Raw genomic sequence first — 57671 nt, 5'->3', positions numbered from 1 at the left:
CTGGGCTACTGCCGGAACCCCAAAGCCACGGAGCGCGCCTTTCAGGTTCTGCCCCAGGCGGGTGAGCGCGTGTACCGCACGGGCGATCTGGGCCGCTGGCGGGCCGACGGCCTGCTGGAGTTCGGCGGACGCCGCGACGGCCAGATCAAGCTGCGCGGTTTCCGCATTGAGCTGGAAGACATTGAAAACGCCTTCCTGCGGCTGACGGGCATCAAGGATGCCGCCGTCGCTGTGACGGGCGAGGGCGCGGACAAAATGCTGACGGCTTTCGTCACGGGCGCGGGCCTGATGCCCGAGCGGGAGATGCGCGCCGCGTTGCGCGCCGTCTTGCCCGAATATATGATTCCCGCGCATATTTTTCCTCAGTCGGATCTGCCGGTAAACAGCAACGGCAAGCGCGACAGGCGGGCTCTTGCCGCACTGGCGGAACAATTGCTGGCCGCCTGGAAGCGGACCGGGCGGACCGGGACGACGGACGCGCCTCTGAGCGGCGAGGGAACGGCGGCTGCGGCCGTATCGTCGCCCCGCGACCTGGAAGAGGGCGTTGCCGCCGTTTTCAGCGCGGTACTGGATGTCCCCGCGCAGGGCGCGGAAGCGGACTTTTTCCAACTCGGCGGCCAGTCTCTCAAGGCCATGCGCCTGCTGGCGCGCCTGAACGGCAGGTTCGGTGTTGCCCTGACCTTGAGCGAAATTTTGCGTCTGCGCACGGTGGGGGCACTGGCCGCGCGCATTCATTCTCTCCATGCCGGGGCCGGAAACCATCCCCTTGCCGGGGAGCGCGCCGTCGACGGGCCGGACGCCCTTCCGGCGAAAGACGTTGACTGGCCGCTTTCCCCGGCTCAGGAGCAGCTCTGGTTCCAGCAGAGGCTCTATCCCGACAGTCCCGTCTATTCCGTCATCAGCGTTTTCCGCCTCGCGGGCGTTCCGGACCCGGACGTCCTGCAACGTGCGCTCCTCTTGCTTGAGGAACGCCACGAAGCCCTGCGCCTGCGTCTGTCGGGCAAGGTGGATGCCCGAGGGCCGCGCCAGCGTCTGGCTCCGGCCGGGGGCCTGCGCCTGCGCGTGGAAGATTGCCGCACGGCCGCCGACCCCGGGGAGAGGGTGGCGCAACTGGTGGCCGAGGAACAGGATCGTCCCTTCCGTTTCGGCGACGATCAACCGTTGGCGCGCGCCTGTTGCTTTGTGGAATCGCCGGATTCCGCCGTGCTGATGCTGCTGGTGCATCACTGTGTGTGCGACGGCTGGTCCATGGAAGTGCTGCTGACCGACCTTGACCGGGCCTACGCCATGGCCCTGGAAGACCGTGGCCGGACATGGCCGGATGCGCCCGCCGGCTATTTGGCGCTGGTGCGGGAGCGCAACGAGCGTCTGGCGGCTTCCGCCGGGCGGGCGGCGCTGGACCGCTGGGTCCGGCGTCTGTCGCCGTTGCCGGAACCGCTTCAACTGCCCGCGGGCCGTCCGCGTCCGACGGTGCGGAATTTTGAGGGCGGCGCGCTGGTCCAACGCCTTCCGGCCCCCCTTACCACGGCCTTGCGCCGCCGCGCCAAAGAGAACGACGCCACCCTGTTCCCCGTCTTGCTGGCGCTGACGGAAGTTTTCTGCTTCCGGCATACCGGACAGCGGGACATGGTGCTGGGCGTGCCTGCCGCCTGCCGGGGGCGGGCGGAGGAGCAGGATGTCGTCGGCCTGCTCATGAATGTCCTGCCGCTGCGTCTGGACGTGAACGGGGAAGCGGCCTTCGACGCCTGCGTCCGGCGGTGCGCCGCCGTACTCGGCGAAGCGCTGGAAGACGCGGAATGCCCGGTGGAGCACATGCTGAGGGAACTTCCCGTGCGGCGTGACGCCGGGCGTAATCCTTTGTTTGATGTCCTCGTGGCCTTTGAGGAACAGACCTGGGCCGGGAAGCCCGCTGTGGGGCATTTCAGCCTGGAGCCGTATCCGATCACGGGACGGCAGAGTCGGTTGGATCTGAGCCTCTTTTTCCGTGACAGGGGAGACGAGCTGGAAATCCATTGGGAATACAGCGCCGCCCTGTTCAAGCGGGAGACGGTGGAGCGCATGGCGGCGCGTTTCGCGCTGCTGGCGGAAGCGGCCTGCGGCCCTGACGCGGCCTTGCCTGTGGCGCGCCTGCCTCTGCTGCCCCCGGAGGAAGCGCGGCTGCTTGAGCGCTTCAACGCCACCCGCGAGGACTGGGACTGTTCCGGCGGCATACATGCCTGTTTCATGGCCCAGGCTGCGCGCACGCCGCGGGCTCCGGCGCTGCGCGGCGCGGACGGCGCCACGCTGAGCTATGCGGAGTTCGCGCGCGGGACGGAGCGGCTTGCGGACTGGCTCACAGCGCAGGGCGTCCGGCCGGGAAGCGCCGTGGGGGTCTGCTTCCCGCGCGGGGTCGGCCTGTTGACCGCCATCTTCGCCGTCATCCGGGCCGGGGGTCTGTATGTGCCCATTGTGCCGGATCTTCCGGACGGACGCATTCGCGCCATGCTCGAAGACCTGCCTTCGGACACCTTGCTGCTGGCCGCGCCGGAACAGGCCGGACTGCTTGGCGCTCCGGCCGGAGCGTGCGGCAACCGGCTGCTGCTTGCCCCAAAGGAGCCGCTTGCGGCGAGGCCGCCATCCCTGCCTGCGCCGCCGCCCGATGCGCTGGCGTACATTCTGTTCACCTCCGGCTCCACCGGGCGGCCCAAGGGCGTCATGGTGGAACAACGTGGCGTGCTGAACAGGATTTTCTGGATGCAGTCGCGTTTCCCGCTGGGGCCGGATGACGTGATTCTGCACAAGACGCCGGTTTCCTTTGACGTGTCCGTCTGGGAGCTGTTCTGGTGGTCCTGGTACGGCGCGTCGCTGGCGCTGCTCGCGCCGGGGGATGAACGTGACCCGGCGGCCATCGTGGAGGCCGTGGAGCGCCACAAGGTCACGGTCATCCACTTTGTGCCGTCCATGCTGCGCGTTTTCCTTGAACACTGTTCGCGACGGTCCGGGGCGGTGGCGCAACTGGCTTCGCTGAAGCGGGTCTTCGCCAGCGGCGAAGCGTTGACGCCGGACTGCGTCCGCCTTTTCAACGAGCTGCTTTTCGAGTCCAACGGCACGGAACTGCACAATCTTTACGGCCCCACCGAGGCCACGGTGGACGTCACTTGGCAGCCTTGTTCGCCGTTCCCGGCGGATGCCGCGCGCGTGCCCATCGGCAGGCCGGTGAGCAATACCGTCATCAGCGTGCGGGACGACGCGGGGCAGACCGTGCCCCTGGGCGTCACGGGCGAACTGGTGATCAGCGGCGTTCAGGTGGCCCGGGGCTATGTCAAAAGGCCGGACCTGACGGCTAAAGCCTTCGATGCGGACCCCGCCGGCGGCGCGCGCCGCTACCGCACGGGCGACCTGGCCCGCTGGACGGCGGACGGCGTGCTGGAATATCTGGGACGCCGCGACGATCAGGTTAAAATCCGTGGCTTTCGCATTGAACTCGGCGAAGTGGAAGCCGCGCTGGAAGCCTGTCCCGGCGTGGCCCAGGCCGTGGCCCGCGTAGGCAGTGTGGGCGGCCTGCCCGCGCTGGAAGCCTACCTGCTGCCCGGGCGGGGCGGCGAGCTTTCTCTGTCCGCCATACGCGCGGCCTTGTCCCAGCGTCTGCCCGCGTACATGTGCCCGACGGCCTTCTACCGCGTGGAATCCATTCCGCTGGGCGGCAGCGGCAAGGCGGACAGGCAAGCCCTGCGCGGCCGACGTCTGGACGCGCAGGGAGCGGAGATGGGGAGCGGGTCCGCGCTTTCCGCCCCATCCGGCTCCGCGCTGGAAGAGGCCGTGCGGCTCTGCTGGCGCGCAGTGCTGCCGGAAGCCGGGGACCTGCCTGCGGACGTAAGCTTTTTCGACGCGGGTGGCAGTTCGTTGCTGCTGGTGCGCCTTCTTGACCGGCTTGAGGAACGCTGGCCGGGATGCTTTACCCTGCCGGAGTTGTTCGCCTCGCCCGACATCGGGGCGCAGGCGGAGAAGCTGCGCCTGTCCGGCCAGGAGGGCGGCGACGCGGCCCTTGGGAAATCTCCCTCGCCCGGCCCGGCCGGGCGACAGGGAAGCATCGCAATCATCGGCATGGCCCTGCGGCTGGCGGATTACGATGATGCGGGAGCCTTCTGGTCGGATCTGCTCAGCGGGGCCGATCGGGTCCGCGCCTTGCCGGAACAGCGTTGCCGTGAGCAGTCGTCCATGCTGGCGGCTGCGGGCATACCCCTGTCCGGGGCCGGTTTCAAACCCGCCGCCTACCTGGATGACATTTCCGGTTTCGACCCGGCCCGTTTAGGCATGGCCCCGGGCGACGCGCGCATCATTGATCCCGAGCAGCGGCTCTTTTTCAGCACGGCCCTGCGTGCCCTGGAAGACGCGGGCTACGGCGGCAACGCGCTGAACAACGCCGCCGTGGGCGTGTTTGTCGGGGCCGGCTCCGCCTCGCCCTTCCGCCAGGCTGTGGCGCTTTCCCTGCCGGAGCAGGCGGAACAGGCCTATATGCTCAATGTCCCTTCCGCCGCGGCGGCGCGCTTGAGTTATCTGCGCAACTGGTCCGGCCCCGCCGCCGTGGTGGATACGGCCTGTTCTTCAGTGCCGGCGGCCCTGCATCAGGCCTGCGCCGCCCTGCGGCGCGGCGAATGCTCGCTGGCCCTGACCGGCGGCGCGCGCGTGCAGTCCGTGCTGCTGCAAGGCACGTCGGCTTTCGCCATTGAAAGCGCGTCGGGCCGCACCCTGTCCTTTGACGCGGCCGCGGACGGAACCTGCGCCGGGGAAGGGGCGGCAGTCTTTCTGCTCAAGCCGCTGGAACAGGCCCTTGCGGACCGGGACGCCATCCATGCCGTCATTCTCGGCTCAGCCGTCAATCAGGACGGGCGCTCGGCGGGCATCGCCGCCCCCAATCCCGTTGCCCAGGCCGCCGTCATTCAGGCCGCCGCCACCGCGTCCGGCATCGTTCCCGGCGATTTGCACTTCATTGAAGCCCACGGCACGGGCACAGCGCTGGGCGACCCGGTGGAAATCGACGGCCTGCGCCGCGCCTTTGCCGGCAATCCGCCGCGCCGGTCCATGCCCATCGGTTCCGTCAAGGGGAATTTCGGGCATCTGGATGCCGCCGCCGGAGCCGTGGGACTGGCCAAAGCCATCCTGACGCTCAAGCACGGCCTTGTGCCGGGGCAGCCGCATTTCAGCCGGCCCAATCCGCGCATTGACTTCGCCGCCGCCTCGGTTCATGTGGTTGAGCGCCCGGAACCGCTGCCCGGCGACGGCCATCCTTGGCGGAGCGGAATCAGCTCTTTCGGTCTGAGCGGCATCAATGCCCATGTAATTGTACAGGAAGCGCCCCTGCGCGAGCCGGAAGCGGAACCGGAGGGCTGGTGCTGCGTGCCGCTTTCCGCCTCCAGCCCGGACGGGCTGCGCCGCTATGCGCGCGAACTGCTGGCGGCTCTGGAAGAGAGCCCCCGCGCGCTGCGGGACGTGGCGGGCACGCTGGCCTGCGGACGTGAGCATCTGTCCTTCCGCGTGGCCTGCGCCGCCCGCAACGCGCATCAGCTTTGCGAAGAACTCGTGCGCTGGCTGTGCGCCGGAGGGCAGAGCCATGCCGTTGTCCCCGGTGCAGAGCGCGCCGCCGTGTTCTGCGCCGGGGAAGCGGAAGCGCGGTCGGCGGTGACGGCCTTTTTGCGCGGCGCGGCGCCCGCCTGGGAGGCAGACCGTACGTTCACGCGTCTGCATCTGCCGCCGGTCCCACTGGAGCGGGTCGCCTGCTGGCCCGTGTTTCGGCCGCGTGCGGCGCATGATGCGCCCTGGCCCGGAGAAGCGGCGGCCACGCCGCAGGGCAGGCATTGCCCCGTGCCGCTCCACGACGCCGATTTCTGGCCTGTGGCGGAGCACATTGTCGCGGGTCGCTCCACCCTGATGGGCATGGCCTTCCCCGCGTTAACGGGCAATGCCGCAGCCAGATTGCGGCCCGCCACCGCGTTTGTGCTGGAAAACGTGCACTGGTCCCGTCCCTTGGCGTCGGACGCCTGCGCTGAAGCCACCCTGTCGCTGATCCCGCAGCAAGACGGCTTCGCGGTGGAACTGCGGGCCTCTTCTTCCCGGGCGACAGGGGGAGAGGCTTGGACGACATTCGTCTCGGCACGGCTTCGTTTCGCCGGGGCGGCCGAAAGCCCGGAACCGCTCTCTGCCGCCTCTCTGCGGGAAGGCATGGAGCCGCTGCCGCTTCCCTCCGCGCCGGTAAAAGAACTGGTGCGCGCCAGCGAACGCTGGCGTTGCCGCAAGGCCGTCTGGCGCACTGAGGACGGACGGGTCACGCTGGCCCGCCTGGCGCTGCCGCCGCGCTATGCCGGAGATTTCGCGCGTCTGCCGTGGCATCCGGCTCTGCTGGACGTGGCGGCGAGCCTTGCCCTGGACGACCGCCCCCTGCTGCCTGCCGCCTGCGCCGCCATTACGTTGCGCCGTCCCTTCCCGCAGGAGCTCTGGGCGCGTTGCGCCCTGCGCTCCTGCGGGAAGGACGCTTCCGCGCTGGTGGTGGACTGTCGTCTTTACGACGACGAAGGCAGGGAACTAGCGGCCCTGGATGGGCTGTCCTTCCTGCCCCTGCGTCCGCCCCAGGCTTGTCTGCATCGCCTGGAATGGACGCCTTTCAGCGTTCCGAAAGCATCCCCGACGCCGGATGGCCCCGTACTCTTGCTGGGCGAAGGGCCGTTGCGCGAAGATCTGGCCGCCGTCCTGCGCTCCCGGGGCATTGCGGTGGAGCCTCTGGCCTATCCTCGCGGCGAGGAGGCCTGCGCCGCGCTGGCCGAACGCCTGCGGACATCCGGCGTCCGGCATGTCCTTGTGGTCCTGCCCGAGGCGCTGACCGGCTGGGAAGCCGCCGCGCCCGTGCGGGCCATGCTGCGGATGCTGTCCGGCGGCGTTCCCGGTAAGGACCGTCGTTTGAGCTGGCTGTGCGTCGGGCGGGTCGGCGGCGGCCGCGCAGTGCCGGAACAGGCGCTGGCTCTGGGGGTTCTGTTGGCGGCACGGCGCGAGGAAGCCGGTTTCGCCGCCAATTTTGTGGACATCCCATGCGATGAGGAAGGGCATATCCCGGCCCCGGCCGCGTCAGCGCTGGCGGACTGTCTGTTCTATACGGCTCTGGCGTCCCCGAAGGACGCGGAGCGTGTGGCCTGGCTGCGCCTGGACGCGGCGGGCGGATTTTTCAGCCCCGGCCTTTCCTCTCCGCTGGAAGCGGATGTGGCGGCTTTGCCGCAGTCCGCGCCGGAAGAATGCGTGTTGATAACCGGAGGACTCGGCGCCATGGCGCTGACGTTGGCAAGACAGCTTGTCCCGCGCTTGGGCGGCAGGGCCGCCCTGCTGCACCGGGGGGCTTTCCCTGCCGAAGCCGACTGGGATGCTCCCGCAGACAACCGCACGGCGGAGCGCATTGAGGCTCTGCGCGAACTGCGGCGTCGCGGCGTGGACTTCCGCCTTTATGCGTGCGATGTCACGGACGAGCACAGCCTGTCCGGCGTTCTGGAGCGCGTGCGGCGGGAATGCGGCCCCATCGGCGCGGTGATCCATACGGCCGGGGTGGCGGGCGACGGTTTCCTGTTGCGCAAGGACGACGAGGCTTTCGAGGACGTGGTCGCCCCCAAGCTGGAGGGCGCGCGCTTGCTGCACCGGCTGACCCTCGGTGATCCTGTGCGCCATTTCGTGCTGGCATCGTCGCGCACGGCCCTGGCCGGAGCGGCGGGGCAGAGTGATTACACCGCCGCCAACGCCGCCCTGGACAGCTTTGCCCGCTGGCGCGCGGCACAGGGACTGCCCGCGCTCTCGCTGGCCTGGAACACCTGGGCGGAAACGGGCATGGCCGCGCGCGCCGGGATTTCCGCACCGTTCATGCTGTCCCCGGACCAGGCCGGAGACGCCCTGTTGCGCGCTCTGGCCAGCGGGGCGGAACATGTCATTCTGAGCATGCCGGGCGAACCTCTGTCCGCCGCGCCGGAGCCTTCCGCTTCCCGCACTTCCACGGCGGCCTTGCCGATGGCCGCCCGGGACATGGCCGGGCGCCCCGTGCCCGAGGTGGTGCGCGTGGTCATGGAACGGGTGCTCGGCTACGAAGACAGGCTCACGCCCGATGACGATTTTTACGCTCTGGGCGGGGATTCCCTTTCGGGCATGCGTATTGTGACGGCCATCAACGCGGCCCTGGGCGCGTCCGTCGGCCTGGCGGACCTGCTTTCGTGCAGCCGGATCGGCGCGTTCTGCGCGCGGGTGAGCGAACTATTGGAAAACGGCGCATCCGCCGCGCGTCCCGCGTCCGCGCCCGCCATGCCGGACTATCCCGTGAGCCGCGAACAACTGGCTGTCCTGCGGGCCGAAACCGTCTCCGGGCCGCACACAGGCTACAATCTGCCGCAATTCCTGCCCCTGCCGCCGGAATGCGGATTGGAAGCGCTGCGTGGGGCCTTGGAGGCCTTGACGGCCCGGCATGAAATTCTGCGCACATGCTTCGTGCGCCTGGAACAGCCGGAGCCGCGCATGCTCGTGCGGGCCGCCGTGGCCGTGGCGCTGCCGGAGCTCGATTTTTCCTGCCTGGAAGAAGCCGCCGCCGAACTGATCAGGCCCTTTGATCTGCGGGAAACCCCGTTGTTCCGGGCGGCCCTGCTGCGCATAGACAGGCTGCCGGAGGGGACTGCCGGAAGCAGCGGGAACAGCGGACACAAGGTGCTCTTCTTCGATATTCACCATTCGCTGGCGGACGCCAAGGGTGTGGGCATTCTGCTGCGTGACCTGCGCGACCTGCTCGCCGGTAAAACGCCGCCCCTGGTCAGCCTGCAACAGAAGGACGCGGCCTGGCGTCAGCACGAAGAGGGGCCGGAAGCGTTGCGGGCGGCGCGCGCGTATTGGCTGGATCTGTATGCCGACGGTCTGCCGCGCACGGAACTGGCGGCGGATTTTGCCCGCCCCGCCTGGCATACCAACAGGGGCGCGGTCTGCTCTTTCACCCTGCCGGAAGATCTGACGCGGGAGCTGAGGCGTCTGGCCGCCGCCTGCGACGCGACCCTGCATTCCCTGCTCTATGCCGCCTGGGCTCTTTTGCTCAGCGCCGACGCCGGCAGTGAGGATATGGTAATGGCCGTGGCGGCGGACAGCAGGGGCGTTGGTTTTGAGGAGACGGCGGGCATGTTCGCCTGCCTTCTGCCCGTGCGCCTGAGTGTGGCACGAGGACAAAGCGTCTCCACGTTGATCCGGGCCGCGCAGAGGGCGAACACCGAAGCCCTGCGGCACAAGGGCTTTCCGCTGGGGAGCCTGATGGCCGAACTGAAACCGGCCGTGGACCTTTCCCGCACCCTGCTTTCGGAAGTAACATTTTCCTATATGAACTACGGGGCGGAAACGGACGAAGACGCGCCGTACATCGTGGCCAACAGCGGCTGCAAGGCGGATCTGGCCATTTTCGTCAGCGACGTGGCGGGCGGTCTGCGCTTCGGGCTGGAGTACTACGCGGATCTTTTCGCCCCGGCCCGCATGGAAGCGCTGGGGCGGCGCTTCGCGGCCCTGGCGGCGTCGTTCGCGGCGAACGGGGTGCGGGGCACGCTGGCGGAACTCCTGTCCGCATCCGGGATTTTGGAGGCGCGGACGGTTTCTGCTGGAGCCGGGGCCGCCTTGTCGGCGGACGTCGCGCCCGCCTCCACGCCGGAAGGCGATGCCGCGCTGGAAGCCGTTGTGATTGAGGCCTTCCGGGAATACTTCGGCCTGCGAACCGTCGCCGCCGGGGATAATTTTTTTGAACTCGGCGGGCACAGCCTGCTGGCCATACAGATTGTCAATGCTCTGAACAAAAAGCTCGGAACCAACCTGACTGCGCGCGACCTGTTCACCAATCCGGAACCGCGCTCCCTTGCCGTCCGCCTTGCCCGGCGGGACGAAATCCCGGCGACATCCGTCGGCCATCCGGCAATGCCCGATATTCCTCCTGCCACTCCAAAGGAGGGGCTCTATCCGCTCAGCCATGCCCAGCAGCGCCTCTATGTCCTGCACCGGATGGAAAACGGCGGCACTTCCTACAACATGGCCTTCGTCTTCCTGTTGGAGCGGCCGCTGGACAGGGAACGTCTGGCAAAAGCGTTGCACGCGCTGGCCCGTCGCCAGGAGATGTTGCGCACTGTCATCATTGAGCGGGAGGGCGCATTGTGGCAGCGGGTTCGGGAGGACGTCCCGCCTCTCTGCCTGTTCCGCGATCCCGCGGTCCCGGAACAGGAAGCCTGCGCCGCCGCCGTGCGGGAGGCTCTCGCGCCCTTTGATCCGGCGGCCGGCATGCTTCGCCTCTGCGTCCATCCCACGGCGGAAGGCGGGCAATGCCTGGCGCTGGGCATGCACCATCTCATTGGGGACGGCTGGTCCATGCAGATCTTCTTTGGAGAGTTGATGGCCCTGTATGCCGATCCGCAGGCGGCGCTGCCGCCCCTGCCCATGCAATACCGCGACTACGCGCTTGCGCAGCGGGGCCGCGACTGGAGCGGGGCGGCGGCCTACTGGCGGGAATGCCTGCGGGATATGCCGGGCCATGTCGCGTTGCCCGCCGACGCTCCCGCCGGACAGTCCGGACAGCCGGGACAACGCGGCCCGGCGGGCGTGGCGACGCGCATGCTGGCTCGGGAGACGCTGGAAAAACTGCGGACCTTTGCCGCGAAACGGCGCATGACTCTGGCCTCTTGCCTGCTGGCCCTGTTCGCGGCGCTGCTGTTCCGCCTTTCCCGGCAGGACGATATCCTCATCGGCATGGGCGTCGCGGGGCGCGAACGGAAGGAATTGGAAGGTTTGGTGGGCTTTTTCGTGAACATTCTGCCCATCCGCGTGCGTATGCCCGCCGACGGCGGACTGGACGAACTGCTGGAAGCGGTCAACAACTCCTGCCGGGAAGCCCTGGCGCGGCAGGATTATCCCTTTGATCTGCTCGTGCGCCAATGCGCCCCCAAAACAGCGGCCCCGCGCGAAAACCAGATGCTCAACGTCATGTTCGAATACCAGCGTTACAGCGATCTGGCGGGAATCAACACCTTGGGCTCGGCGGCCCCGGCCGCCCGCATCGTGGACGAGGAAGAGTGGATGCCGCTGGCGGGCGGGGCAAGTCCGCCAGCCAGGTATGATCTCACCGTCTATGTGCAGGATGAGCCGCGTGGCTGCCGCCTGCGCGCCGAATATGACAGCGGCCGTTTCACGCGCGGGACCGTGGCGCAGTGGCTTGCGTTTTGGGAGCGGCTCATGGAGACATCAGTTGGCGCGGAGCAATAGTATACGGGGTGCGCAATGGCGGACAGCAATCCGTTACGATTCCGGAGAGGTTTGGAATGAAGCTTGACGACCTGTTCTCCTCCCTGTCGGCCGAAGCGGCCGCTGTGACGGAAAATGCCGATGCGGAAGACGCCGCGCCTTATCCCTTCCTGTCCATGTCCCGGCGTCTGGAGAACCTCGCCGCGGCGCATCCCGAGCGCCGGGCCGTTGTCGATGATGAGGGCTTTTTTACCTATGCGGAGCTGGAGCGGCGGTCTCGCGCCATTGCGGCGTTCATCCTGCGCCAGGCTTTTGCGCCGGAGACGCCCGTGGCCGTGCTGACCGGACGTAACCGCCGGCACTTGGCGGCCGCTCTGGGCGTCTGGCGCGCCGGAGCCGTGTACGTGCCGCTGGATCCGGCGCTGCCCGGTCCGCGCCTGCGCCGGATGCTGGATGACTGCGCGGCCCCGCTGCTGATCGCGGACGCCGTCCATGCCGGTCGGGCGGAACGGCTTTCTTTCGTCTGCCCCGGTCTGCGCCTGCTGCTCTGTCCCGATTTGCCCCGTTTTGAAGATGCCGTGGAGCGCGCCGGCGACCTCATGGCCCTGGAATTGTGGGAGCATGTGACGCGGAGCGCGCCGGACGGCAGTTGGAAAAGCTTTTTTACCGGACGGCCCATCGCCGGGGAAGCTCTGGCGGGCATGGCCCGCAACGTCCGCGCCAAGGCGGCCGAAGTCCTGACCCCCGGGGCTCGCGTGCTGGACGTGGGCGGCGGCTCGGGTGCGGTGGCCCGCGTCCTTTTGGAGAACTGCGCTGCCTACACGGCTGTGGAACTGTCGGACAACGAACTGGAACGGGTGCGCGTGCTGGGCGCGGAGCGCGGCGTCGCGGTCAGAACCCATTCCATGGAAGCGCTGGACATCGGCATTCTGGAGCCCGGTTTCGACCTGATCGTGCTGAACAGCGTGGTGGAAAATTTCCCCGGCTGCAACTATTTGCGGAGGGTGCTGGATAAGGCGGCCGGGCTGCTTCGCGAGGGTGGAATCCTGTTGGTCGGCATGGTCTGGGACAGCGGCCGCCGGGATGCCCTGGGCGAAGCCTTGCGCGCCCATGCCGTTGCCACGGGCGACAGCGCCGGGCTGACGCGTTTTGAAGAAGGGCGGGAACTCTTTGTGCCGCGCGGCGTTTTTGAGGCCTGGGCCGCCGGACGCGCGGACGTGTCGCTTTCCTTTTCCGCTCCGGCCTGCGGCCTGGCGGAACTGGACGCCTACCGCTATGACGTGGTGATCCGCAAGAGTCGGGGGCAGGCGCGCAAGACCGCTCCCAGGCGCCTTTTCGGCGCGGCGGACCTGACGACTGAGGAGGCCTGCGCGCTGCCGGACGTTACGCCGCGCACGGCGGCGTACATCATGTATACCAGTGGTTCCACGGGCAGGCCAAAAGGGGTGGTGGCGGAGCACGGCGGTCTGATGAACCTGATGGACAACCTGCTGGAGCGGGTCTACGCCCCTCTGCGGGACGACGGCCCGCAGGGCGCGGCGCAACTGGCGTCGTTTTCCTTTGACGCCTCGCTTCAGGGCTGGGCCGCGTTGTGCGCGGGGGGCACGCTTTTCCCCGTGGCCGACGAACTGCGGCGCGACCCGCGGGGCCTGCACAATTTTCTGCAACGCCGGGGCATCGCCCTCTGCGACGGCACACCGAGCCTGTTTGGTCTGCTGCTGGACCATTGGGAACGCCATGCCCGGCATCCCGGCGTGAAGGCCTGGCTTTTGGGCGGGGAAAGCCTGCGTCTCGACCATCTGTCCCGCCTGTATGGCCTGCCCGGGCAGGAGCGGACCCGCGTCCACAACGCGTACGGACCCACGGAGTGCTGCGTGGACGCCACGTTGCAGACCTTTACGTCCGCCTCCTGGCGGGAGCACGTTTCACCCCCCATCGGCGTGCCGCTGAAAGGCGTGAAAGCCGGCATCCGCGACGGCGCGGGACGGCCGGTGCCGGACGGCATCCCCGGTGAACTGTGGCTGGGCGGGGCCGGGGTGTGCCGTGGCTATCTGCACGCGCCTGAAAGCACGGCGGCCCGTTTTGTGGAACGCGACGGAGAGCGCTGGTATCGCAGCGGGGATATCGTGTGCCGCCGCAACGGCTTGTTTTTTCATCTTTCCCGCGAGGACGGGCAGGTGAAGAGCGGCGGCTACCGCGTGGAAACGGCTGAGGTGGAAGCCGCACTGGCGGCTTGCCCCCTGGTGCGACAGGTCGTGGTGACGGCGGGGGATTTTTCCGGCAACGACGTGATGACCCTGGCGGCCTATGTCGTCCCCGCCGCAAGGCCGGACGGACGTGAGGGCACGGCGCCGGACGCGGCCACGCTGCGCGGCTATCTGGCCAACCATCTGCCCGCCTATGCCATCCCCGCATTTTTTATTCCCATGGCTTCCCTGCCCATGACCCCCAGCGGCAAGGTGGACCGCAAAAGCCTGCCCTCGCCGGTCACGACAAAAGGCGCGGGCGCGCGGGGCAGAGCGCCGGAAGGCCCCACGGAAACGGCGCTGGCCGGGCTGTGGTCCGACTTGCTGGGCCGGGTCGTGACGGACGCCGAGGCGGACTTCTTCGCCCTCGGCGGGCACAGCGTTCTGGGGGTGCGCCTCGCCTCGCTTATTGAGGCACAGTTCGGGCGGCGTCTGCCGCTTTCCGCCCTGTTTTCCCACGCCACCGTCGCGGCGCAGGCCGGGCTGTTGGAAAGCCCGGAAGACGCTGAAAGCGGTGAGGCCCGGATTCTGCCGCTCTGCCCGGAAGATAACGGCCGGGGAATGCCCTTGTTCCTCTTCCATCCCGCAGGGGGCAGCGCTTATTGCTACAGGGCGCTGGCGGAGCGGCTCGGCGCGGAATTTCCGGTCCTGGCGGTGGAACCGCCGTCGCTGCTGGCCCGCTGGCCCGCCATGCTCAGTGTGGAGGAAATGGCCGTCAATTACGCGCGCGGCATCACGCGCGCGTTGGCGGACATGGCGGACGGACGGCACTATCTTCTGGGCGGCTGGAGTTTCGGCGGCATGCTGGCCTTTGAGACGGCGCGGTTGCTGCGCGGCAGAGGGTTGCCCGAACGGGGCATGGTGATTCTTGACACCCTGATGCATACCGACGACAGGGCCAGCCTGCTGCGGCTGGACGAGGCGGACTTCCTGCTCGACCTTTTTGGCCGGGGGCTTTCAGTAACGCCGGAAACCTTTCGGGCCATGTCCACGGCGGAGCGCATCGCCTTTCTCCTGCGGGAAGGCCGGGAAAGCGGGCGCCTGCCGTCCGGATTCGACGAAGCCCGCATGCGCGCGTTGTTACGGACGTTTCAGTATAATGCCCTGGCCGCGGCGCGTTATGTTCCTTCAGCCATGGACGGGCGCGCCCTGTTGTTGCGCGCGCGCCGATTGGACGGCCAAACCGCTGCGGATGTCGACCCCTGGCTGGGCTGGCGGGACTGCCTCAGGGGAGGCGTCGATCTGCACTGGGTGCCCGGTTCCCACGAAAGCATGCTGCAGGCGCAGAATGTCGGCAACGTGGCGGAGGCTATTCGCGAATACTGCCGGGGTTTGGCATGAACGCGCGCCGGGCTTTTGTCTGCGGCGGGCAGGGTGCGCGTCTGTCCGGCCTGGGCGCGGAACTGCTGGCCCGCAGCCCGGAACTCGTACGGCAGGCGGACGCCTTTTCCGCGGCGGCCGGACGGGACATCCGCGCCCTGCTGCACGATACGGTGGAACCGGGGGATACGCTTTCCGCGCACTTGGCCCTGGTGAGTTTCGCTCTGCTGGCCCATGCGGCGGAAAGCAAAAAGTACGGGGAAAACACGGCGGTCTCCTCGTTCCGTCTGCTTGCCGGACATAGCCTGGGCGAAATTTCGGCTCTGGCCTGCGCGGGAGCTTTATCCCCGGAAGACGCGTTGCGCCTCGCCGCCGCTCGGGGACAGGCCCTGGCCAGGGCCTGCGCCCGAGGGAAGGGCGGCATGCTGGCGCTTCTCGGGAAGCCCATTGCGGAAATGCAGGACTTGGTGCACTCTTTTATTGAAGATAAAAGTGCAACCGATGTCTGGATCGCCAATTATAATTCGCCGCTGCAACTTGTGCTTTCAGGAGAGGACAAGGCTCTTGCCGCCTGCGCGCCGTATATGGAAAAAGCGGGACTGCGCGCGGTGACGCTGCCCACGGCGGGGGCGTTTCACTCCCCGTATATGGCCGGCGCGGCGGAAGAAGTTTTCGCGTTCGCCAGTCGGCTCGACTGGCAAGAGCCTCGCGGCGTCTGCCTCTCGTCCATGACGGGCAGGGCGCTCACCGGCCGGGGCTTCGCCGCGCATTGCGCCTTGCAGATCGTCAGTCCGGTACGCTGGCTGGAAGTGATGAAAGGCATGCGGCGCGCCGGAATCACGGAGATCGTCGAGGCCGGTTCCGGCGGGACGTTGGGGCGTTTTTTCCGGAGTGTTCCGCAATGGCGGGTGCGGACCCTGCTGTGCGGTGCGGCCTAATATAGCCGAAAAGGGGGATGCGATGAGGCCTGTGCGTCACCTATGGTGTATACTCTGCTGCGCCCTGTCTCTGTGCGTGGCGTCGGTATCGTGCGCGGCGGCGCGCCCCTCGGCGGAGACAATCGCGCCGCTGCTGGACGATTTTCTGCAACGCACCCATACGCCGGGTGTGGTGGCGGCCCTGTCGTTCCCGGACATGGAGCGCCCGCTGGTGGTGGCGCGCGGCCTGGCCGGTGTGGAAAACACCGTGCCGCTGCGCCTGGACGCGGTGTTCCGCTACGGCTCTATCACTAAAGTATTCACTGCCATGCACGTCAAACAGTGCATGGAGACCGGAAAGCTCTCGCCGGAAACAGACATCCGCCCTTTTTTCCCTGAACTGAAGCTTGCCGGGCCGATCACCGTGTTTCAACTCATGACGCACACGTCCGGCCTGCCTGAACTTCTGGAACAGCCTGAAGTGGTCGCCAATCCCGCCAAAGCCTGGACCCCGGCGGAACTGCTCGCCGTCATCGGCGGCAAAGCGCTGCTGTTCGAGCCCGGGACGCAACAGAAATACAACAATACAGGATACTTTTTGCTTGGGCAGTTGCTGGAGAAGGTCGATGTTCCGGCAAAAGCATGGCTGGAGCGTCAGCGCGAGGAGTTGGGGATGCCGTCCCTGCAAGTGGAGGATGACAACTCAATCGTGCCGCTCAGGGCGACCGGCTATTCCCTCACGAAGGAAGGAACCCTGTGCCTGCCCATGTTTTCCAGCACCACGTTAGCTTCCGGATCAGGCGATCTGGGGGGCAATGCCCTGGATCTGCTCCGTCTTCCCCAATTTCTCAAGCGCTACGGCCTGCTGCCCGAAAAAGCCGAACCCCTGCGTCTCAAGGACGGCACACCCGCCGTCACGCGGGTGGAGTACGGGGGACTCTCCTACAATTTGGACATGCTGGAGGGCATCAATCTGTACGATATGGGCAATGGAAGATTTTTTTTCGGCAAGGACGGCATGATTCCGGGCTACGCGTCTCAGTTTGTCTATGATCCGGAAACGGGCGCGGCCGCGGTCCTGCTGCTGAATCAGGAAAACGCCTGCTTTGAGGCCTTCAAGCTGGCCCTGGGTCTGCTGGATGTGGAACGCGCCGTGCAAAGGCGGCGGAATTGATGCCGGAAGAAACACTGTTGTTTTGTCTTCCCCACGCCGGAGGAAGCGCGGGATTTTACCTGCCGCTGGCGGAACATCTGCCGCGCTGGCTGCGTCTTGTGCCTGTGGAACTGCCGGGCAGGGGCAGGCGCTCCATTGAGCCGCCGTGCGGCGATTTTGAGCAGCTGGCTGAGGACGTCGCCGCGCGGATACGCGGTGGGCTGGAGCGGTCCGGGCAGCCGCGCTACGCCGTGTTCGGGCACAGTTTGGGGGCCATACTGGCTTTTTACGAAGCGCGGAAGCTGAAAGCGCATCCCCCGTTCCATGTTTTTCTTTCCTCGCCGCCGATATTTCATCCCCGTGGGACGGAACAAGGGGAGGAGACGCGTTGCTGTCACAATTTGCCGCGCGAAAAATTTCTGGTCATGCTGCGCGAAATGGGCGGTCTCACGGATGAGGTGATGAACTCGCCCGCCTTGATTGAGTATGCGGAACCCGTGATCCGGGCGGACTTTGCCGCGTTGGAAACATGGTTTCCCCCCTTATGGCCGCCGCTCGACCTGCCGTTCACGCTTTTCAGCGGCGAGGCGGAAAACCGCCCGTTGAGCCACTGGGCCGCCAGAACGACAGGCACATTCGCGTCGTACCGTTTCCCCGGGGGACATTTTTATCTGACCGCGCACTGGGAAAAACTCGCCGCTCTTATCGTCCGGGCATGCGGGACTCTGCATCAGGGTGCAGCGGCCGCCGCCCGGATGCGGAATTGAGGTCTATGGTGCTGTACGTTTTTCTGGAGCCCGCCCGGCTGGGCGAAGATTTCTGGCGGCGCGCCCTGCCCGCGCTTTCGGCGGACAGGCAACAAAAAGTGCTGCGTTTCCGTTTTGCGCGCGACAGGGTTCTGTCCGCCGTGGCGTATCTTTTATTGCGTCTGGGGTTGGGACGTGAATACGGCATGAGCGGATGCCCGGAATGCGTTTTCGGCCCGTACGGCAAGCCATCGCTACGGAACGGCAAAGCGGGTTTTTCCCTGAGTCACTGCCATCAGGCCGTTGTCTGCGCCCTGGACAGGGGGGAAGTGGGCGCGGATGTGGAACATTGGACTTCCTTTGCGCCGGAGCGCCTGGATACGGGCATGCTCGAACGCATTTTCGCACCCGAGGAATTGAAGGCCGTTCAGGCCGCTTCCAACGGGCCGCAAGCGGCCTGCGCCTTATGGACGGCCAAGGAGAGCGTGTGCAAATATACCGGAGAGGGACTGCGGGACGATCTGCCTCTAGTGCTGCGCCGGACCGACGTGCGGGTGGATACCTACGGCTTTGGCGGCCGGGGGGTGTGTGCCGCTGTTTGCCGCCGCGCGCGGGCCGGGCTTGCGCCTTTGTCGCGCCAGGTTGTCACTGCCGGTGCATTGCGGGATTTTTTGCGGCAATGCCTGAACGGGACCAAGGGAGGGAAAACAGGAGCATGAGGAACAGCTTTGTATGGTTGGCTCTCTGCGTCATGGCGCTTGTGGCCGTATATGGACCGGCGCGGGCGGACAACTTTTTTCTGATTCAGGATGCGTCCGATATGAGCGAGTTGTTCAGGGAGGTGAATGCCACGCCTCCCTCCAATGCCTCTGTTGAAGAGAATTCCGCTATAATTCGCGAACGCGTCGCCTGCTTCGCACGGAATTTCAGTTACGTGAAGCGCGCCAAAATATGCATGGACACGTATCAGCGCGATATTGTCGCCACGGCGCGGGCCAATGTCAGCGGGCGGCCTGAAATCGGCCCGTTCGTCAAGAATATCGAGTACTGTCCCGTGATGTACAATTTATGCGAAGGACAGGTTGATGCGCAACATCGCACGAGTCCCGGCTTTTGCATCAGATTTGAACGGCAATGCATTGATTATATGCTGGATAAATTCTGGAGAGGCGTTCCTTTGTATGACAACCTGCAGCTCAGGATTGAATGATGCGTGTTAAAGACATCGTCGCAGCCTGCTGGACCAGAACTCGTCTCTATCTGATGGCGGCCGGCCTGTTATGCACACTCTTTGTCCTTTATTTCTGGAATGATATCGTCGTGACCATTCATTCCGGCGAATTGGGGGTCAAGTACAGCAGGTTCTGGGGCGGTACAGATCTGAGCGAGACCTATCCTGAAGGCATATATTTTATATGGCCTTTCGACATCATGTACGTCTATGACGCGCGCATCCTCGAACATACGGAAACGTTCGTCATGCTGACATATACCGGCCTTCCCGTGACGGTCAGCGTTTCGTGCCAATACCAGGTCGACCGTGAGCGCCTGCCTCAACTGCATCAGTTGGTCGGCCCACGCTACAAGGAGAAGATTATTCTGCCCATGATGAACACCGTGGCCCGCCAGGTATTCGGCACGTATGCCGTGGGAGCGTTGTATTCCACGGCCCGACAGGAACTTGAAGACGTGATGATGGTCAAGGCCGTGGCGGCCATCGGGCGATTGCCTCTCGCCATTCACAATTTCAACATCAGGAATATTGTCCTGCCCAAGGAAGTCGAAGCGGCGATCGTCGACAAAATGGTCGCCGCGCAACGCTACAAGCGCTATGCGTACATTCTGCTGACAGAGGGCGAAGAAGCCAAGCGCAAACATATTGAGGCCATCGGCATCAAAAATTTCCAGGAGATCGTCAACGCGGGCATGACCGAGAATTATCTGCGTTACCAGGGTATTATGGCCACGCGTGAACTTGCGGGCTCGAACAATGCCAAGCTCGTCATTTCCGGCGGCGGCAGGGACGGGCTGCCCGTTATCCTCAATACGCAAGATATGCCCGCCGCACCCGCGCAGAACGCAACACCCGCGCGGCCCGCCAAGCCCGGTGAAGAGCGGCGGAGCGAATCGTCCACGCCCCAGGCAGCGCCGGTTCAGGCGGTCCCCGAGAAGGAGGATGACCGCTTTTCGGCGCTCATCAATTCCATCAACAAAATCCTGACATGGCCTATCACTCCCCCTCCCACACAGAATCAATCCAACCTAGCAGGGAGAGATAATTGATGTTATTTCTGATAGTGATTGTTATTTTGAGCGCACTGGTGATCGGTTTTTTGGGCCGGCGGCACAGATTCGGCTTCTGGGGGTATTTTTTTGCCACCCTGCTGCTCACGCCGTTGGTCGGCCTGCTCATGCTCATCGCCGCGAGCGGCAGCAAGGTGGACGCGCGCTGACCCGCGCGCTGACCCGCGCGGTGCCGTTGCTCAGCCGCGGCGGAGTAGCCGCCGGGCCGGTTTAAAAATGCCGCGGACGCCGCGGCACCGCTTGCATGGAGTTTTGTCACAACAGCCATAGGGTGTGCCGTATGTTCAGGGGGTCATTGTTCATTTCCTGCCTTGCCTTTGCCCTTCTGCTTTTTTCCGGAGCGGATCGCGCATTTTCGGCTGGGTACCAGCCGCAACAGGTTTCCGATTCTGATGGGGAAAGCCGTCAGGTGCAGCGGAACATACAAAGACTTCCCTATGCCAAGCCCGTCTATATGGTGGCCTATTTTGAAGGCGGGCCACATTGGGAGTTTTCGGAAATCCAGGCGGCGCTGCTGGACGCGCTCGCGGGCAGCGACCACAAGCGCCTGATACGCTTTCCTCAAAAATATCATTACAGTCCCGGCTGGAATTTGTCGGAATCCGAGTATGCCGCCATTGCACGGTCCATCATGGCCAATCCCGACATTGACATGGTGGTGGCCATGGGGTCCGTCGCATCCAAGGCCCTACTCACGTGTAACAATGGGAAAAAGCCCGTCATCTGCCTGGATGTCGCCGACCCTCCCTTGATCGGTCTTGTTGACCCGCAGACGCGCGCCGCCACGGCTCCCAATTTCATTGTGGACTATGTCCCCGACAAGTGGAACAAAAGCATCGCGTTGCTGTATACCCTCCTGCCCTTCCGTAAAATCGGCACCATGTCTTCCGGTACCCGGGAAGGGCGAACATACAGCAATAGCAAGGAATTATACGAAGTCGGCAGAGAAAGAGGCTTTGAGATTGTGGTCTACGAAGGGCTGGACCCGCAGGCCACCGTCGAATCCTGCAAGAAAGGCATTGAAGAACTCATAGCTCAGGGCATTGATGCCCTGTATGTTCCCGCCATCCAATGCTTTGACCCGGAACTGGGCGACCCCGCGCTGCTGTTCGATATCCTGCACAAGAATAAGGTGAAGACATACGCCAAGGATGGCAGAATCCCTGTGGCCAAGGGAGCGCTTATCGGCATTTCCACCTTGAATTATCAATATATCGGCAGCTTTTTTTCCGCCGCTCTTCTCCAGCATGTGTCTCCCGATGCGGGGGGGAGTGAAGCCATCCTGCCCTTTGAGCCCCGCATTTATCTGAACAACGCCACGGCAAGGCGGCTCGGCATTACGTTTCCGGTGGCCCTGCTCATCAATGTGGATGGCATCTATGACGATTCTCTGCCGCGAATCAAGGACTGGCCCTCGGTATACTCTTCCGAGTGATGGTGGTGGACTGCCGTTGCGCGCATTAAGGCGCTCCCCTCCGCGCTCATCTGGACTTCACCCTGGTATGGGAACAACCGTGCCCGGCGGTACGGGGGCTGGAAGTCAAAAGCATGGAACAGCTTCCGCCAGACCAGTATGCTACTGAGCATAATAAAAGTATATATGTTATATAATAATTTGATTTTACATAATTTTTATTCGAATAGAAATGCGAGGACCCGCGTAACTACCTACAAAAAAGAAAGATTAGAAAAAATTTGGATGTACTGTTGTACTTCGTTATTGAAGTATATGTTATGCAATAATAAAATTACTATATAGACGATATATAAAGGATATTAATAATGATAAAATTGCAGTAAATCAATGGAAATAAAATAATAATTAATATGAACTATCATATAAAAAAGAAATACTAATGAAACAAATTCATCAGGTAGTTTTGATAGCAGATGAATTATTTAAAATGAATATTATAGGTATATATATGGATCTTACGTTATTGGGAGAATATATCAAAATAGTGATTTAGATATTTTAATTAAAGAAAAAATAAAAGATGATGTGCGAAAAACATTGACAAAGTATTTACTGGATATTTCTGGTGTTATAGGAAATCCTGAAAAAATTCCATTAGAATTAACAATTGTTAATTTGAATGATATTATTCCATTGAAGTTTCCTCCAAAGTATGAATATATGTATGGTGAATGGCTGAGGGAATAAATTGAATCAGGTAATATACAGCAACCTCATTATGATCCTGATTTGATAATTCTTTTATGGCAGGCAAGATTACATAGTATATCTTTGAAAGGTGAATATGCTGAAAAAATTATTCCTATTATTCCAAATAAAGAAATACAAATAGCAATAATGCAGTCATTGCCAACACTGATTTCTAATATAAGTGGTGATGAAAGAAATGTATTGTTAACTTTGTCACGAATGTGGTTTACCCTAGAAAAACAAGATATATGTTCAAAAGATGTTGCCGCAGAATGGGTAATTTCTAAATTTCCCGATAATCTTGCACCATTAATGGAGATGGCTTGCCAGGCTTACTTAGGAAAATATATTGATGAATGGGATGGTTTAGAAAAATCAACTCTTCTTCTTCTTCTTCTTCTTCTTCTTCTTCTTCTTCTTCTTCTTCTTCTTCTTCTTGTTAATTTTATGAAGGAAAAAATTGAAAATTTTAAAAATAATTAATGCAAATTCAACGTAAGCGGTATGTAGAACTTATTCGTTCTTTTTGATTAATTTGTTGAATTTCTTCAGTAATTTTTTCGATTTGTTTTTGTGTGGGCTGGATATTTGCAATATCAATATCGCCCGCTGTACCAAAGGCATACCAGCCCACCCTGCGGCTATAGTCTATCCGGTCATCCCGGTTCTGCCCGTGGGGGCGGGCGGGGGTGTGTCTGTACAATTCGTTGACAACTTCCTGCACGGTGTATCCGGCACAGCGCATATATAGGGCAATGGCCGCATCCAGCCGTGATTCATCCATCTTTTCAGGAAACCGTTTTTTCACCAATTCCCGATAGGCGGCATACGGGGAAGCCAATGTACCGTCCCTGGGGAACTCACGTTTCCTGACCTCCACGCCGGGGACGATCCGTTTGCGGAAACGCCAGAGGTTGGCGAGATACGGATTGCGTTTACCCAGCCAATACTTGAAGCGCGGGAGCCGCCCCGCTTGCTCTGTAGCGGCTGGCCTGTTTCGCATTTCCGCGCGTTCTTCCTGTTCGCGCTCCTTCAGAAAATGCCGGGCGATGTTCAGCACGGAAAGCCCGTGCCGGGCAAGGCGGGCGGTAGCCGCTTCCCGGCGTTCCCGCTGCCGCCTCTCCAGCTCTTCCCGTTCCTTTTCTCGCTTTTCTCTGAAATTATGCTTTTCCTCCTCCTGTCTGCGCCGCTCCCACTCCTCCCGGCAAACGTGACTGGCCGGCTCCAGGGCGGGCTTGCTGAATGTCCGCTCGGAGTAGTAGCCGGGCTTAAACTCCCCAAGCCGTTTGGAAAGCCTGGACATGGAAAAATTTCTGTCCACACTGGATGCCTTGACCGCCGTGTCTCCCACGAAAATCACCGCGCCGGAACCTTTGCGCACGAAACGCAGACCAACGGCATCCAGTCCGGCGTGAAGTTCCTCCCAGCATGAGGCGTTCTGAATGACGGCATGGCCGCGCTCCTGCGCTATTCGCTGCGCGGATTTTTCACCCGTGGCGTTTTCAAAGTCTTCCACTTTCGGCTTGGGCTTTACCTGTGCCCGATGCCGGAGATTTTTGACCACATATCCCTGCTCGTTGACGCGATAACGGGCATTTATCTGCGGTGACCATCCCTGTTTGTGTTCGATTTCGGCAATGATTTTATGCGCCGCGTCAATGTCGAATCCCCTGTGCGGCTGAATGACCTTTTCCCTATAGGGATGCGTCCGATCCACGACAATATGAAGATGGTAGTTACCCGTATTCTTGTGCAGGGCATAGAGCGTCTGGTGTTCGGCAAGCCCCATTCCCCGGAGAAAGAGCCTGATCGCTTCATCCACCTGTTCACGGGAAGGCTGCTCGTTTTCCTGCCATGACAAAATCCAGTGTGTGACGGGCATCCTGCTCTGGATAGATTCTTCGGCAAGCGAAATCATCTCCCTTTTCTGGGCGGTAACGGTCGTGGTCAGAAAGTTTCTGCTTCCGGCATAGGCGAGTTTGTCCTTGCCTCTGTCGTCGTGCTCGGCAAGGATATAGTCCACCAAACCGCTGATCATAACGGCCTTGGATTTTTTGAAACTGGTGCGCTTGAGCTTTTTGATAATCATTGTTTCTCGCTCAGGACTTCAACAGCCCGCCGGATTGCTCGCAGAGCGGCGTCCAGTTCCGTGAGAATGTCCGCGTTTCCCGTCCGCTTCACCACCTCGAAATGATGCTTGAGCAGCCCCCCAAGCCGTCGCAATTCCCGGATGGTCTGGTCGTCCGTTCTGGCGATGATGGGCCTGCCGCCGAAGAACAGACGCCGCATATATTCGGAAACCGAGATTCCAGCGGTCGCGGCCTGTCGGATCAGTTTTTCGTCTTCCCCGGCGCTAAGTCTGAGCGTCCGCCGCTTCTGAAATCTGGTTGTCGCCTTCCGTTTTTCCATCTGTCTTTCCTGCCTTTTTGAGAGCGTGAGAAGCGTAGCGCCGAACGCTCCGGGGGAGTCCAGAGGCGAAGCCTTTGGCAGGATAGTAGCTGGCGTCAGACAGCTACTATCCTGTAAGGAAGAACACCCGACGCGGTTTGAAACCGCTTCATTTCTTTTTCCAGCGTGTATCCACGCGCTTTCTTCTCTCTTTTACGGCAAGCATAGCTGAAATTTTGTGCTGATTTCCAGAGAAAAAAGCAAAAAGACCATATTATATTTCTGTGAACAATCATCTTAAAATTTGTTACAGCTCAATTTGAGAAGCAGTAATTGTCCATAATTGTATGACTGCATAATCATGCGTTCAATAACGTCTACAGTAGTCCAGGATATGGCTCTGAATAGAAGTCCATACTCCTGTTGTGGAATGGGAAAGCTCTGCCCTTGAAAAGGCTTCAGGAAAGATGGGAAATCTTCATGACAAAAGTGAAAGACTGTCTGAATGAAACGAACGGGGAACATCTGGAAACTTCGCACGCCTTGTCTCGTAGAAAGTGGGCAGGCTCACATGAAAAAGAGCGGGAATGTGTCAGGAAAGTCTGTACGGGCGAGGGAACAGGGCTAGCGGATTTCTCTCACTTGGATATGGACTTCAGTGGGAGCGGGGCATGACTCCCTGTCAGGTCAGTATGCCCGATTCATGCGGTCGCGACCGAGAATGGGCTCATGCAAGGCTCGTCGGAGGTCGCGCCTCCTTATACTTTGAGGCTCTGGCGAAACAACGGCTTTAGCGAAACGGAGGAAGCGGGAAGCCGGACAGGACGAAAAAGCGGACGACGAGGTCAAGAAAATTTCTCAACCCCGCCGTCAGGTTTTAGGCTGTTCGATTTGTTGTTATGGGCGGATAGCGGTACGAAAACGGCCACGGATTCCGCACAGGTCGGGCTCCCTTCCTACCCGTACCAGGCTTGCAGAATGTCCATGCTGTCATACCCAGCGGCTCGTAACTTCTCCCGATATGCCTCGCTCCAGCCCGTATCCCTTTCCGTGATCTGGGCGTTCTCGTCTATCTTTCCGATGGCGACATTGGTGTCCATCTCTCTGGAAATGTCTTTCGTCTCGTCGGCCTGTTTTTCCGCTTCGGCACTGTCAGACGCGAATCGCAGTCTGTCGAGATAGTCGGCGTACTCCTGAACCATGCGCCGCCGTTCCGGCAGGTACTCGGCATAATTGTATGCGGCGCGGACGCCGTTGCGTTCACAGTGGGCAAGCTGCCGTTCTATCCAGTCCGCGTTATACCCAAGCTCATTCAGGAGCGTGGACGCCATTGACCGGAAGCCGTGAAAGGTATGTTCGCCGGTGGCGCAGCCGATTTGCCGCAGGACACGCAACGGGCCTCCCCTGTACATGGGACCGTCGTTTCCCGCCCGGTTGCCCGGAAAGACAAATTGTCCCCCGCCGCTTTTCTCGTGCAGTTCCCGGAAAATCGCCAGGGCCTGACGCGAGAGCGGCACAATATGGATTTGTTTCATCTTCATCCGTTCCGCCGGAATGCGCCATTCCGCCGCCTCAAGGTCGATTTCCGTCCATTCCGCGCGAATCAGCTCCTTGGCGCGAACGAAAACCAGCGGCGCAAGACGCAGGGCGCGGGAGATGAAAAAGTTCCCCTCATAGGCGTAAATTTTACGTAGCAGTTCACCCACGGCGGCGGGTTCGGTAATGGCCGCATGGTGGCCGTTGGCAGTGGGCGCGAGTGCACCGCGCAAATCAGCGGCAATGTCATGTTCCGCCCTGCCGGTGACGACGGCATAACGGAAGATCCGTCCGGTATCGCGTAGCGCCTTGTGGGCGATGGTCAGCACGCCCCGTTCCTCCACCCGCCGGAGAACGGCCAGCAGTTCTCTCGGCGTAATTGCATTGATGGGACGTTTGCCGATATGGGGGAAGAGGTTTTCCTCCATGATACGGATGACCGCTTTCCGGTATGCGGGAACCCACTTCGTCGAATACTTGGCGTACCATTCCCGCGCCACATCCTCAAAGGAATTGTGGGCCGCTTCCGCCGCCGCTTCTTTGGCCTGACGCCGTGCTTCGCTGGGGTCAATATGCTCCCGCAGCAGCTTTTTGGCGTCTTCCCGTTTTTCCCGCGCCTCGCGCAGACTCACGGACGGATACGGCCCAAGGGAAATAAGCTTCTGCCTGCCCGCGAAGCGGTACGCCAGCCTCCATGACTTTTTGCCCGTAGGCGTGACGTAGAGGAACAAACCGCCGCCGTCCGAGTGCTTCTGGACCTTGCCGTTGGCCGTGACATGCCGTATGAAGGTATCGGTCAGCTTCATCCATCCACCTCCAGTGTGGTGTTTTTTGGTACGGTTGGACTGACTGCTACCAGCATATTCTTGGAAAATCCTTCTGCAACAAGGAATTATAAGAAATATGCGGGTAGCGGGAGGGACCACCCCTCCCGGTTTCCCAAGGTCGGAGGTTGCTCTGTCCGACCTTGGGAAACGCCATCATTGACAGCCCCGATCTACCAAAAGACTACCAACGTGTCTACCAACGGATTTTCCGGATTCAGGGGGATTTTGGTGGATAATATAAAGCAAATATGTCCAGTTAACATGCTGAAATTACATGATAACAAGACATATTTGGATTTTTTAAAACTACTTGAGTAACTTCAAAATGAATCTGCTCAAGGGCCATTGCGGGTATGGTCGCTGAAAAAAAGCCCCCGGCTCTCCTGAACAGGAGGACCGGGGGCTGATGGTTCGGGTGAAGGTTGTTTATTCTTCGGTTTCAGGCGCTTTCACCGGCTGCTTGGCGGCGGGCTTGGCGGCCTTGGGAGCGTGTTTGACGGGTTTTTTCACGGCCGCGCCGGACTTGTGCGCCGGGGCTTTGGCTGTGGAAGCGGCCGGGGCTTTGGCCGCGCCCTGCTGCGGAGCCGCAAAAGCAACGCCCGCGCAGGAGATGGAGAGAGCACAGGCCAGAACAAGACAACGGGCAAGGGTTTTGGAAAACAACATACGGATTCCCCCTTATAGATAAGGGAAAATGTTTTTGAAGGGAAAATCCCTATCCGGCCGGAGTTACTGACTCCGCCGTATCCGGCATACATGCCGGTCAAACGAAGCGTGACGAAGGTCACATCTTTCTGAGTCAGCCACTAAGGAGTTTGCCCCCGCCTGTCAACAAGATTTATCAGCCTTGCTGCGCGCCCTTCCGAAGCTACGCCTGAGCCCCCTCGCCTGGCGTTTCCGTGGGGGACGCCTTGGCTTCGGCCACGGGTTTTTTCTCAGGCTGGGGCGCTTCCACCACCGTGCCGTCAGGCTCCACCATGGACAGGGCGCGCACCGGGCAGGCCTCCATGCAGGCGGTGATCTTCTTGCCGTTTTCCTCGCGCCAGGCGCGGCACATGTCGCAACGCACGGCCACTTCCCGGCGGGCCCTTTGGGCAATGGTTTCCGCGTCGTCCCCGCTCAGATCGGGCATGCCGATGGTGTCCAGGGAAATGGTGCCGTAAGGACAAGCCGCGATGCACATCTTGCAGGCCACGCAGAACTGGACGCGCATGGTGATGCGGCCGTCCTCCTCCTGCTGCAGCGCGCCGGTGGGACAGACGTTGCAGCAGGGCGCGGGATCGCACTGGTGGCAACGCACCGTGGTTTTGAAGCCCTCCGCCTTGACTACCTGCACGCGCGCGACCAGCACGTCGCGGTGTTTCATGGCTTCCTTGAAGGACATGCCGTGGTGGGCGGCGATGCAGGCCACCTCGCAACGGCGGCAGGCGCGGCATTTGTCGGGTACGACCTGAATGTGTTCAAGCATGGTCCGTTTCCTCGGATTCAACGCGCAGGGACTGGAGCGTAAGCCCGTGCCCTCCGCTGAAGTGGATGTTTTCGCTGCCGCAGGCCGGGCAGACGAAACGGCGTTGCGTCAGGCTGAAGGCGTGGCCGCAGTTTTCACAGCGGCAGGCCAGGGGCGCGGTGTTGAGCGTGAGCGTCGCGTCTTCGGCCAGGGTGCCTTCGGCAAAAAGTTCAAAGCAGGCGGTCAGGGTCTGGGCCTCCACGCAGGCGATCAGGCCCAGCTCGCAGGTGATTTCCTGGATCCGCAGCACACGGTTGTCGGGATGGGCCGCGTTGTGTTTCTCCACGGCTTTCAGGGCCATGTCCAGCAGGCCTTGAACAAGGCTGGCCTCATGCATGTATTTCCTTTTGCCCTTTTTCCTGGCAGTGGAGGTTTTTTCCGCCGGCAAGGAAAACAAGCGGCGCGCCGGAGCGGAGCCCGGCAGTCTGTGCGACCGGGCGTGCCGCGCTGTTTGACGCAGCCGGCGGGAAAAAGATCCGCTGTCAGCGTTCCGTGCAGGAAACGCACGGGTCAATGCTGTTGGTAATCAACGCCACGTCCGCCACCTTGCAGTCGCGCATCATCACGCCCAGGGCTTCCCAGTTCATGTATGAGGGCACGCGCCACTTGAGCCGCGCGGGCATGTCCGTGCCGTTGGTGCGGATATAGTAAAAGACCTCGCCGCGCGGCGCCTCGGAGCGGGCGCAGGCCTCGGCCGTGCGGATCTGGCGCATGGGCGCGGTCACCGGGCCGTCGGGCACGCGTTCGCAACACTGGCGGATCAGTTTGAAGGATTCAAAGATCTCGTTCAGGCGCACCATGGTCCGGGAATGGATGCAGCAGCCTTCGGAAGTGACCATGTCGAAGTCCAGCTCGGGATAGGCGGCGTAGGGCGAATCCTTGCGCACGTCGATGACAACGCCGGATCCGCGCGCCACCGGGCCCACCACGCCCAGGCGCACGGCGTCTTCCCTGGGCAGCAGGCCCAGGCCCTTGGTACGGGCCAGCACCAGGCTGTTGGTGTCGTAAATCTCGCGGATTTCGTCCACGGCGGGCTCCACCTTGGCGATCATGCCCAGGGTGTAGTCCAGCATGTCGCGTTCCACATCGCATTTGACGCCGCCGATGCAGTTGGAGGCCAGGTTCATGCGGTTGCCGTACACGGTTTCCTTCACGTCCTGCATCATTTCGCGCACTTCCATGACGTGCATGAACAGGGACTTGAAGCCGATGATATGGGCCTGGATGGCGGTATTGAACAGATGCGAGGCCACGCGCTTGATTTCCTCGGCCAGCACGCGCAGATAGCGCGCCCGCTCCGGAATGGTGATGCCCAGCACGTTCTCCACGGACATGCAGTAGGTGAAGGAATGGCTGTTGGAACAGAGCGAGCAGACCCGTTCGGTGAGGGTGGTGTTCTTGATCAGATTGCGCTGGGTGGCCATGGCCTCCATGCCGCGATGCACGTGGCCCGAGGTCAGCTCCACGTGGCGCACGGTTTCGCCCTCCACCGTGAGGCGGAAGTAGACCGGCTCCTCCAGGGCCACATGTACCGGGCCCAGAGGCATGGTGAAGGTGCTGCTCATGGCCGCTTCTCCTTGTCTTTCAGAATGCGTTCCCAGAGGTCGGTGGTGCAGGCCCCGTTCATCATGATGGACAGGGGCACGGCCTCGTTGAGAATGCCCGCGTCCAGCTCCTCGTCCAGGAAGAGGCGGCGCGGGTCGGGATGATCCGTGACCTGGATGCCGTACAGTTCCATCATTTCGCGTTCATGCCAGTCGGCGTTGGCGAACAGCGGGGTGATGGAGGGCACGGTGGGCCATTCGCCGTTAAGCGTCACGGTGAGATTGTAGATGACGCCTTTCAGCTCGAAATGGTAGCAGACTTCCTGCATGGGCTCGCTCAGCTGGCGGCGGTTGTAGGCCGTGACCATGGCCAGGCGCGCCTCGGCCTTCCGCAGTACCTCAGCGGCCTGCGGCAGCTGGCGCGGCGTGTCCAGCCGGAACCAGTGAAAGGCGTTGCCGAAGCTGTCGATGCTGTGGTGAATGGCGTCGCTGTCGGTGCAGAGGGCCGAAATGTCCTCAATGATCCGCGCGTCGCCCCGGATAATGTCTTGCATACTGTATCCTTTGTGGTTTCGGCTCGTCTCTTATTCCCTGGTGGGCGCGGCCGAGGTCACGCGTTGTTCCGGCTTGTCCTCGGTGTGGGCGGGCAGCACGCAGGCATTGCGCTTGGCGTCCTCGATCTGGCGGCACTTGGGACAGAGGTGACGGATCAGCTCCGGGTCGATGTCCGGATTTTTGGCATACAGGCGCTTGGCCAGATGCGCCGGAACGGGCCGCATCAGCGTGCCGCAGTGGGCGCAGGGTTCGTACTTGATGGTGTGCTGTTCCAGGCGGTCGAATTTTTCCTTTTCCGGATGGGCCGAGTGCCAGTCCGTGCTGATGCTCATGGCCCCGGTGGGGCAGTAATGGCGGCAGGAGGCGCACAGGCAGCAGGAGTTCTGCCAGATGGTGATGGTGTAGCCGCTGCCGTCCGGCAGATGGGTGATATTGATGGCCCCGGCCGCGCAGACATGGCGGCAGACGCCGCAGCCCATGCAGAGGGTGGGATCCACTTTGGCCCGGCCGCGCAGGCGCGCCGGCGTGAATGTTTCGCCCAGCGGGAAGGGGTCGGTGCTCGGGCCCTCCAGCAGGTTGCGGAACAGAACTTTCAGAAAGCCCGCCATATTATTCCTCCAGAACCTTGGCGTCGTTTATGCGGCTTGGGCCGCCGCAGCAGGCCGCAGACATGACGGCAGACGCCGCAACGCCGACAGGTTTGTCCGTTGTCGGCCGCCGCGGCCCGCAGGCGCGCGAAGGTCCGCCGCAAGGCCTGCCGCAACGCGGTCATTTATTCCTCCAGACCCAGTTTCTTGAGCCAGATGGAGCGCGCCAGCACCACGCCTTCCAGAATGGCCTGCGGGCGCGGCGGGCAGCCGGGCACGTTCACGTCCACCGGCAAATAGCGGTCGATGGGCCCTTCAATGGAATAGCCCTCGCGGAAGACGCCGCCGGAAATGGGACAGATGCCCACGGCCACGGTCACCTTGGGTTCGGGTATTTCATGCCAGACCCGGAGCACGCGGTCGCGCACCCTGGTGGTCAGGGGGCCGGTAATCAGTACAATGTCCGCGTGCCGGGGGCTGCCGCAGTATTTACAGCCCAGGCGCTCCACGTCGTAACGCGGAATGCAGGCCGTGGTGGCGAGTTCCACGTCGCAGCCGTTGCAGGAACCGGCATTGATCCGGAACAGCCACGGCGAGCGCACGGAAAGTTTTTTGAGCAGGTTGTCCAAAGCCACAGCGGCCTCCTTACATCACCCAGACCAGGATCAGACTGCACAGCGCGAGCGCCGTGGGCACCGTCACATAGAAGCGGAATGCCTGATCAATGCGGAAACGCCCGGTGGCCGACTTGACCAGGGTCAGCGAAACCAGCATCAGGCCCAGGCACTTGAGCACGAACCAGAGCAGATTCACCGGCCACCATTCAGATATAGTGCCGGGAAAGAAAAGCGCCACCCCCAGGCCCAGCACCACGAAGGTCTTCAGCGCCGAGGTCACCTGGAAGAGCGCCAGCAGCGGGCCGCCGTACTCCAACAGGGGGCCTTCGATGATTTCGGTTTCCGCTTCCGGAATGTCAAAGGGGGCCACGCCCATGGTGCCGGGCAAAAAGATCAGGTAGGCCAGCAGGGCCGGAATCATGGAAGGGTTGAAGCCCAGGGAGCCGCTGTGCTGCTGCCAGGCCACGATCTTGAGCAGGGAGAACTCGGCCCCCCAGTCTCCGCCGGAAATGCCCTTGCCCACTAGCATGGCCACGGCCAGCAAGATCATCAGCAGCGGGGTTTCATAGGCCAGCATGAGCAGCATCTCGCGCGAGAAGCCCACGGCGCCGAAGGGCGAGCTGGAGGCCGAGCCGCCCAGCATCAGGGCCATGGCCGGGATGGGCAGCAGGTAGAAGATCACCAGCAGGTCGCCCATGTTGAACAGGCCGTCGAACACGCCCGGCACCGGAATGAAGGCCGCGCACACGGCCATGCCCGTGAAGCCGAAGACCGGAGCCAGCAGAAAGGCCGAACGGCAGGCGGTTTTCGGGATCAGGGTTTCCTTGGTCAGCAGTTTGGCGATGTCCAGCCAGGGCTGGATCAGGGGCGGGCCCACGCGGCGCTGGAGGCGGGCTTCCACCCGCCGGTCCAGGCCCTTGAAGAAGAATCCCACGGCCAGGGCAAAGGCCCCGCCGGGAAAGATGCACATGTGCAGAATGGCAAGCAGGGTGTCGCTCATCAGCGGTTCTCCTTGGAAGCGCGCCCGCCGCCCAGCAGGCGCGTCAGGTCGCCGTAGATGCTGGAGGGAGCCATGCGGCTGGTGGCGATTTCCGGAGGCAGGCCGCAGGCGTGCACGTCGATTTCACGCAGGCGCGTGAAGCGGCGTATGAACCAGTACCCGGCCAGGAAGGCCAGCGCCATCATGACGAACATGCCTGTGGCGTTCCAGGCGCCGGGGCCGGAAAGCACGCCGGAAAGCCCCACATTGAGGGGAGCCAGCCCGTATTCCATCAACACGCTGTTGACGGGCATGAGCGCCAGACCGGGGAAAATGCCCGTCAGCACGCAACCCGCGGCCAGAATGCCCATGGGCACGCGCATGACCTTGGGGGCCTCATGCACGTCGTCCAGGTCCGGGGCGGGCTGGCCCAGGAAGGCCGCGTGCAGGAACTTGGCGATATAGGCCAGGGTCAGCACGCTGCCCACCAGGGAAAGCAGGGCCAGGAAGGGCTGCCCGGCCTGCATCAGGGCATGGTAGATCAGCCACTTGGAGGAGAAACCGCTGGTGGGCGGCACGCCCACCACGGACAGGCCCGCGATGGCGAACATGCAGAGAGTGAAGGGCATCTTGCGGCCGATGCCGCCCAGATCATCCAGGCTGTCCCGGTGCGTGGCGAACATCACAGCCCCGCAGATCAGGAAGAGCAGGTCTTTGAAGAAGACGTGGTTGATCAGGTGCAGCATGCCGCCCGCGTAGCCCAGGACCCCGCCCGCGGCCACGGCCAGCACCATGTAGCCCAGCTGGCTCACGGTGGAGTAGATGAAGATCAGCTTGATGCCGTTGGCCCGCAGGGCCTGCACGGCGGCCATGATGATGGTGATGCCGCCGATCCACATGACGATCAGGCTGATTACGCCCTGCTCGAAGCCGTCCAGGATGCCCGCCAGGGCAAAACCCCCGCCCAGCAGCATGAAGAGCTTGATCAGGCCGATGACGGCGCTTTTCAGCAGCACCGAGGATATGTAGCCGGACACCGGCGTGGGGGCCAGGGCCGGGTGCATCTGCCAGTCAATGCGGAAGGGCAGCTGGGCGGCCTTCATCACAAAGCCCGTGGCCAGCAGGGCCATGCCCAGCCAGGCCGCGCCCGCGGGCAGGTCGGGCACAAGCCCGGCCAGCAGGCCGGCGTTGAAGGGCGTGAAGGGCCCGAGCACGCAGAGGCCCACAAAGAGGAAGCCCGCGCCCAGCAGGTTGAAAAGGAAGTATTTGAAGGCTTCACGCAACGAGGCCTTGTCGCCCTCGTGGGCGATAGCCATGTACAGGGTCCACGAGCTCATGATTTCCCAGAACAGGAAGAAGCTCAACAGGTACTGGCTGGCCGCCATGCCCACGAGGCCGCCGCACATGCAGGTAAAGGCGCAGTAGAAACGCCATTGGCTGTGGCTGTGCTCCATGTAGCCCACGGCGTAGGCCATGTTCACCGCGCCCACCAGGGGCACGATCAGGGCAAAGCAGAAGGAGAGCATATCCAGATCTCGCCCGAAAAGCAGCACCAGCAGGGCCGTGAGCAGCAGCACGCCCACGCTGGTCCAGCCGGCCATCCTGCGCCAACCGGCGAACAGGGCGGGCAGCACCGCGCCGAAGACCGGCACCACCACATATACGGGCCAGAACACGTTCATGGCCAGCATGATCTGCGGGGCGGCCGACGTGGGCTCGTAGCAGAGCGAGGCCACGGGCAGAACCAACTGCATGGGCAGTTGCGGGGCCAGGCCCAGCAGCAGGCTGAGGGCCGCCAGCACCAGCAGGCCCAGGCGCATGCTGAAGGGGGCTTCTTCCACCTGCGGCAGGTGGGACGGGCGTTCTTCAAAGATCAGGGTTTTCAGAATGCGGGTGTAGTATACGGCTCCCACCAGGGAGCCCGCCAGGATCAGGGCCGCCAGCCAGATCTGACCGGCGTTGACCGCGGCCTGGATCATCAGGAATTTGCTGTAGAACGCGCCGAAGGGCGGCAGGCCCATGATGCTCACCAGGCCCACGGCCATGCAGGCCACGGTCCAGGGCATCCGGCGGCCCAGGCCGCGCAGGTCGGCCAGATTGCGGCTGCCCGCGCGCATGATCAGCGCGCCCGCGCCCAGAAAGAGCAGGTCTTTCATCACGGCGTGGTTAAACACATGCCAGAGCGCCCCGGCCGTGGCCAGCCAGGTGCCCAGGCCCAGCACCAGCGCGATTTCGCCGATCTGCCCCAGGGTGGAGTAGGCCAGCATGCGCTTGATGTCTTCCTGGCGCAGGGCCATGACCTCGCCGTAGACCAGGGTGGCGACGCCCATGGCGCTGAGGCCCGTCCCGAACCAGGACAGGCCGAGCAGGCCGCGCATTTCACCGGCGGCCTGGCCCACGCCCATGAGGATCACGCTGACGATGCCGAACACGCCCATCTTGGTGATGATGCCGGACAGGGGCGCGGACACCGAGGAGGGCGCGGCGGGGTGGGCGTCGGGCAGCCAGGAGTGCAGGGGCACCAGACCGGCTTTGACGCCGAAGCCCGCCAGGCAGAGCACCAGGGCCGCCTGGAACCAGAACGGGAAGTGGAAGGCGGCCAGCGGCGCGGCGGAAAAAACGCCGAGGATGAACAGGCCCGGCAGCATGAACAGAGCCCCGCCCGCGCACATCACGTAATATTTGAGACCGGCCTCATAGGCCGTGCGCCGCCCCTCGTGCACGACCAGGAAGTAGGAAGCGAAGGTCATCAGCTCCCAGTAGCCGTACATGGCCGCCGTATCCGGCGTGGAGACGATGCCCGCCAGGGAGGCGAAGGTCAGCAGCAGGAAAAACCAGTACCAGCCTTTGCGCCGGTCGTGGATGTAGCCCAGGGAGTAGACGCTGACCACCAGGGCCACCAAGGCGATCATCACCAGGAAGAGCCGGGCCAGGGGCGGGCTGGGAATGACGCAGACCGTGGCGAAGGCCAGGGCCGGGAAAAGAACGGCGATCTGCGGGGCCGCGCGCAGGCGCAGCAAAAAAGCCAGACCGGCGACGAACGCGCCGACGTAGAAACACCAGTAGGCCGGATGCACGGGGGCGTGCATGACCAGCAGGCCGAAGTGCCCGCCCACGGCGTCGGTCAGGGGCGCACGCAACAGACCCAGGGCCGCCGTCAGCAGACCCAGACCGAGCAGCGGCAGGCCCAAGCCGGACAGTCCGGACAGGCCGCCGGACGCGAGAGCCGCCGCGTCCGCGCCTTCCGCGCTTTCGGGGGCTTCCTCAAGGCTCACGCGGCGCACGGCGTCCACGTACAGCCAGATGAAGACCGTGGTGGCTGCGGCCATCAGCAGGAGGCAGAGCAGCCCCCCGGCCGGGGCCGCTTCCAGCAGGCCCTGAACGATCAGCGCGCGGGCCTCGGGCAGCAGAAAGGGCGAGCCGCCCACGGCGGCCAGCAGGCCCAGGCCGAAAAGGGCTCCGGCCCAGGGATTGCGCCGTCCCGCGCCGCGCAGTCCGTCCAGCGTCGCGCCGCAGGGCGCGAGGCGCGCCAGCGCGGCCAGAGCCAGCAGCCTGGCGAAAATCTGGAAGATGACGAACAGCCACAGGCCGGTCAGGCCCGCGGCTGTCTGCGCGGTCAGCGCCATACAGGCGATGCCCGCGTCGTGCAGCGCGCCCCAGAGGATCAGGCGGCGCGGATCCTTGCGCTCCCGCACGGCCTTGACCGTGGCGATCAGCAGGAGGACCGAACCGAGCAACAGCGGCAACCAAGAACCGCCGGCCGTGAACAGTGGTGATGTCATAGACGCCCCGTGATTTATGGATCTTCCGGACAATATCTAGTGTCTGATTGCAAAAATTTCGAGCATGGTTATGCTCTCAATTTTCACAGGATCGTCCGCGAAAAAGCGTGGTTTTCCGCGGACTCCCGGCGGCTGCGCCGCCGCAAAACCCTCCGGGTTTTGCGTGTCTAATTTTTCCAATTAGACACTAGTGATGCCGTCCGGGCCGATACGCGCCGCGACGAGTGGCGGGCTTTTTCGCACGAAATCAGCCGTCCCCGACGGCAGGATGGCTGATTTTGCTCGTGAAAAAAATCCCTAGCTGAGTAATCAGTCAATACACTACATTAGCTTCAGGCGCAAGCAGGAAAATCTTTTTTTCACAGCCCCAAACGGCGTTATTCTTCGCGCAGGTCGCGGTTCATCAGGATTTTGAGCGCTTCCCGCGGGGCCTGTCCCTCGTAGAGGACGCAATGCATGGCGGCGGTGATAGGCGCGTCGATGCCCAGGCGCAGAGCCAGGGCATGCACGGCGGCCGTGGTTTTGACGCCTTCGGCCACCATGCCCAGGCTGCGGGTGATGGCCTCCGGATTTTCGCCGCGCCCCAGGCGCAGGCCCACCTGCCGGTTGCGCGAAAGGTCGCCGGTGCAGGTCAGGGTGAGATCGCCCAGGCCGGAAAGGCCCATGAAAGTGGACCGGCGCGCGCCGCATGCCGCGCCCAGGCGGCTCATCTCGGCCAGGCCCCTGGTGATCAGGGCGGCCCGGCTGTTGTGCCCCAGGCCCAGGCCGTCGCAGACTCCGGCGGCGATGGCCATGACGTTCTTGAGCGCGCCGCCCATCTCCACGCCGGTGACGTCCGTGCTGGAATAACAGCGGAAGGACGGGCCGGAAAACAGTTCCCGCAGGGTCCGGCCCAGGGCTTCGTCGCGCGCGGCCAGCACCACGGCCGTGGGCAGGCCCCGCAGCACCTCCGCCGCGAAGGACGGCCCGGACAGCACGCTGTAGCGGGGCTCAAGACCGGCCAGGGCTTCGGCGACCACCGTGCCGCAGGTTGCAAGGCTGCCGGTTTCCAGGCCTTTGGCCGCGTTGACCAGTACCGGGCCGGGCCGGAAAAATTTTCTGTGCGTGCCCAGCCAGCCCCGCAACTGCTGGCTGGGCACGGCCAGCACCAGCAGATCACGGTTGAGGACGGCCGGATCCGTGCTTGCCGCCAGGCGGGCATCCAGGGCAAAGCCCGGCAGGTAGCGCGGGTTTTCGTGGCGTTCATTGACGGCCCGGGCCACCTCCGCGTCCCGCAGCCAAAGGGTGACGGACAGGCCGCGCGCGGCCAGCAGGTGGGCCAGGGCCGTGCCCCAGCTGCCGCCGCCTGCCACGGTGACGGGCGTTGTTAGGGAAAGCGTGTCGGACATGTGGTTCAGAATCCCAGTTTCGATTCCGGGCCGGGCCTGTCGGGCAGAATGGCGCGGCCCTTGGCCAGCCGGGCGTTCTTGGCGTTGAAGCGCAGCAGGAACAGCCCGGCGAAGCTCTGGTTTTTGTAAACTTCCACCCGGAAGAGCGTGCCCCCGCGGTCCACGGAAAAGCGCGGCGCGAAATCCTTGCGGCGCAGGAGCAGGCCGCTTTCGTCACGGCGGCCGCTGTCAAAGCCGATGGCGTTGACCCGGAAGCCCTCCTGCGGATGCACGCGTACCGTTTCGGCCACGTCCAGCACCCGGCCGAAGGGCACCGCTTCTTCGCGCCCGTCCACGGTGACGCGCACGGATTCAAGGCTGTGGTCCATTTCGCGCCAGTCGGGCTTGATCAGGGTGATGGTGCGGTTGCCGTAGTGGATGCAGAGTTCCCTGTCGCGGTCCCGGCAGGGCAGGACCGCCATGATGGGCTTGGAAGTCACTGCCCTGGCCGGGCTGCCCTTGGGCAGGGGCAGATAGTTGATGGCCGGGCGCACGTCCTCCAGGGGCAGGAAGACGCGGTTCTCCGCGAAGGACACTCCCAGATTGTCCCGCAGGGCCTCGCCCACGCCTTGGGGCGTCAGGCTGAAGTCGCGTTTGAAGCGCACGCCCGCCCGGCGCAGAAAGCCTTCCACCATGCTCAAGTGGTAATAGGCCCGCAGCTCCACCGGAAATTCTTTGCTGGCTTCCAGGCCGAAAGCCGCCTTGCCCTGGCGCACGGCGTAGTAGGACAGGCTTTTTTCCATTTCCTTGTCCCCGGCGGCGGTGTTCGTATTGTGCACGTGCAGGACGTGCAGGGGCTTGATCAGGCGCTGGTTGACCTCGGCGGTCACCCGGGCCGCCTCCTGGGCCAGCGCGCCCATGAACACGCCCGAGGGCAGGCCGTCCTGGTCGATGATTACCGACTGGCCCCAGCGGGCCGGATTGCAGAGGTAATTCTGATAGTTCGCGCGGTAGTAGCCGCTGCCGTCGTGCAGATTGAGCACCAGGGCCACGCGCGGATGGCGGATCAGCTCCTGGATGCGGCGCACTGTGGGGAATTCCGGATCGCTTTCGTCCAGGCGGGCGAATTTGCGGTTCATGTCCCCGTGCAGGCCGCGCGAGCGCTTGATGATGCTGGGGAAGTTGAGGTTGGGCACCACCCAGACGGCCCCTTCCTGGATGTCGTAGCGGGTCGCCAGCAAGGTGGCGGCGGAAAAACCGCCCGGCTCGTCGCCCTGGATGCCGCCCACCACCAGCACGACGCGCGCCGCGTCGCCCAGGCGGATGGTGGTGAAATCCAGGGAAAAAGCCTCTTCCCCGCGTGCCGCGACGGGCAGGCAGAGCCAAAGAAAGGCGCAGAGCAACGGCAAACAGACCGCCAGGCGGGACAAAAGTCCGGACCGGTGGTAAAAAACCGACCCCATAACGGGGCCGGGCACAGCGCATGCGTTTGTATTCACTGCCTGTTCCTGTGTTTGAAGATACAGGCGAGTGTTACGCCATTTGGCGGCAAACGGCAAGAAGGGCGGCGCGACTGAAGCGAGGCTTGCCGGTCGAATGCGGTTCGGGCCGCCTTTCCGGCCTGAGCGGGAAAGGCGGCCCGATTGCGGGAAAGAGAGAAACGCCGTGCCCGGCGGGCAGGCCCATGCCGCGTCACAGGCCCAAAGCCTCAATCGGGCGCGTCTATCTATTCCGGATCGAAACCAATGTCGCGGATGGCGGTTTTCAGGGCTTCCAGGTCCACGGGGCCGGATTCCTCGAAGCGCAGTTCCTTGGCGGCCAGATCCACTTCGGGCTTGCTCACGCCGGGTATCTTGGCGGCGGCTTCCTCTACGGAGGCCTTGCAATGGCCGCAATGCATGCCGTTGACTTTCAGAGTTTTCATCTTATCCTCCAAAATAATTTTGGTTTTCATTTTCAACGGATTCAGGCTACGCTGAACCCGCTGGAAAAACAAGCGGAGGCGCGGCAATGAGTACGGAAAAAGAAACCAAAGACAGTCATGAAGCCTGCCCGTTGGGCTTTGATATCGGCGGCATGCATTGCGCCGCCTGCTCCTCGCGCATCGAGCGCGTGGTGAGCCAGTTGGACGGGGTGGACAAGGTCAGTGTGAACCTGGCCACGGCCAAGGCCAAGGTCTGGGCCAAGCCCGGCGACGAGGACGAGGTGCGCCGGGAGGTCATGGAGCGCGTCGCCAAGCTGGGCTTTTCGGCCACGCCGAGCAAGGACGAGGACGCCTCGGCCCAGTATGAAGCGGCCAAGGCCAAGGCCCTGGAGGACCGGCGGCAACGCCTGGGCCGTCTCTGGCCCATGCTCGGCTTTACCGTGCCCCTGCTGATCGTGTCCATGGGACACATGATGGGTCTCTCCCTGCCGTCCTGGCTGGAGCCGCACAGTTCGCCGCGCGCCTTTATGCTGGTGCAGTTGCTGCTGACCCTGCCGGTGGTCTGGCTGGGGCGGCATTTTTACATTGAGGGCACGGCGGCCCTGCTGCACAAGTCCCCGACCATGGACAGCCTGGTGGCCGTGGGCACGGGCGCGGCCTTTCTGTACAGCCTGGTCAACACCGTGCTGGGCCTTCTGGGGCATGATCCGGTCATGCGGGCCATGAACCTCTACTATGAGTCCTGCGCCGTGCTGCTGACCATGATCGAGTTCGGGCAGTTCCTGGAAGCCACGGCCCGGCGCAAGGCCGGGGACGCCATGGGCGCGCTGATGAGCCTCACGCCGGAAACGGCCCTGCGCCTGGACCCTGAGGACGAGGCCGTGCCGCCCGAGGATGTGCCTGTCTCCGCGTTGAAGGCGGGCGACCGCCTGCTGGTCCGGCCCGGCAGCCGCGTGCCCGTGGACGGCGTGGTGCTGACCGGCAAGAGCGCGGTGGATCTCTCCCTGCTGACCGGCGAGTCCATCCCCGTGCCTGTGGGGCCGGAGGACAAGCTGGTGGCGGGCAGCGTCAACGGCGAAGGTTCCCTGACCATGCGCGCGGAAGCCGTGGGCCAGGACACGCGCCTGGCGCGGATCATCCGCCTGGTGCGCGAGGCTCAGGGCAGCAAGGCCCCCATCGCCCGCCTGGCCGACCGGGTGAGCTTTTATTTCGTGCCCGCGGTCATGGTTTTCGCCCTGCTGGCGGCGCTGGCCTGGCTGATCTTCAGTTCCGAGCCCGTCACCACGCCGTTGTCCGTGTTCGTGGCCGTGCTGGTCATGGCCTGCCCCTGCGCCATGGGCCTGGCCACGCCCATGTCCATCATGGTGGGCACGGGCCGCGGCGCGCAACTGGGCGTGCTGATCAAGAACGGCGCGGCCCTGGAGCAGGCCGGGCGGATCACCACTCTGGCCGTGGACAAGACTGGCACCCTGACCACGGGCAAGCCCGTGCTCACCGGCATTTCAGTGCTGTCCGCCGACGGCTCGGCCACGGACGGCGTTGTGGACGGACTGGCCGAAAAGGATCTGCTGACCCTGGCGGCCGCCTTGGAGGCCCGCTCCGAGCATCCTCTGGCCCTGGCCCTGATCAATGCGGGGCGTGAGCGCGGCTGCCCGCCCTGCCCGGTGGATGACGTGGACGTTTCGCCGGGTCTGGGCATTGCCGGCACGGTGGGCCTGAACAATCAGAAATATGTGGTGGCCGTGGGCAACCGGGCCTTTATGAAGGAACGCGGTCTGGAAGTGCCCGGGACGGCGGACGCGCAACTGGCGGCTCTGGCCGAGGCCGGGCAGACTCCCTTGTTGCTTTCCGTGGGCGCGCGCCTGGCCGGCATTCTGGCCCTGGCCGACGCCCTGCGACCGGAATCTCCGGCCGTGGTGGCCCGTCTGCATGAAATGGGCGTGCGGGTGGTCATGCTCACCGGCGACAACGAGCGCACGGCCCGCGCCGTGGCCCGCGAGGCCGGTGTGGATGAAGTGGCCGCCGGGCTGCTGCCCGCCGAAAAGGCTGGCTATGTGCGCCGTCTTCAGTCCGAGGGGCAGGTGGTGGGCATGGTGGGCGACGGCATCAACGACGCTCCGGCTCTGGCCCTGGCCGATGTGGGCATGGCCGTGGGCACGGGCGTGGACGTCAGTGCCGAAGCCGGGGATATCGTGCTGATGCGCGGCGGCATGGGGGCCGTGCTGACGGCCCTGTCGCTTTCGCGCGCCACCATGCGCAATATCCGCGAAAATCTGGGCTGGGCCTTCGGCTACAATATTCTGGGCCTGCCCGTGGCCGCCGGTCTGCTGCATATTTTCGGCGGCCCCATGCTCTCGCCCATGCTGGCGGGCACGGCCATGGCCCTGTCCTCGGTGTCCGTGGTGACGAATGCCTTGCGGCTGCGTTTTTTCAAGATCACTTCATAGAGTCCGCCGAATCTGATACACCGGCCGCGAACGCCGCGGCATGAGGGCATTTCAATTTTTTGAAATGCCCTCATGTGTTACCGTAGCCGCCCGATAAGCGTTGTATGAGTCTTGTAAGCCGCCTCCTGACCGCCGGTAATTTCGGCTCGCTGTGGCGTCCTGATTCCGGCGGAATCAGGGTCGGCCGCGATGTGGGCGCGCTGACTTCCACCGGCTTTGCGCGCGGCGCCCCGGACAACGTAATTGTCGGTAAGGGCGACGAGATTGAGCTAAGCCCATGCTTATCGCCATCAACCGTTACCGCCTTGTGATGGACGCGGAGTCGGAAAATGCCGCCGGACCGGCGGCCACGGTGGTGTATGCCGACGGACGCCGGGAAGGATTCAGCGCCATGGCCCGGCATGAAGCGAAGTATGAAGATCCGGAGGGCGGCATGGTCCGCATGATCCGTCGCTATGGCCGCGACGGTTCCGTCTCCTGGAATCGCTGGATGCGTCTTGCCGGGTAAACCAGGTTTTTCCCTTGCCCCGGCCCGGTGACGGGCTGTTTTTCTCCCCCCAAACTCAAGTTCTGGGCTTGTTGAGCGAGCGATATTGCGAGCCGCGTCGCGTCCGGCCTCTGGCCCGGACGACGGGCAAACGCGAAAATTCCGGATTATGGCGTCAGTGCTGGGTTTGCGGGATTTATGCAAAATTTTTTTCTAAAATTGTATACAATCTTACAAAATGACGCTACGGTTTCGGCACAGGCAACGGAGCAACAAAGGGGGCCACCCATGCATTGCCCACGGACCTTGCGCACTGATCTGATCATAACCGCCGCGCTTCTGCTTCTGTTGGTCATTTTGAGGGCCAACATCGACAAATGCGTGCAGCAGGTGGTGCCCTCGCTCATCAATCCCGACTTTTTCCCCTCCGTCGTTCTCAACTGCCTGATCGCCATCAATCTGTTGATTCTCGTTCTGGATCTGCGCCAATGGCGCAGGCCGTCCCTCGCCGTGCCCGCCGGCGAAGCGGACAGTGATGAAGCCGGGGACGAAACCGGGACCGGCGGCCCGGCATCGCTGCTCATCTATATCGGCATTCTCTTCGGCTATGTGCTCGGTCTGTACTGGCTGGGCTTTGTCTGCGCCACGCCGCCGGTCATGCTGGCCATCGCCCTGATGCTCGGCCTGCGGCGGGTGGCGCTCGCCTGCGTGGTTTATGTTTTGTTCGCGGTACTCATGAATTATCTGGCGCTCCACGTCATGCAGATCATTCTCCCCGTCGGGGTACTCTGGAATTAGGGAAGCGTTGCGGGTGAACCTTCAGGCAAGGGGGCAGCATGATTGAGCAGATTCTCGCCGGACTTCTTTCCGTCCTGACGCCCGAGTCCCTCGGGGCCATAGCTCTGGGCATTTTCACCGGCCTGATGTTCGGGGCCATTCCCGGCATTTCGGGCATCATGGCCATTTCCATCCTGCTGCCCATGACCTTTTACGTCAGCCCGCTGGTGGGCATCCCCATGCTGCTCGGCATTTACAAGGCCAGCATGTTCGGCGGCTCCATCACGGCCATTCTGTTGAATACGCCGGGCGCGCCTCCCGCCGTATGCACTGCCATGGACGGCTATCCCCTGGCGCGGCAGGGCAAGGCGGGCAAAGCGCTGAACGCGGCCCTGACCGGTTCGGTGTTCGGGGATACCTTCAGCAACGTCCTGCTGATCTGCGTGGCCGCGCCCCTTTCCTACCTGACCCTGAAGATCGGCCCCGTGGAGCAGTTTACCCTGATTCTCCTGGCCCTGACCGTGGTGGGCAGCATTTCCGGGCGTTCCCTGCTCAAGGGTATGAGCTGCGCGGGCTTCGGCCTGCTGCTGGCCACGGTGGGGGTGTCGGCCACCACCGGGGACATCCGCTTTACCTTCGGGCGTGACGAACTGGTGTCGGGCATTGCGCTGATCCCCATGGTCATCGGGCTGCTCTGCCTGCCGGAGGTCATCCATCAGGCCCGCGCTGGCATCCGGCGGCAGATTCCGGCGAAAATTGATTTGCGCGGCGATAACGGACGTCTGACCTGGCCGGAATTCAGGCGCAATCTGCCGTTGCTGTTCCGCTCATCCATCATCGGTTCCATTATCGGGGCTCTGCCCGGCCTGGGCGTGACCCCGGCGGCCTACATGGCCTATTCCGAGGCCCAGCGGACTTCCAAGACGCCGGAAAAGTTCGGCAAAGGCATGGTCGAGGGCGTGCTGGCCCCGGAGGCCGCCAATAACGCGGTGACCGGCTCGGCCATGATCCCCATGCTGACGCTGGGCATCCCCGGCGACGACGTCACGGCCGTGCTCATGGGGGCATTTTTCATCCAGGGCCTGTCGCCCGGGCCGAATATCTTTTTCGAGCATACCGAGGTGGTTTACGGCATTTTCGGCTCGCTGATCATCTGCGACATCCTGCTCTATGCCATTGCCAAAGCCGGTTTCAACGTCTGGATCAGAATCATTCAGTTGCCCAGGCATGTAATTTTTTCGGGCGTGACGGTCTTCGCCGTGGTGGGCGCATATTCCATCAACCAGAGCCTGTTCGACGTGGTCTGCCTGATCTGCTTCGGCGTTCTGGGCTACGGCATGCGCCGTTTCGGCTACAGCGCCGGGGCCATGATCATCGGTTTCATTCTCGGACCGCTGCTGGAACGCGCTTTTGACCAGAGCATGACCATTTCCGACGGCAGTTTTTTGATTTTCGTGGAGCGGCCCATCGCCCTGGGCCTGCTGATCCTCACGGCGTTGTCCGTGGCCAGCGTGATCCATGTGCGGCTGCGCAACGCCAGATTCGCGAAAGTGGCCCAGGGCTGAAGGCGGCATCAGTCCCCCGGCCCGGCCTGTTTCGAGCCCAGAGCAGATGAACTTTGGAAGTTAAACTGCTCTAACCCTCAATCCTGGAGACCGCTATGTTCAAGACTCTGCGAACGGCCCTGTGCGTTCTGGGCGCTCTTCTGCCGGCCGCTTTGCCGTCCGCGGCAACCGCGGGCAGTTATCCGGTCAAACCCATCCAGCTCATCGTGCCTTACGGGCCCGGCGGAGACAGCGACCTCACGGCCAGAGTCTGGGCCGAGTTCGCCAAACAGCGCCTGGGGCAGCCCGTGGTGGTGGTGAACAAGGCGGGCGGCGGCGGGCTGGCCGGAACCCTGGCCGCGGCCAAGGCCCGGCCGGACGGCTACACGCTCTATCTGGTCCAGGCCGGACCGGTGCTGATCCTGCCGCAGACCGCCAGCGCAGGCTATACCTTTGACAGTTTCGCCTACATCGCGCGGATCATGATCGCCAATTGCGCGGTGGTGGTGCGTGCCGACGCGCCCTGGAAGGATCTCAACGAATTCGGCGCTGACGCCAAAACAAATCCCGGCAAGTATATCTTTGCCACGCCCGGCGCCACGGCCTGGCTGACCTTTGCCATGCGCAACTGGCAGAGCATTTCCGGCGCGCGGCTCAAGCAGGTGGAATACCAGAGCGGCGCGGAAACCATCAACGCGGTGGTGGGCGGCCACGCGGACATGAACTTCATGTTTCCCCAGACCTATGCGCCCATGGTCCGGGCCGGCAAGCTGAAGATCCTGGCCATCGGCGCCGAAAGCAAGGACTTTCCGGACGCGCCGACCTTCGCGGGCCTGGGCATCAAGGGCAATTATTTCGGCTGGGCGGGCATAGCCGCTCCCAAGGGCACGCCCAGGGAAATCATCGACAAGCTCACCGCCGTCACCGAAGACATGAGCAAGGATCCGGCCTTTGCCAAGGCCATTGAAAACATGGGGGCCATGCCCGATTTCACCGCCGGTGAGACATGGATGCGGCAGTTGAAGGAACAGCAGGCGGAAATGACGCTGGTGCTTGGGAACCTGAACATGCTCAAGAAGTAAGACCGGGCGGGGAGGGTGGGACAAGCCCGCCCTCCCGAACCGGCCGACGACAAGGAAGAGGACATGCTGCCCATCAAGAATACTTCCATGCTTCAGAACACGGGCGATCCCCTGGTGCGGGGCCCGCTGCTGCGGATGGCCAATCACGCCCTGGCGGCGCTCAATTCGGAACGCCTGATTCCCTCGCTGGTCCGGCTTGAGGGCGACATCCTGCATGTGGGCGACACCGTATGGAACCTGGCCGACTACCGGCGCGTGCTCGTGGTGGGCGCGGGCAAGGCGGGCAATCATATGGCCCGCGCCCTGGAGCGCATTCTGGGAGCCCGCATCAGCAGGGGGCTGGTCATTGTCAAGCAACTTGAGCCGGGGGATGAGCTTGCGCACATTGAGCTGGCGCTGGGCGGCCACCCCTATCCCAATGAAAGCGGCCGGCAGGCCACCCAGCGCGTCCTTGACCTGCTGGGCGGCTGCGCCTCCGGAGATCTGGTGGTTTCGCTGATCAGCGGCGGCAGTTCGGCTCTGATGAACTGCCCGGCGGAAGGCATCAGCGTGGAGGAGGAAAGCCGCCTTACCGAACTCCTGCTCACGGCCGGGGCTTCCATCCTGGAAATCAACACCGTGCGGCGGCATGTCTCGGCCGTGAACGGCGGCCGCCTGGCCCAGCGGGTTTCGGCCTCGGGCGCGCAGATGCTCAACCTGATCCTGTCCGACCGGGTGGGCGACACGGCCGTGGGCACGCCGCGCGTGCCCGTGGTCTATACCGGCACCCAGATCGGCCTGGACCCCACCACCTTTCTGGACGCCTGGAACATTCTCGAGCGTTACAGGCTGCTCGCCGTCGCGCCGGATTCGGTGCTGGAGCATCTGCGGCGGGGGCCGCAACTGACCGAGACGCCCAAAAGCCCTTTGCCGGGGGTGAGCAATTTTGTGATCCAGGGCCTGCCCGACGCCTGCGCGGCGGCCGTGGACGCGGCCCGCGCCGAACGCTTGCCGGTGCATGTGCTGACCTCCGGCCTGGAAGGGGATTCGCGTCAGGCGGGCATGTTTCTGGCGGCCGTAGCCCGCGAGATCCGGGACCGGGGCGAGCCGTTCGTTCCGCCCTGCGTGCTGGTGGCGGCCGGTGAAACCACGGTGCGCCTGAACGGCCCGGCGGGCAGCGGCGGTCCCTCGCAGGAACTGGCCCTGTCCTTCGCCAGGGAGGTGGCCGGTCTTGCCGGGGTGGGCATCGCGGCTATCGAAACCGAGGGTACGGACGGCCCCACGGCGCTGGCCGGGGCCGTCACCGACGGCACCACCCCGGAACGCTGCCGCGCCGCGCGCGTGGACATTCTGGCGGCCCTGGACAGGCACGATTGTTGCCCGGCGCTGACCGCCGTGGGCGATCAGCTGGAAACGGGCAACACGGGCACCAACCTCTGCGATCTGAACATCATCTACATTGCCTGACGATCCGGCCGGGAGGACGGGAAAGAGGATGAAAAGTTACTGCATCAGCGGCATGAAGGCGCGGGAAGTTCTGAACAACAAGGGCTGCCCGGTACTGGAAGTGGACGTGCTCAGCGAGGACGGCCGCCTGGGCCGGGCCTCGGCCTCCTTCGGCATTTCGGCGGGCGCGCATGAGGTTGCCGTCGTGCGGGACGGCGGTCCGCGTTACGGCGGCATGGGCGTGCTGGAGCCCATCCGGTTGGTGGATGAGCGGATTCTTCCGGCGCTCCGGGGTCTGGACTGCCGGGACCAGCGCGCCGTGGACCGGGTTCTGCTGGATCTGGACGGCACGCCGGACAAGTCCGCTCTGGGCGGCAACACCATCTGCAGCGTGTCCCTGGCCGTGGCCCGGCTGGGCGCGCTGCATCGGGAGGTGCCGCTGTATCAGTATCTCGGCGGCGCGCTGTGTGACACCCTGCCCCTGCCGCTTTTCAACATGATCAACGGCGGTCCTTATTCCGCCGCGCCCACGGATTTTCAGGAATTTCACGCGGCTCCGGCGGGCGCAAAAAGTTTCGCCGAGGCCATGCGCATGGGGGTGGAGGTCTTGCAGCGCCTGCCGGAGGTGATCAGAAAACGCCACGGCGCCGCAGCCTACCGGCCCGGCCATCTGGGCGGCATCGGCGCGCCGTCGGCGGACCCGCGCGAGGTGCTGGCCACGCTCTGGGCCGCCGTGGAAGAGGCGGGCTATGCGGACCGCTTCGTGCTCAGCCTGGACTGCGCCACCAGCCACCTTTTCGATCCGGAGAGCGGGCGCTACAACCTGAATTTCGGGCGGTTCGACACCACGGAAATGATCGACTATTTCACCGGACTGGTGCGCGACTTCCCCATCTTCATGCTGGAGGACCCCCTGCATGAAGACGATTTCGAAGGCTTCGCCCGGCTGAACGCGGCCGTGCCCACCCTGATCTGCGGGGATGACCTCTTTGTGACCAGCGTGCGGCGGCTGGCCGAGGGCGCGGCCCTCGACGCGGCAGGGGCCATGATTTTCAAGCCCAATATGATCGGCAGCGTCAGCGAGGCCATGGATGCCGCCGGATACGCTGTGGCCCACGGCATGGAGGTGATCCCCTCGCAGCGCGCGGCCACCTCGCCCGACGATCCCACGGCGGAACTGGGCTTGGCCGTGGGCGCGCGTCTGATGAAGGTCGGCGCGCCCCAGACCGGTGAGCGCACCCAGCAGCAGAATAATCTGATCCGCATCGAGGAAAGCATGGGCGCCGCGCGTTTGATCAGCGGGGAGGAGGTGCGGCGCTGGCTGGCCTGTTAGGAACTGTTGACATTTGAAATGCTCCAACGCCGAGCCCGGTGAGGCGCGCCGGAAAAACAGACGGTCTGTATTCATTGCCGAATAGGGCGGCCTGCTCTATACTATGCGTGATATGGCGGGCGCAGTGCGCGTCCGCCGGGCACGGGCGGAAAAGAGCCCGGAGAAGGGGTAGGGAAAGGGTCATGGGAGCGGGATGCGTCTTTACCAAGGAATCGCGGCCCACATTGCGGGACAGGGCCGTGCAGCAGATCAAGCAGGCCATTCTTTCCGGCAAGCTGAAATCCGGAAGCCGGCTCATTGAGCAGGAACTTTCGGAAAAGATGGGCATGAGCCGTTTTCCCGTGCGGGAGGCCTTCGCCAGTCTGGAGTGCGAGGGCCTGGTGACCATTGAGCCCTACAAGGGCGCATTCATCAGCATACCGGACAGCACGGAGATCGTGGAAACATACGAGATCCGCGAACTGCTGGAAGCCCACGCCCTGACCCTGGCCATGCGCGGGGACGTCGCCGGGATCGCGGCCCGGCTGAGCGCCATCATCAGCGCCATGGACGCCGCCACCGAACCCTCGCGCGAGGACTTTCTGCGCAACGATTTTGAATTCCACGAGACGCTCTGCAAACTTTCCGGCAACAGCGTGCTCTATCGGACCTGGCTGACCCTTTCCACCAAAATCCAGATCCTGCTCAATGAAGAGCTGCACGTGGAATCCATGAGCCAGATGTGCCGAAATCACCAGCGGCTCTGCACCCTGATCGCTTCCGGAGATGTGGCGTCCGCGTCCGGGGAGCTGCGCGCCCATCTGCAACGCGGCAAGGCCAGCCTGCTCAGCCTGCGCCGGAACAAGGCAGAGAAGGAAGGCTAATCTGCTCTGGCAGGCGTTGCCGGAACGCCTTGCCCGTCCAGCAGGAATTCCAGCTTGGCGAGTTCAACCGGCCGCGAGTAATAGTAACCCTGGCCCAGGTCGCAGCCCGCTTCACTCAGGATGGCCTGCTGCTCTTTGGTTTCGACGCCCTCGCAGACGATTTTGAGGCCGAATGTTTTGGCGATCTGGACAATGCCGCGAATGATCATGATGCTTTTGCGCTCGTTCAGGTCCCGCTGCACAAAGCAGCGGTCGATTTTGAGCACGTCCGCCGGGAGATCCTGCAACAGGCCCAGAGAGGAATAGCCCACGCCGAAGTCGTCGATGGCTATGGTGAAACCGCTTTCCCGCAGCTTGCGGTTCTGCTGGATGACGGCATCGGGATCGTCCATCAGGGCGCTTTCCGTGATCTCGATTTCCAGAAAGGCGTGTGGGATCGCATGGCGGTCCGCGATGCTTTTCAGGTGTTCCGCGAAGTTTTCATCAATGAAATGCAGCCTGGAGAAATTGCAGGCAACAGGCACGACCGGCTTGCCGGAGTCAAAGCGGTTGCGCAGTATCTTGCAAACTTCCTCGAACATATACAGATCGATCCGCTTGATGAAACCGTTGCGCTCAAAGACCGGAATGAAATAATCCGGGAACAGCAGGCCCTTTTGAGGGTGCAGCCAGCGGATCAGGGCCTCCGCGCCGAGAATCCTGCCCGATTTCAGATCGACCTTGGGCTGGAAATAGGGCACGAATTCCCGCTGGTTCAGGGCCTCGTGCATTGCGGATTCCACTTCAAGGTCATGACTGCGGCTGTTTTGCAGCAGGCGGAAGGTGTAGTCTTTTTCGGAAAAGATCACATGCTGGTTCCTGCCGTTTTTCTTGGCCTGGGAGAGCGCCAGATCGGCATGGTAAATCAGTTCCTGCGGCGTGCGCGGCTCTTTCCGCTCCCAGAGGATGCTGCCCATGCTGAGGGTGACGTGGGCGTCCGTGAGCGGCACGATGTCATGCCGCAGATTCTGCTTCTGAATGTCCCGCAGAATGCTTTCCGCCACCTGATTAATGCGTTCCGCGTCGGCCTCCGGCAGCACGATGACGAATTCCTCGCCGCTCAGGCGGCTGACCAGCCCTTTGTCCTTCGGCACGGCGTTTTGCAGGCAGCGGGCGATGCGCGCCAGCACCTGGTCCCCGGCCATATGCCCATAGGCGTCGTTGAAGGATTTGAAGGCGTCGATATCCGCCATGACCACGCCCAGGTTTCCGCTGCCGCGCGCGATGATCTTTTCCAGATATTCTTCCAGACTCCTGCGGTTGGGCAGCCCTGTCAGGTGGTCCATGGCGCTCAGTTCCGTGAGGCGACGGTTCTGGGCCTGCCACTCGGTGTAAATCTTGTTGAAAACAAGGGCGAAACCCCGCATTTCCCTGGAACCCGCGGGCGTCAGAAGGGCGGGGGCGCCTTTTTCGATTTTCCTCAGGCTGGCCAGGTAGCGGTTGAACGGCCGCAACGTCAGGACATAGAAGCAGAGCAGCAGAGCGGCCAGCAGCGCCAGTACCACGGCATTGGACACCTGCGCCGAGAAAAGCGCGTGTTCGGTGGCCGTCGCTGCTCGCGCCAGTTCCGCGTTTTTCCGGTCCTGGAGTTTCTGCCGGAATTCCCGCAGGGCGTCGCGAATGATCTGCTTGTTCTCCATGTAGATCGGGCCGAAGATGAAACTCATGGCGAGCATGGCTTTTTTGTCCGGCGCCAGTTGCTCTTCCTGGCTGTTCCGGCGGACGGCGGCCACGCCGGGCGGCATATCCTCTTTTTTCATGCCGATGCTTTCCGCCGTCAGGCGCATGGCCCAGGCTTCCCCGGCCACCAGATTGTCGGATGCCTTTTTGGCGTCGTTGACCAGCGCGCTTTCCTCAGCGGTCAGATGCAGCGCCGCAAGCTGCTCGAGGACTTTGTCCCGGCGCTTCAGCGTGGTGACTTCGTGCCAGTAATTGCGCAGATGCGTCGCGTTTTTGTTGGCGATGAAGCGCCAGACTTCCTGGGTCAGGTAATCGGAGGCGTCCGCGAGAGTCTGGCTCTGTTCCTCGCTCAGCCGCCTGCTGCGCTCCACTTCCATCTGGTTTTGCACGCGTTCGTAGACGGTCCGCACTTCCCGGACCGAGAAGAGTATGGCCTGAACGCTCAGAATGAGCAGAATGATGAAAAGAGAGCGCATGCCGCGTGGTTTTTCCTTTGGGCGCGATTCCCCCGCCCGGGGAGCTACGGACTGACGGTCTTGAGCACGATGACCCCGCCCACGATCATCAGCACGCCCAGAATCCGCCCCCAGTTCAGGGCGTCGCCGAATACGGCCACGCCGATCAGAAAGGTGCCCGCCGCGCCGATGCCCGTCCAGACCGCGTAGGCCGTGCCGATGGGGATATGTTTCTGGGCCAGGAACAGCAGCCAGCCGCTGGCAGCCATGCTCAGGACAGAAAGGGCGATGGCGGCCGCGCGCCAGGCGGGCGCGGTCTGGGCCAGCTTGAAGCCCAGGGGCCAGCCGATTTCGAACAGCCCGGCGGCGATCAGCACAATCCAGGGGTTCATGCCCCGTCTCCATCCGGCACCGCGCCCGCGCCGGGAGCGGCCAGGCCCAGGCGGGCCAGGCGCGCGGCTTCCTGTTTGCGTTCGCGCGTGCCCATGGGCCGCCGGGATTCAAAGTCCTCGCTGCATTCCTGCTGGCGGCAGAAAACCAGAAAGCCGGTGTGCGCGGTCATTCTGTCCTCGGGCCGCAGCCGGTCGGCCACGGGTTTCCAGCGGCGGATCAGGATCTCGCAGACCTCTGTTTCCGCGAAGGGGCCCTGTTCCAGGCCCAGCAGGAGTTTGCCGACCTGGTCCACTGTGGGCAGCAGAAAGCCCAGGCTCGCGCCGGGTTTCACGGCTTCGGCGGCTTGTTTCAGATATTCCCAGGGGGTGCGCACGTCCAGAAAGAGCGCGTCGGCCCCGCTGGCCGCAAAGCCTTCGGCCACATCCCGGTGGTGCAGCTCCACGTTGCCGCCCACCCCGGCCCAATCCAGATTGCGGCGGGCCAGGCGGGTGAATTCCTCGCGCGCGTCGTGGCTGACTACTTTGCCGGTGGGGCCGCAGAACCAGGAAAAACCCACGGTCAGGCCGCCGGAACCGCAGCCCGCCTCAATGATGGTGCGGCCCGGCCCGGCCCCCAGGCGCAGGCAGATATAGGCGATGTCCTTGGCGTAGATGATCTGGGTCTGGCGCTTGATGCCCTGGAGGCGATCAAAGAGCGTGGCCTCCAGCACGCGGATGGGCACGCCCAGCGTGGTGCGGGTTTCCGAACCGAAATCCAGGGCCGCCACCTGGGCGGCGGGCAGAGTGCCGTCGTTGCTGTGCCAGTCCTGGCCTTCTTCCAGCCGTTTGATGTAGCGTCTGCCCTTGGGCGTCACAAAAACCACTAACGAGCCGTAGGGAATCATGCTTTTCCTTTCTGTCGCAAAGCCGCGCGCCAATGGGCGGTCCATGCGTTCCGTTACAGCGCCGTTTCGCCCGGAAGCGGCGATACGGCAGGGTTGTAGAAGCAGACCTGGTTGCGGCCGGAGGTTTTGGCCCGATACAGGGCTTTGTCCGCGTGTTCCACCAGTTCCTGATTGCTCATGGGGCTGCCGGCCTCGCGCAGAGCCACGCCGATGCTGACCGTCAGGTGCGGAGCCACGGGCGAGCTTTGATGCGGGATACGGAGGTTCCGGATGCGCTTGCGCAAGCGTTCTCCCACGGCCAGAGCCTCGGCGGCGGAAACGCCGGACAACAATGCGCAGAATTCTTCGCCGCCGTAGCGGAAGGCCTGATCCACGGAACCGCGCAACTCTTCGAGCATGGTCCGGGCCACGGCCATGAGTGCGCTGTCGCCCGCCAGATGCCCGTAAGTATCGTTGTAGAGCTTGAACATGTCCACATCAAGCATGAGCAGGGCCAGAGGGCGGTCCCGGCCGCTTCTGGCCAGGCAGGCGTCGAAATGGCGGCGATTGCCCGCGCCGGTCAGGCCGTCCACCAGGCTGAGGCTTCTGAACCTGTCCTTTTCCTGCTCCAGCAGGCCGGAACGGGCGGAGAGGTCCGTAACATGCCTGCTCACCATCGGCAAGATATTGAGCATGTCCTGCAGTTCGCGCACGCGCACGGGCGGCAGGTCTTCCACGCGGCCGCCGTCGCGGATGCGCCGCAGGGAGCGCGAGGCCAGAGTGATGGGGGACAGGACATGGCGGTGCAGGACCAGAATGAACACGCAGAGGATCAGGACGATGAGCGCGCCCGAGAGATAAACGATAAGATGGGAGCGTCCAGCCGCACGGCTGATGCGCTCCATGGCCAGATAGGTCATTTCCGCTTCGCTTGAGGAGGCGAGATCGCTCAGCTGACGCAGCAGGCCGTCAAAGCGTTTCCAGATTTCGCGGGCCTCCATGTCGGCTTGGGCGTGGCGTTGCCGTGCCGTTTCCATATCCTCGCGGCTTTCGCGCAACGCCGCACACTGCGCGAGTATGCGGGGAACCGCGCCGGACGCGGACCGGACTTTTGCGCAATAGCTGAAGAGCGCCTCCGATTCGCGCGCATCGTCCATTCCGGCGTAAACGCCGAGGCGCGCTGCGGCACGGGCAAAAATGTCCGTGGACCTTGCCAGTTCTTTCCGGGCCTGATCGCTGCGTTTTTTTACCGCGTCCAGAGAATGGAGCAGGGCTCTGGCAGCGGCGGCATGTTCCACAAAGCGGGAGTTGGCTTCGAATACCGATTCCGTGGCCAGGGCCAGGGCGTTGATCAGGGCGTCCCGCCGTACCTCGACGTCCGTGGCGTTGTAAACCGTCTCCACATAGCGGCGCAGGCTCTCGATATTGATCAGGGTGCGCTGGCTCTTGAGGATACCCGGCAGATGGACCTCATTGGTGCTTCCGGCGGCGGTTTTGATCTCATGAAGATTGTCGTCGATATACCAGTAAACCAGGGTCAGCAGCAGAACGGTGGGCAGAAGGGCCAGCATGATAAAGCGGTAGACGCCCATCCGCCGGAAGGCCCCGGTCCTGTCCGGAGACGCTGTTGTATTGCTGGTGTCCATAGGGCGCGCGTGACAGGATCAATAGATATTGAAGGGAAAATACGTTCTGGTGATGTGGTTGTACTCGCCGTTGACGCGCATGGTCATGAGGGCCTTGTTCAGGGCTTCAGTCAGCTTCCGTTCGCCCTTGCGCACGCCGATACGGGCTAGGCTGAGCACGTCGTTGATCTGCAGAGGGTCTCCCAGCATCCCGAAATCGCGTCCGGCTTCGCTTTTCAGAAAATCATAACTGGCTATCGCGTCCACCAGCACCGCGTCCACCTCGCCGCTGACCAGCGAACCGAAGAGCGCCTCAAACGGAACCTCAACCACCGTCGCTGTATTCGACCAGTTTTTTTTCAGGATATCCAACTGCATGGAGCCGATCTGCGCGGCGAGGCGCTTGCCGCGCAAACCTTCTTCGCTGATGGCGAGGCCGGGCCGGCCGATGTAGATGGTGCTGGATCTGTAATACGGTTCCGTAAAGTCCATATACTGTTTGCGCGGTTCCAGAGCGGCCAGCCCGGCAACCAGGATGTCCAGTTCCCCGGCGGTCATCATCCGCAGGATGTCGTCAAAGGACCCGATGACGAACTCGCATTTTGCGTTGATCCGACGGCAGAGAGCCTCGGCCATGTCATGGTCGAAGCCGGTGTGCCGCCCTTGCGCGTCCATGAAAGCCATGGGCGGGTAATGGTCTTCCATGCCGACGCGCAGTACGGGCGGCACGTTTTTTTCCGGCTCGGAGGGCATAAGGCGCTGCCGGAGAAAAAAAGCGGTCAGAACGCAGACGCAGACCAAGAACAGGACGGCAAGGCGGCGGCAAAGAAAGGAACGCATTCGGGCTCCTCGGAAAGAGGCAAAACAGGGCAAACGGAAACGGCTTCGCTCAGAACATCTGGCGCATAAGATCCTCACCGCCCTCGGAGGTATCCACCACCGTGCCGTCCTGGGTGCCGGCGTCCGTGGCCGAAGCGCCCTGCAGGGGCATGTCCGCCCGATAGGCGAAGCCGCCGGACATGACGATGCCTTCGGGCATGGTGAAGTCCTTGGGTTCGTACAGCTCCTCCACCACGCTGCGGTAGTAGCGGAAGATGGGCGCGGCCGTGCGGCCGCCTTGTTCCAGACGTCCCAGGGACTGCAACTGGTCGTAGCCCACATAGACGCCGGTGACCAGGTAAGGCGTGAAGCCCACGAACCATGCGTCGTGCTCGTCATTGGTCGTGCCGGTTTTGCCCGCGATGAAGCGGCCTTCGATCCTGGCGCGCGCGCCGGTGCCGGCATTGACCACATTTTTGAGCAACGTCGCCATAATATAAGCGTTCTGGGGGCTGACGGCCTGCCAGTGTTCCTCGTCCTGGCGGTAAAGTTCGCGGCCCCGGGCGTCCGTGATGGAGGTGATGATCCGGGGGCGCACGCCCAGGCCCTGGTTGGCAAAAGCCGCGTAGGCCTGGGTCAGATTGAGCGGAGACACGGCCACCGCGCCCAGGCTCACGGAAAGCTCCTGCGGAAAGCTGGGTTCCAGGCCCAGAGCCTTGGCCCGCTGAATCACATTGGCGATGCCCACCTGCTGGGCCACGCGCACGGTGCTGGTGTTGCGCGACAGGGCCAGAGCCTGATGCAGGGGCAGCTCGCCCTTGTAGTTGTGCTCGTAGTTGGAGGGCCGCCAGACCTCGTTGGTGTAGGGGTTCACGTAGACGAAAGGCGCGTCCAGCACGATGGAGGACGGCGTGAAGCCGAAATCCATGGCTGTGGAATAAACCACGGGCTTGAAGCTGGAACCGGGCTGGCGGCGGGCCTGGGTGGCGCGGTTGAAATGGCTGTCGCCGAACTGGTAGCCGCCGATCAGGGCCACCACGTCGCCGCTCTGGGGCTCCAGGGAGGCCAGAGCCCCCTGCACGGCCGGTTCCTGCTGCAAAAGCAGGGGAACGGGCGCGTTCTTTTTGACCTCGGCGGCGTCAAAGGGCACGGTCTGCTGTTCTTTCCGCCCCTTGGCGTTGGTTACGGCGGTTTTGCGCGGCGCGGCGGAAACCCAGATCAGGTCGTCGGGGCTGAGCACCAGCTTGGCGTCTTTGATTGCCGGGGCATAGATGCCCGCAACCTTGGGATTGGGCTTGCGCGCCCAGGACATGTTGGCCACCGGGATGACGCCGGTATAGCCCTTGCCCAGGTTCACGCGGGCTTCCTTGGCGTCCACGGCGGTGACCACGGCCTTGACCCAGGCTCCGCCCGCCAGATCCAGGGGCGTAAAGGCGCTGGCTTCCAGAAAGGCGCGTTGCTTTTCGGCGTCCAGATGTTCCAGGGGGCCGCGCCAGCCCTGGCGCTTGTCCAGTTCCTCCAGGCCGCGCCGCAGGGCCTGGCCCGCGGCAGCCTGCTGGGCGGGCACCATGGCCGTGCGCACGGTAAGGCCCGCTTCATAGACGTAGTCCTCGCCGTATTTGCGGGTGTCCACTCCCAGAGCCTTGAGGTTATGCTCGGTGAAAAATTCGATGAGCAGGCGGCGGGCCTCCTCCAGATACCAGAGGGCGGCCCCGCCCTGGCCTTCGGGCATGCTCCAGTAGACCAGGGGTTCGGCGGCGGCCTGCTCGTATTCCGCGGGGGTGATCCATTTCAGGTCGCGCAGGCGGCCCAGCACGTACATCTGGCGGCCTTTGGCGGCCTCGGGATGGCGGAAGGGATTGTAACTGCTGGGGGCCTTGGGCAGGCCGGCGATGACCGCGCTTTCAGCGAGGGTGATGTCCGAAGCATGCTTGCCGAAATAGGTGCGCGCGGCGGCTTCCACGCCGTAGGCATGCTCGCCCAGGTAGATCTGATTCAGGTAGATGGTCAGGATCTCGTCCTTGGAGAGATCCTTTTCCAGGCGGTAGGCCAGGATGGCTTCCTTCATCTTGCGCGTGTAGCTGCGCTAGGAGGTCAGCAGCAGCTGCTTGATGAGCTGCTGGG

Annotated in this window: 40 protein-coding genes and 1 pseudogene (1 of these 41 running past the window's edge); 19 read left to right on the top strand and 22 right to left on the bottom strand. The window is 63.3% G+C overall.

From position 1 onward, the window contains the following. From KH208_RS02560 to KH208_RS02510, 11 genes are all read left to right on the top strand, one after another. Positions 1 to 11271, top strand: partial view of a non-ribosomal peptide synthetase gene (locus tag KH208_RS02560; protein ID WP_291433564.1) — the 3' portion only. The gene continues 8727 nt to the left of window position 1, outside the view; only the last 11271 of its 19998 coding nucleotides appear in the window; its start codon lies off the left edge, out of view; its stop codon occupies positions 11269 to 11271. A gap of 56 nt (positions 11272 to 11327) precedes the next feature. Continuing rightward, positions 11328 to 14837: an AMP-binding protein gene (locus tag KH208_RS02555; protein WP_291433562.1), complete on the top strand. Its 3510-nt coding sequence runs from the start codon at positions 11328 to 11330 to the stop codon at positions 14835 to 14837. Continuing rightward, entirely contained in the window at positions 14834 to 15754 is a 921-nt protein-coding gene (locus tag KH208_RS02550; RefSeq protein WP_291433560.1) for an ACP S-malonyltransferase, read from the top strand. Before KH208_RS02555 ends, KH208_RS02550 begins: the two co-directional genes overlap by 4 nt. A 31-nt stretch (positions 15755 to 15785) precedes the next feature. Next, positions 15786 to 16907 (top strand): serine hydrolase, encoded by a 1122-nt coding sequence (locus KH208_RS02545; protein ID WP_291433558.1) that lies wholly within the window; start codon positions 15786 to 15788, stop codon positions 16905 to 16907. Continuing rightward, the gene (locus KH208_RS02540) at positions 16907 to 17653 is read left to right on the top strand and encodes an alpha/beta fold hydrolase (RefSeq protein WP_291433556.1); all 747 of its coding nucleotides are present in this window, start codon (positions 16907 to 16909) and stop codon (positions 17651 to 17653) included. The genes KH208_RS02545 and KH208_RS02540 overlap by 1 nt, the downstream gene beginning before the upstream one ends. Positions 17654 to 17658: 5 nt before the next feature. Continuing rightward, positions 17659 to 18351, top strand: coding sequence for a 4'-phosphopantetheinyl transferase superfamily protein (locus KH208_RS02535; protein ID WP_291433554.1), 693 nt, complete (start codon positions 17659 to 17661; stop codon positions 18349 to 18351). Next, the gene (locus KH208_RS02530) at positions 18348 to 18842 is read left to right on the top strand and encodes a hypothetical protein (RefSeq protein WP_291433552.1); all 495 of its coding nucleotides are present in this window, start codon (positions 18348 to 18350) and stop codon (positions 18840 to 18842) included. The genes KH208_RS02535 and KH208_RS02530 overlap by 4 nt, the downstream gene beginning before the upstream one ends. Further along, complete coding sequence (locus KH208_RS02525; protein WP_291433550.1) at positions 18842 to 19915, top strand: prohibitin family protein; 1074 nt, start codon at positions 18842 to 18844, stop codon at positions 19913 to 19915. Before KH208_RS02530 ends, KH208_RS02525 begins: the two co-directional genes overlap by 1 nt. Continuing rightward, a complete protein-coding gene (locus KH208_RS02520; protein WP_291433548.1) occupies positions 19915 to 20085 on the top strand; it encodes a hypothetical protein in 171 nt (56 codons plus the stop codon). The genes KH208_RS02525 and KH208_RS02520 overlap by 1 nt, the downstream gene beginning before the upstream one ends. 260 nt (positions 20086 to 20345) lie before the next feature. Further along, positions 20346 to 21371, top strand: coding sequence for a hypothetical protein (locus tag KH208_RS02515; RefSeq protein ID WP_291433545.1), 1026 nt, complete (start codon positions 20346 to 20348; stop codon positions 21369 to 21371). 771 nt (positions 21372 to 22142) lie between these two features. Continuing rightward, positions 22143 to 22586: an aminoglycoside adenylyltransferase domain-containing protein gene (locus KH208_RS02510; protein ID WP_291433543.1), complete on the top strand. Its 444-nt coding sequence runs from the start codon at positions 22143 to 22145 to the stop codon at positions 22584 to 22586. 7 nt (positions 22587 to 22593) lie between these two features. Here the strand turns inward: KH208_RS02510 and KH208_RS02505 are convergent, their stop codons facing one another. From KH208_RS02505 to KH208_RS02435, 15 genes are all read right to left on the bottom strand, one after another. After that, positions 22594 to 24192, bottom strand: a complete 1599-nt coding sequence (locus KH208_RS02505; protein WP_291433541.1) for a relaxase/mobilization nuclease domain-containing protein — start codon at positions 24190 to 24192, stop codon at positions 22594 to 22596. Next, positions 24189 to 24512, bottom strand: a complete 324-nt coding sequence (locus KH208_RS02500; RefSeq protein WP_291433539.1) for a hypothetical protein — start codon at positions 24510 to 24512, stop codon at positions 24189 to 24191. Before KH208_RS02500 ends, KH208_RS02505 begins: the two co-directional genes overlap by 4 nt. A 935-nt stretch (positions 24513 to 25447) precedes the next feature. Then, on the bottom strand, positions 25448 to 26833 hold the full coding sequence (locus KH208_RS02495) for an integrase arm-type DNA-binding domain-containing protein (RefSeq protein ID WP_291433538.1): 1386 nt from the start codon (positions 26831 to 26833) through the stop codon (positions 25448 to 25450). Between the two features lie 447 nt (positions 26834 to 27280). Continuing rightward, complete coding sequence (locus tag KH208_RS02490) at positions 27281 to 27520, bottom strand: hypothetical protein (protein WP_291433536.1); 240 nt, start codon at positions 27518 to 27520, stop codon at positions 27281 to 27283. 202 nt (positions 27521 to 27722) lie between these two features. After that, a complete protein-coding gene (locus KH208_RS02485) occupies positions 27723 to 28322 on the bottom strand; it encodes a 4Fe-4S dicluster domain-containing protein (RefSeq protein ID WP_291433534.1) in 600 nt (199 codons plus the stop codon). Next, positions 28315 to 28698 (bottom strand): hydrogenase maturation nickel metallochaperone HypA, encoded by a 384-nt coding sequence (locus tag KH208_RS02480; RefSeq protein WP_291433532.1) that lies wholly within the window; start codon positions 28696 to 28698, stop codon positions 28315 to 28317. Before KH208_RS02480 ends, KH208_RS02485 begins: the two co-directional genes overlap by 8 nt. 145 nt (positions 28699 to 28843) lie before the next feature. Beyond that, positions 28844 to 29926: a nickel-dependent hydrogenase large subunit gene (locus KH208_RS02475; RefSeq protein ID WP_291433530.1), complete on the bottom strand. Its 1083-nt coding sequence runs from the start codon at positions 29924 to 29926 to the stop codon at positions 28844 to 28846. Further along, positions 29923 to 30459 (bottom strand): NADH-quinone oxidoreductase subunit C, encoded by a 537-nt coding sequence (locus tag KH208_RS02470; protein ID WP_291433528.1) that lies wholly within the window; start codon positions 30457 to 30459, stop codon positions 29923 to 29925. Before KH208_RS02470 ends, KH208_RS02475 begins: the two co-directional genes overlap by 4 nt. A gap of 30 nt (positions 30460 to 30489) precedes the next feature. Beyond that, positions 30490 to 31068, bottom strand: coding sequence for a hydrogenase (locus KH208_RS02465; RefSeq protein WP_291433526.1), 579 nt, complete (start codon positions 31066 to 31068; stop codon positions 30490 to 30492). Positions 31069 to 31232: 164 nt separating this feature from the next. Continuing rightward, positions 31233 to 31682: an NADH-quinone oxidoreductase subunit NuoB gene (locus tag KH208_RS02460; protein WP_008682106.1), complete on the bottom strand. Its 450-nt coding sequence runs from the start codon at positions 31680 to 31682 to the stop codon at positions 31233 to 31235. 10 nt (positions 31683 to 31692) lie between these two features. Further along, a complete protein-coding gene (locus KH208_RS02455) occupies positions 31693 to 32664 on the bottom strand; it encodes a respiratory chain complex I subunit 1 family protein (RefSeq protein ID WP_291433521.1) in 972 nt (323 codons plus the stop codon). Beyond that, positions 32664 to 36425: a proton-conducting transporter membrane subunit gene (locus KH208_RS02450; protein WP_291433519.1), complete on the bottom strand. Its 3762-nt coding sequence runs from the start codon at positions 36423 to 36425 to the stop codon at positions 32664 to 32666. Before KH208_RS02450 ends, KH208_RS02455 begins: the two co-directional genes overlap by 1 nt. Positions 36426 to 36802: 377 nt before the next feature. Then, positions 36803 to 37813 (bottom strand): NAD(P)H-dependent glycerol-3-phosphate dehydrogenase, encoded by a 1011-nt coding sequence (locus tag KH208_RS02445; protein WP_291433518.1) that lies wholly within the window; start codon positions 37811 to 37813, stop codon positions 36803 to 36805. 5 nt (positions 37814 to 37818) lie between these two features. Beyond that, entirely contained in the window at positions 37819 to 39291 is a 1473-nt protein-coding gene (locus tag KH208_RS02440; protein WP_291433516.1) for a M14 family metallopeptidase, read from the bottom strand. A gap of 227 nt (positions 39292 to 39518) precedes the next feature. Further along, positions 39519 to 39716, bottom strand: coding sequence for a heavy metal-associated domain-containing protein (locus KH208_RS02435; RefSeq protein WP_009302810.1), 198 nt, complete (start codon positions 39714 to 39716; stop codon positions 39519 to 39521). Positions 39717 to 39802: 86 nt separating this feature from the next. Between KH208_RS02435 and KH208_RS02430 the strand changes: the two genes are divergently transcribed. The 8 genes from KH208_RS02430 to KH208_RS02395 all read left to right on the top strand — a co-directional run bounded on the left by KH208_RS02430 (position 39803) and on the right by KH208_RS02395 (position 49674). Next, positions 39803 to 42163 carry a cation-translocating P-type ATPase gene (locus KH208_RS02430; RefSeq protein ID WP_291433512.1) on the top strand — a complete coding sequence of 787 codons (2361 nt, stop codon included), beginning with the start codon at positions 39803 to 39805 and terminating at the stop codon, positions 42161 to 42163. Positions 42164 to 42440: 277 nt separating this feature from the next. Further along, positions 42441 to 42671, top strand: coding sequence for a hypothetical protein (locus tag KH208_RS02425; RefSeq protein ID WP_291433511.1), 231 nt, complete (start codon positions 42441 to 42443; stop codon positions 42669 to 42671). A gap of 267 nt (positions 42672 to 42938) precedes the next feature. Beyond that, the gene (locus KH208_RS02420; protein WP_062253426.1) at positions 42939 to 43448 is read left to right on the top strand and encodes a tripartite tricarboxylate transporter TctB family protein; all 510 of its coding nucleotides are present in this window, start codon (positions 42939 to 42941) and stop codon (positions 43446 to 43448) included. 38 nt (positions 43449 to 43486) lie between these two features. After that, the gene (locus KH208_RS02415) at positions 43487 to 44992 is read left to right on the top strand and encodes a tripartite tricarboxylate transporter permease (RefSeq protein WP_291433507.1); all 1506 of its coding nucleotides are present in this window, start codon (positions 43487 to 43489) and stop codon (positions 44990 to 44992) included. A 95-nt stretch (positions 44993 to 45087) separates the two neighbouring features. Continuing rightward, positions 45088 to 46053: a tripartite tricarboxylate transporter substrate binding protein gene (locus tag KH208_RS02410; protein WP_291433505.1), complete on the top strand. Its 966-nt coding sequence runs from the start codon at positions 45088 to 45090 to the stop codon at positions 46051 to 46053. A gap of 15 nt (positions 46054 to 46068) precedes the next feature. Then, positions 46069 to 47499 (top strand): DUF4147 domain-containing protein, encoded by a 1431-nt coding sequence (locus KH208_RS02405; protein ID WP_291433503.1) that lies wholly within the window; start codon positions 46069 to 46071, stop codon positions 47497 to 47499. A gap of 28 nt (positions 47500 to 47527) precedes the next feature. Continuing rightward, on the top strand, positions 47528 to 48811 hold the full coding sequence (locus tag KH208_RS02400; protein ID WP_291433501.1) for an enolase C-terminal domain-like protein: 1284 nt from the start codon (positions 47528 to 47530) through the stop codon (positions 48809 to 48811). A gap of 182 nt (positions 48812 to 48993) precedes the next feature. Continuing rightward, the gene (locus KH208_RS02395; RefSeq protein WP_291433499.1) at positions 48994 to 49674 is read left to right on the top strand and encodes a GntR family transcriptional regulator; all 681 of its coding nucleotides are present in this window, start codon (positions 48994 to 48996) and stop codon (positions 49672 to 49674) included. Here the strand turns inward: KH208_RS02395 and KH208_RS02390 are convergent. The 7 genes and pseudogenes from KH208_RS02390 to KH208_RS02360 form a co-directional block, all read right to left on the bottom strand. Next, positions 49671 to 51869, bottom strand: a complete 2199-nt coding sequence (locus KH208_RS02390; protein WP_291433498.1) for a bifunctional diguanylate cyclase/phosphodiesterase — start codon at positions 51867 to 51869, stop codon at positions 49671 to 49673. The two genes, KH208_RS02395 and KH208_RS02390, sit on opposite strands and share 4 nt — an antisense overlap. Positions 51870 to 51913: 44 nt before the next feature. Continuing rightward, the gene (locus tag KH208_RS02385; protein ID WP_291433496.1) at positions 51914 to 52240 is read right to left on the bottom strand and encodes a multidrug efflux SMR transporter; all 327 of its coding nucleotides are present in this window, start codon (positions 52238 to 52240) and stop codon (positions 51914 to 51916) included. Continuing rightward, entirely contained in the window at positions 52237 to 53124 is an 888-nt protein-coding gene (locus KH208_RS02380; protein WP_291433495.1) for a tRNA (adenine-N1)-methyltransferase, read from the bottom strand. Before KH208_RS02380 ends, KH208_RS02385 begins: the two co-directional genes overlap by 4 nt. 53 nt (positions 53125 to 53177) lie before the next feature. Next, positions 53178 to 54749, bottom strand: coding sequence for a GGDEF domain-containing protein (locus tag KH208_RS02375; protein ID WP_291433493.1), 1572 nt, complete (start codon positions 54747 to 54749; stop codon positions 53178 to 53180). Positions 54750 to 54767: 18 nt separating this feature from the next. Continuing rightward, positions 54768 to 55568, bottom strand: coding sequence for an ABC transporter substrate-binding protein (locus tag KH208_RS02370; RefSeq protein ID WP_291433491.1), 801 nt, complete (start codon positions 55566 to 55568; stop codon positions 54768 to 54770). A 49-nt stretch (positions 55569 to 55617) separates the two neighbouring features. Beyond that, entirely contained in the window at positions 55618 to 57117 is a 1500-nt protein-coding gene (locus tag KH208_RS02365; RefSeq protein ID WP_291433571.1) for a penicillin-binding transpeptidase domain-containing protein, read from the bottom strand. Positions 57118 to 57360: 243 nt separating this feature from the next. Further along, positions 57361 to 57621, bottom strand: a pseudogene (locus tag KH208_RS02360) (transglycosylase domain-containing protein); the annotation flags it as partial. Positions 57622 to 57671: the final 50 nt, after the last annotated feature.

Source organism: Desulfovibrio sp. (assembly GCF_018379785.1).
Classification (GTDB): domain Bacteria; phylum Desulfobacterota; class Desulfovibrionia; order Desulfovibrionales; family Desulfovibrionaceae; genus Desulfovibrio.
Note: the sequence above shows the minus strand (reverse complement) of the source record. Positions and strands in the feature narration are given on the sequence as shown.

Excerpts from the sequence above, each read along its gene's own strand:
- KH208_RS02555 (WP_291433562.1), top strand. The coding sequence starts at position 11,328 with ATGAAGCTTGACGACCTGTTCTCCTCCCTGTCGGCCGAAGCGGCCGCT.
- KH208_RS02550 (WP_291433560.1), top strand. The coding sequence starts at position 14,834 with ATGAACGCGCGCCGGGCTTTTGTCTGCGGCGGGCAGGGTGCGCGTCTG.
- KH208_RS02540 (WP_291433556.1), top strand. The coding sequence starts at position 16,907 with ATGCCGGAAGAAACACTGTTGTTTTGTCTTCCCCACGCCGGAGGAAGC.
- KH208_RS02535 (WP_291433554.1), top strand. The coding sequence starts at position 17,659 with ATGGTGCTGTACGTTTTTCTGGAGCCCGCCCGGCTGGGCGAAGATTTC.
- KH208_RS02530 (WP_291433552.1), top strand. The coding sequence starts at position 18,348 with ATGAGGAACAGCTTTGTATGGTTGGCTCTCTGCGTCATGGCGCTTGTG.
- KH208_RS02525 (WP_291433550.1), top strand. The coding sequence starts at position 18,842 with ATGCGTGTTAAAGACATCGTCGCAGCCTGCTGGACCAGAACTCGTCTC.
- KH208_RS02520 (WP_291433548.1), top strand. The coding sequence starts at position 19,915 with ATGTTATTTCTGATAGTGATTGTTATTTTGAGCGCACTGGTGATCGGT.
- KH208_RS02505 (WP_291433541.1), bottom strand. The coding sequence starts at position 24,192 with ATGATTATCAAAAAGCTCAAGCGCACCAGTTTCAAAAAATCCAAGGCC.
- KH208_RS02500 (WP_291433539.1), bottom strand. The coding sequence starts at position 24,512 with ATGGAAAAACGGAAGGCGACAACCAGATTTCAGAAGCGGCGGACGCTC.
- KH208_RS02495 (WP_291433538.1), bottom strand. The coding sequence starts at position 26,833 with ATGAAGCTGACCGATACCTTCATACGGCATGTCACGGCCAACGGCAAG.
- KH208_RS02490 (WP_291433536.1), bottom strand. The coding sequence starts at position 27,520 with ATGTTGTTTTCCAAAACCCTTGCCCGTTGTCTTGTTCTGGCCTGTGCT.
- KH208_RS02485 (WP_291433534.1), bottom strand. The coding sequence starts at position 28,322 with ATGCTTGAACACATTCAGGTCGTACCCGACAAATGCCGCGCCTGCCGC.
- KH208_RS02480 (WP_291433532.1), bottom strand. The coding sequence starts at position 28,698 with ATGCATGAGGCCAGCCTTGTTCAAGGCCTGCTGGACATGGCCCTGAAA.
- KH208_RS02475 (WP_291433530.1), bottom strand. The coding sequence starts at position 29,926 with ATGAGCAGCACCTTCACCATGCCTCTGGGCCCGGTACATGTGGCCCTG.
- KH208_RS02470 (WP_291433528.1), bottom strand. The coding sequence starts at position 30,459 with ATGCAAGACATTATCCGGGGCGACGCGCGGATCATTGAGGACATTTCG.
- KH208_RS02465 (WP_291433526.1), bottom strand. The coding sequence starts at position 31,068 with ATGGCGGGCTTTCTGAAAGTTCTGTTCCGCAACCTGCTGGAGGGCCCG.
- KH208_RS02455 (WP_291433521.1), bottom strand. The coding sequence starts at position 32,664 with ATGAGCGACACCCTGCTTGCCATTCTGCACATGTGCATCTTTCCCGGC.
- KH208_RS02450 (WP_291433519.1), bottom strand. The coding sequence starts at position 36,425 with ATGACATCACCACTGTTCACGGCCGGCGGTTCTTGGTTGCCGCTGTTG.
- KH208_RS02445 (WP_291433518.1), bottom strand. The coding sequence starts at position 37,813 with ATGTCCGACACGCTTTCCCTAACAACGCCCGTCACCGTGGCAGGCGGC.
- KH208_RS02435 (WP_009302810.1), bottom strand. The coding sequence starts at position 39,716 with ATGAAAACTCTGAAAGTCAACGGCATGCATTGCGGCCATTGCAAGGCC.
- KH208_RS02430 (WP_291433512.1), top strand. The coding sequence starts at position 39,803 with ATGAGTACGGAAAAAGAAACCAAAGACAGTCATGAAGCCTGCCCGTTG.
- KH208_RS02425 (WP_291433511.1), top strand. The coding sequence starts at position 42,441 with ATGCTTATCGCCATCAACCGTTACCGCCTTGTGATGGACGCGGAGTCG.
- KH208_RS02420 (WP_062253426.1), top strand. The coding sequence starts at position 42,939 with ATGCATTGCCCACGGACCTTGCGCACTGATCTGATCATAACCGCCGCG.
- KH208_RS02415 (WP_291433507.1), top strand. The coding sequence starts at position 43,487 with ATGATTGAGCAGATTCTCGCCGGACTTCTTTCCGTCCTGACGCCCGAG.
- KH208_RS02410 (WP_291433505.1), top strand. The coding sequence starts at position 45,088 with ATGTTCAAGACTCTGCGAACGGCCCTGTGCGTTCTGGGCGCTCTTCTG.
- KH208_RS02400 (WP_291433501.1), top strand. The coding sequence starts at position 47,528 with ATGAAAAGTTACTGCATCAGCGGCATGAAGGCGCGGGAAGTTCTGAAC.
- KH208_RS02395 (WP_291433499.1), top strand. The coding sequence starts at position 48,994 with ATGGGAGCGGGATGCGTCTTTACCAAGGAATCGCGGCCCACATTGCGG.
- KH208_RS02390 (WP_291433498.1), bottom strand. The coding sequence starts at position 51,869 with ATGCGCTCTCTTTTCATCATTCTGCTCATTCTGAGCGTTCAGGCCATA.
- KH208_RS02385 (WP_291433496.1), bottom strand. The coding sequence starts at position 52,240 with ATGAACCCCTGGATTGTGCTGATCGCCGCCGGGCTGTTCGAAATCGGC.
- KH208_RS02380 (WP_291433495.1), bottom strand. The coding sequence starts at position 53,124 with ATGATTCCCTACGGCTCGTTAGTGGTTTTTGTGACGCCCAAGGGCAGA.
- KH208_RS02375 (WP_291433493.1), bottom strand. The coding sequence starts at position 54,749 with ATGGACACCAGCAATACAACAGCGTCTCCGGACAGGACCGGGGCCTTC.
- KH208_RS02370 (WP_291433491.1), bottom strand. The coding sequence starts at position 55,568 with ATGCGTTCCTTTCTTTGCCGCCGCCTTGCCGTCCTGTTCTTGGTCTGC.
- KH208_RS02365 (WP_291433571.1), bottom strand. The coding sequence starts at position 57,117 with ATGGTGCCCGCCCAGCAGGCTGCCGCGGGCCAGGCCCTGCGGCGCGGC.